Source organism: Amycolatopsis sp. NPDC003731 (genome assembly GCF_053586895.1).
In genome coordinates this window covers 1-55,918 of the sequence record NZ_JBSFNC010000038.1, presented here as the reverse complement: position 1 = coordinate 55,918, position 55,918 = coordinate 1, and the positions used below count along the sequence as shown (strand labels likewise).

At 71.1% G+C, this 55,918-nt stretch carries 57 protein-coding genes (1 of these 57 cut by a window edge); 25 read left to right on the top strand and 32 right to left on the bottom strand.

Annotated elements, in window-relative coordinates:
* From ACWDN5_RS18435 to ACWDN5_RS18420, 4 genes are all read left to right on the top strand, one after another.
* Positions 1-391: the 3' end of a bifunctional MaoC family dehydratase N-terminal/OB-fold nucleic acid binding domain-containing protein gene (locus ACWDN5_RS18435; RefSeq protein WP_310974802.1), read on the top strand. 518 nt of this gene lie to the left of the window's left edge; 391 of the gene's 909 nt are visible here — the last part of the coding sequence; its start codon lies off the left edge, out of view; it ends in the stop codon at positions 389-391.
* Positions 388-774: a MaoC family dehydratase gene (locus ACWDN5_RS18430; RefSeq protein WP_449677157.1), complete on the top strand. Its 387-nt coding sequence runs from the start codon at positions 388-390 to the stop codon at positions 772-774. Before ACWDN5_RS18435 ends, ACWDN5_RS18430 begins: the two co-directional genes overlap by 4 nt.
* A complete protein-coding gene (locus ACWDN5_RS18425) occupies positions 771-1,940 on the top strand; it encodes a lipid-transfer protein (RefSeq protein ID WP_449677156.1) in 1,170 nt (389 codons plus the stop codon). The genes ACWDN5_RS18430 and ACWDN5_RS18425 overlap by 4 nt, the downstream gene beginning before the upstream one ends.
* A gap of 81 nt (positions 1,941-2,021) precedes the next feature.
* Complete coding sequence (locus ACWDN5_RS18420) at positions 2,022-2,660, top strand: DUF5134 domain-containing protein (RefSeq protein WP_449677155.1); 639 nt, start codon at positions 2,022-2,024, stop codon at positions 2,658-2,660.
* An 85-nt stretch (positions 2,661-2,745) separates the two neighbouring features.
* Here the strand turns inward: ACWDN5_RS18420 and ACWDN5_RS18415 are convergent, their stop codons facing one another.
* From ACWDN5_RS18415 to kstD, 6 genes are read right to left on the bottom strand one after another with little or no spacing between them, the layout of a single operon-like run.
* On the bottom strand, positions 2,746-3,201 hold the full coding sequence (locus ACWDN5_RS18415) for a riboflavin kinase (RefSeq protein WP_449677154.1): 456 nt from the start codon (positions 3,199-3,201) through the stop codon (positions 2,746-2,748).
* A gap of 31 nt (positions 3,202-3,232) precedes the next feature.
* Positions 3,233-4,081: a MaoC/PaaZ C-terminal domain-containing protein gene (locus ACWDN5_RS18410; protein WP_449677153.1), complete on the bottom strand. Its 849-nt coding sequence runs from the start codon at positions 4,079-4,081 to the stop codon at positions 3,233-3,235.
* Between the two features lie 9 nt (positions 4,082-4,090).
* A complete protein-coding gene (locus ACWDN5_RS18405; protein ID WP_449677152.1) occupies positions 4,091-5,122 on the bottom strand; it encodes a 2Fe-2S iron-sulfur cluster-binding protein in 1,032 nt (343 codons plus the stop codon).
* Complete coding sequence (locus ACWDN5_RS18400) at positions 5,115-5,372, bottom strand: hypothetical protein (RefSeq protein WP_310974809.1); 258 nt, start codon at positions 5,370-5,372, stop codon at positions 5,115-5,117. The genes ACWDN5_RS18405 and ACWDN5_RS18400 overlap by 8 nt, the downstream gene beginning before the upstream one ends.
* A complete protein-coding gene (locus ACWDN5_RS18395) occupies positions 5,369-6,505 on the bottom strand; it encodes a Rieske 2Fe-2S domain-containing protein (RefSeq protein ID WP_449677151.1) in 1,137 nt (378 codons plus the stop codon). The genes ACWDN5_RS18400 and ACWDN5_RS18395 overlap by 4 nt, the downstream gene beginning before the upstream one ends.
* On the bottom strand, positions 6,502-8,166 hold the full coding sequence (gene kstD, locus ACWDN5_RS18390) for a 3-oxosteroid 1-dehydrogenase (protein WP_449677150.1): 1,665 nt from the start codon (positions 8,164-8,166) through the stop codon (positions 6,502-6,504). The genes ACWDN5_RS18395 and kstD overlap by 4 nt, the downstream gene beginning before the upstream one ends.
* Positions 8,167-8,266: 100 nt before the next feature.
* Between kstD and ACWDN5_RS18385 the strand changes: the two genes are divergently transcribed.
* The 6 genes from ACWDN5_RS18385 (at position 8,267) to ACWDN5_RS18360 (ending at position 14,086) form a co-directional block, all read left to right on the top strand.
* Positions 8,267-9,868 (top strand): FAD-binding protein, encoded by a 1,602-nt coding sequence (locus ACWDN5_RS18385; RefSeq protein WP_449677149.1) that lies wholly within the window; start codon positions 8,267-8,269, stop codon positions 9,866-9,868.
* A gap of 34 nt (positions 9,869-9,902) precedes the next feature.
* Complete coding sequence (gene hsaA / locus ACWDN5_RS18380; RefSeq protein WP_310975214.1) at positions 9,903-11,066, top strand: 3-hydroxy-9,10-secoandrosta-1,3,5(10)-triene-9,17-dione monooxygenase oxygenase subunit; 1,164 nt, start codon at positions 9,903-9,905, stop codon at positions 11,064-11,066.
* On the top strand, positions 11,066-11,911 hold the full coding sequence (hsaD, locus tag ACWDN5_RS18375; RefSeq protein ID WP_449677148.1) for a 4,5:9,10-diseco-3-hydroxy-5,9,17-trioxoandrosta-1(10),2-diene-4-oate hydrolase: 846 nt from the start codon (positions 11,066-11,068) through the stop codon (positions 11,909-11,911). The genes hsaA and hsaD overlap by 1 nt, the downstream gene beginning before the upstream one ends.
* On the top strand, positions 11,911-12,822 hold the full coding sequence (hsaC, locus tag ACWDN5_RS18370; RefSeq protein ID WP_310974814.1) for an iron-dependent extradiol dioxygenase HsaC: 912 nt from the start codon (positions 11,911-11,913) through the stop codon (positions 12,820-12,822). The genes hsaD and hsaC overlap by 1 nt, the downstream gene beginning before the upstream one ends.
* Complete coding sequence (gene hsaB, locus ACWDN5_RS18365; protein ID WP_310974815.1) at positions 12,819-13,358, top strand: 3-hydroxy-9,10-secoandrosta-1,3,5(10)-triene-9,17-dione monooxygenase reductase subunit; 540 nt, start codon at positions 12,819-12,821, stop codon at positions 13,356-13,358. The genes hsaC and hsaB overlap by 4 nt, the downstream gene beginning before the upstream one ends.
* A 128-nt stretch (positions 13,359-13,486) precedes the next feature.
* Positions 13,487-14,086, top strand: coding sequence for an Rv1733c family protein (locus tag ACWDN5_RS18360; protein ID WP_449677147.1), 600 nt, complete (start codon positions 13,487-13,489; stop codon positions 14,084-14,086).
* 1 nt (position 14,087) lies between these two features.
* Here the strand turns inward: ACWDN5_RS18360 and ACWDN5_RS18355 are convergent, their stop codons facing one another.
* From ACWDN5_RS18355 to ACWDN5_RS18290, 14 genes are all read right to left on the bottom strand, one after another.
* Positions 14,088-14,342, bottom strand: coding sequence for a Smr/MutS family protein (locus ACWDN5_RS18355; RefSeq protein ID WP_086675002.1), 255 nt, complete (start codon positions 14,340-14,342; stop codon positions 14,088-14,090).
* Between the two features lie 154 nt (positions 14,343-14,496).
* Positions 14,497-15,558, bottom strand: a complete 1,062-nt coding sequence (locus tag ACWDN5_RS18350) for an MBL fold metallo-hydrolase (RefSeq protein WP_449677146.1) — start codon at positions 15,556-15,558, stop codon at positions 14,497-14,499.
* Positions 15,559-15,568: 10 nt separating this feature from the next.
* Entirely contained in the window at positions 15,569-16,585 is a 1,017-nt protein-coding gene (locus ACWDN5_RS18345; protein ID WP_310974818.1) for a fatty acid desaturase family protein, read from the bottom strand.
* Positions 16,586-16,684: 99 nt separating this feature from the next.
* On the bottom strand, positions 16,685-19,060 hold the full coding sequence (locus ACWDN5_RS18340) for an excinuclease ABC subunit UvrA (protein ID WP_310974819.1): 2,376 nt from the start codon (positions 19,058-19,060) through the stop codon (positions 16,685-16,687).
* A 24-nt stretch (positions 19,061-19,084) separates the two neighbouring features.
* Complete coding sequence (locus ACWDN5_RS18335) at positions 19,085-19,498, bottom strand: VOC family protein (protein ID WP_449677145.1); 414 nt, start codon at positions 19,496-19,498, stop codon at positions 19,085-19,087.
* Positions 19,499-19,503: 5 nt separating this feature from the next.
* On the bottom strand, positions 19,504-19,761 hold the full coding sequence (locus ACWDN5_RS18330; protein WP_449677144.1) for an AraC family transcriptional regulator: 258 nt from the start codon (positions 19,759-19,761) through the stop codon (positions 19,504-19,506).
* Entirely contained in the window at positions 19,746-20,918 is a 1,173-nt protein-coding gene (locus ACWDN5_RS18325; RefSeq protein ID WP_310994509.1) for an MFS transporter, read from the bottom strand. Before ACWDN5_RS18325 ends, ACWDN5_RS18330 begins: the two co-directional genes overlap by 16 nt.
* 59 nt (positions 20,919-20,977) lie before the next feature.
* Positions 20,978-21,388 carry a VOC family protein gene (locus ACWDN5_RS18320; protein WP_449677143.1) on the bottom strand — a complete coding sequence of 137 codons (411 nt, stop codon included), beginning with the start codon at positions 21,386-21,388 and terminating at the stop codon, positions 20,978-20,980.
* A gap of 10 nt (positions 21,389-21,398) precedes the next feature.
* Complete coding sequence (locus ACWDN5_RS18315; protein WP_310974823.1) at positions 21,399-21,836, bottom strand: helix-turn-helix transcriptional regulator; 438 nt, start codon at positions 21,834-21,836, stop codon at positions 21,399-21,401.
* Between the two features lie 648 nt (positions 21,837-22,484).
* A complete protein-coding gene (locus ACWDN5_RS18310; protein WP_310974824.1) occupies positions 22,485-23,927 on the bottom strand; it encodes an NAD(P)/FAD-dependent oxidoreductase in 1,443 nt (480 codons plus the stop codon).
* On the bottom strand, positions 23,920-24,150 hold the full coding sequence (locus tag ACWDN5_RS18305) for a ferredoxin (RefSeq protein ID WP_310974825.1): 231 nt from the start codon (positions 24,148-24,150) through the stop codon (positions 23,920-23,922). Before ACWDN5_RS18305 ends, ACWDN5_RS18310 begins: the two co-directional genes overlap by 8 nt.
* A gap of 1 nt (position 24,151) precedes the next feature.
* Positions 24,152-24,769: a ferric reductase-like transmembrane domain-containing protein gene (locus tag ACWDN5_RS18300; protein WP_310974826.1), complete on the bottom strand. Its 618-nt coding sequence runs from the start codon at positions 24,767-24,769 to the stop codon at positions 24,152-24,154.
* A complete protein-coding gene (locus tag ACWDN5_RS18295; protein WP_449677142.1) occupies positions 24,762-25,556 on the bottom strand; it encodes a DUF4142 domain-containing protein in 795 nt (264 codons plus the stop codon). The genes ACWDN5_RS18300 and ACWDN5_RS18295 overlap by 8 nt, the downstream gene beginning before the upstream one ends.
* Positions 25,540-26,139 (bottom strand): hypothetical protein, encoded by a 600-nt coding sequence (locus ACWDN5_RS18290; RefSeq protein ID WP_310974828.1) that lies wholly within the window; start codon positions 26,137-26,139, stop codon positions 25,540-25,542. The genes ACWDN5_RS18295 and ACWDN5_RS18290 overlap by 17 nt, the downstream gene beginning before the upstream one ends.
* Positions 26,140-26,379: 240 nt before the next feature.
* Here ACWDN5_RS18290 and ACWDN5_RS18285 point away from each other — a divergent pair, with 240 nt between their 5' ends.
* The 4 genes from ACWDN5_RS18285 (at position 26,380) to ACWDN5_RS18270 (ending at position 30,390) form a co-directional block, all read left to right on the top strand.
* Complete coding sequence (locus ACWDN5_RS18285; protein WP_086849750.1) at positions 26,380-26,940, top strand: sigma-70 family RNA polymerase sigma factor; 561 nt, start codon at positions 26,380-26,382, stop codon at positions 26,938-26,940.
* A gap of 7 nt (positions 26,941-26,947) precedes the next feature.
* Positions 26,948-27,736, top strand: a complete 789-nt coding sequence (locus ACWDN5_RS18280; RefSeq protein WP_310974829.1) for a zf-HC2 domain-containing protein — start codon at positions 26,948-26,950, stop codon at positions 27,734-27,736.
* Positions 27,737-28,010: 274 nt separating this feature from the next.
* On the top strand, positions 28,011-29,438 hold the full coding sequence (locus tag ACWDN5_RS18275) for a DUF1996 domain-containing protein (RefSeq protein ID WP_449677141.1): 1,428 nt from the start codon (positions 28,011-28,013) through the stop codon (positions 29,436-29,438).
* Between the two features lie 31 nt (positions 29,439-29,469).
* Positions 29,470-30,390, top strand: coding sequence for a hypothetical protein (locus ACWDN5_RS18270; protein ID WP_449677140.1), 921 nt, complete (start codon positions 29,470-29,472; stop codon positions 30,388-30,390).
* A 945-nt stretch (positions 30,391-31,335) separates the two neighbouring features.
* On the opposite strand, the gene ACWDN5_RS18265 is transcribed toward ACWDN5_RS18270, so the two are convergent.
* Positions 31,336-32,394, bottom strand: a complete 1,059-nt coding sequence (locus tag ACWDN5_RS18265; RefSeq protein WP_449677139.1) for an Lrp/AsnC family transcriptional regulator — start codon at positions 32,392-32,394, stop codon at positions 31,336-31,338.
* 68 nt (positions 32,395-32,462) lie between these two features.
* On the opposite strand from ACWDN5_RS18265, the gene ACWDN5_RS18260 reads away from it, so the two are divergent.
* Both ACWDN5_RS18260 and ACWDN5_RS18255 read left to right on the top strand, forming a co-directional pair.
* The gene (locus ACWDN5_RS18260) at positions 32,463-33,656 is read left to right on the top strand and encodes a M20 metallopeptidase family protein (RefSeq protein ID WP_449677138.1); all 1,194 of its coding nucleotides are present in this window, start codon (positions 32,463-32,465) and stop codon (positions 33,654-33,656) included.
* 139 nt (positions 33,657-33,795) lie between these two features.
* Complete coding sequence (locus ACWDN5_RS18255) at positions 33,796-34,998, top strand: amidohydrolase family protein (RefSeq protein ID WP_449677137.1); 1,203 nt, start codon at positions 33,796-33,798, stop codon at positions 34,996-34,998.
* 98 nt (positions 34,999-35,096) lie between these two features.
* On the opposite strand, the gene ACWDN5_RS18250 is transcribed toward ACWDN5_RS18255, so the two are convergent.
* The 3 genes from ACWDN5_RS18250 to ACWDN5_RS18240 all read right to left on the bottom strand — a co-directional run bounded on the left by ACWDN5_RS18250 (position 35,097) and on the right by ACWDN5_RS18240 (position 38,083).
* The gene (locus ACWDN5_RS18250; RefSeq protein ID WP_449677136.1) at positions 35,097-35,894 is read right to left on the bottom strand and encodes an alpha/beta fold hydrolase; all 798 of its coding nucleotides are present in this window, start codon (positions 35,892-35,894) and stop codon (positions 35,097-35,099) included.
* Between the two features lie 75 nt (positions 35,895-35,969).
* A complete protein-coding gene (locus ACWDN5_RS18245; RefSeq protein WP_449677135.1) occupies positions 35,970-36,863 on the bottom strand; it encodes an IS982 family transposase in 894 nt (297 codons plus the stop codon).
* Between the two features lie 62 nt (positions 36,864-36,925).
* Positions 36,926-38,083: a steroid 3-ketoacyl-CoA thiolase gene (locus ACWDN5_RS18240; RefSeq protein WP_310974836.1), complete on the bottom strand. Its 1,158-nt coding sequence runs from the start codon at positions 38,081-38,083 to the stop codon at positions 36,926-36,928.
* A gap of 231 nt (positions 38,084-38,314) precedes the next feature.
* Between ACWDN5_RS18240 and ACWDN5_RS18235 the strand changes: the two genes are divergently transcribed.
* Positions 38,315-39,541 (top strand): cytochrome P450, encoded by a 1,227-nt coding sequence (locus tag ACWDN5_RS18235; protein WP_310974837.1) that lies wholly within the window; start codon positions 38,315-38,317, stop codon positions 39,539-39,541.
* Here the strand turns inward: ACWDN5_RS18235 and ACWDN5_RS18230 are convergent.
* On the bottom strand, positions 39,513-40,094 hold the full coding sequence (locus ACWDN5_RS18230) for a dienelactone hydrolase family protein (RefSeq protein WP_449677134.1): 582 nt from the start codon (positions 40,092-40,094) through the stop codon (positions 39,513-39,515). The genes ACWDN5_RS18235 and ACWDN5_RS18230 overlap by 29 nt on opposite strands.
* A 35-nt stretch (positions 40,095-40,129) precedes the next feature.
* Here ACWDN5_RS18230 and ACWDN5_RS18225 point away from each other — a divergent pair, with 35 nt between their 5' ends.
* Together ACWDN5_RS18225 and ACWDN5_RS18220 are read left to right on the top strand one after the other, a co-directional pair.
* Positions 40,130-40,921, top strand: coding sequence for a transglutaminase-like domain-containing protein (locus ACWDN5_RS18225; RefSeq protein ID WP_310974839.1), 792 nt, complete (start codon positions 40,130-40,132; stop codon positions 40,919-40,921).
* 49 nt (positions 40,922-40,970) lie between these two features.
* Positions 40,971-41,993 carry a YhjD/YihY/BrkB family envelope integrity protein gene (locus ACWDN5_RS18220; RefSeq protein WP_310974840.1) on the top strand — a complete coding sequence of 341 codons (1,023 nt, stop codon included), beginning with the start codon at positions 40,971-40,973 and terminating at the stop codon, positions 41,991-41,993.
* Here the strand turns inward: ACWDN5_RS18220 and ACWDN5_RS18215 are convergent, their stop codons facing one another.
* The 4 genes from ACWDN5_RS18215 to ACWDN5_RS18200 form a co-directional block, all read right to left on the bottom strand.
* Positions 41,994-43,157 (bottom strand): thiolase domain-containing protein, encoded by a 1,164-nt coding sequence (locus tag ACWDN5_RS18215; RefSeq protein WP_310974841.1) that lies wholly within the window; start codon positions 43,155-43,157, stop codon positions 41,994-41,996.
* A complete protein-coding gene (locus ACWDN5_RS18210) occupies positions 43,154-44,167 on the bottom strand; it encodes a thiolase domain-containing protein (protein ID WP_449677133.1) in 1,014 nt (337 codons plus the stop codon). Before ACWDN5_RS18210 ends, ACWDN5_RS18215 begins: the two co-directional genes overlap by 4 nt.
* Before the next feature lie 7 nt (positions 44,168-44,174).
* Entirely contained in the window at positions 44,175-45,152 is a 978-nt protein-coding gene (locus ACWDN5_RS18205) for a Zn-ribbon domain-containing OB-fold protein (RefSeq protein WP_449677132.1), read from the bottom strand.
* A gap of 81 nt (positions 45,153-45,233) precedes the next feature.
* Positions 45,234-46,022: a crotonase/enoyl-CoA hydratase family protein gene (locus tag ACWDN5_RS18200; RefSeq protein ID WP_310974845.1), complete on the bottom strand. Its 789-nt coding sequence runs from the start codon at positions 46,020-46,022 to the stop codon at positions 45,234-45,236.
* 62 nt (positions 46,023-46,084) lie between these two features.
* Here ACWDN5_RS18200 and ACWDN5_RS18195 point away from each other — a divergent pair, with 62 nt between their 5' ends.
* Positions 46,085-47,701 (top strand): acyl-CoA synthetase, encoded by a 1,617-nt coding sequence (locus ACWDN5_RS18195; RefSeq protein WP_449677131.1) that lies wholly within the window; start codon positions 46,085-46,087, stop codon positions 47,699-47,701.
* Between the two features lie 14 nt (positions 47,702-47,715).
* Positions 47,716-48,816, top strand: coding sequence for an NAD(P)H-dependent flavin oxidoreductase (locus ACWDN5_RS18190; protein WP_310974847.1), 1,101 nt, complete (start codon positions 47,716-47,718; stop codon positions 48,814-48,816).
* Between the two features lie 56 nt (positions 48,817-48,872).
* On the opposite strand, the gene ACWDN5_RS18185 is transcribed toward ACWDN5_RS18190, so the two are convergent.
* Together ACWDN5_RS18185 and ACWDN5_RS18180 are read right to left on the bottom strand one after the other, a co-directional pair.
* Complete coding sequence (locus tag ACWDN5_RS18185) at positions 48,873-49,679, bottom strand: S1 family peptidase (protein ID WP_310974848.1); 807 nt, start codon at positions 49,677-49,679, stop codon at positions 48,873-48,875.
* Positions 49,680-49,804: 125 nt separating this feature from the next.
* Complete coding sequence (locus ACWDN5_RS18180; protein WP_449677130.1) at positions 49,805-51,016, bottom strand: APC family permease; 1,212 nt, start codon at positions 51,014-51,016, stop codon at positions 49,805-49,807.
* A gap of 80 nt (positions 51,017-51,096) precedes the next feature.
* Here ACWDN5_RS18180 and ACWDN5_RS18175 point away from each other — a divergent pair, with 80 nt between their 5' ends.
* The 4 genes from ACWDN5_RS18175 (at position 51,097) to ACWDN5_RS18160 (ending at position 53,931) form a co-directional block, all read left to right on the top strand.
* A complete protein-coding gene (locus ACWDN5_RS18175; protein WP_310974850.1) occupies positions 51,097-51,879 on the top strand; it encodes a GntR family transcriptional regulator in 783 nt (260 codons plus the stop codon).
* Between the two features lie 52 nt (positions 51,880-51,931).
* Entirely contained in the window at positions 51,932-52,426 is a 495-nt protein-coding gene (locus tag ACWDN5_RS18170) for a hypothetical protein (protein ID WP_449677129.1), read from the top strand.
* Positions 52,427-52,525: 99 nt separating this feature from the next.
* On the top strand, positions 52,526-53,041 hold the full coding sequence (locus ACWDN5_RS18165; protein ID WP_449677128.1) for a hypothetical protein: 516 nt from the start codon (positions 52,526-52,528) through the stop codon (positions 53,039-53,041).
* Between the two features lie 203 nt (positions 53,042-53,244).
* Positions 53,245-53,931 carry an RlpA-like double-psi beta-barrel domain-containing protein gene (locus ACWDN5_RS18160; RefSeq protein WP_310974852.1) on the top strand — a complete coding sequence of 229 codons (687 nt, stop codon included), beginning with the start codon at positions 53,245-53,247 and terminating at the stop codon, positions 53,929-53,931.
* A 52-nt stretch (positions 53,932-53,983) separates the two neighbouring features.
* On the opposite strand, the gene ACWDN5_RS18155 is transcribed toward ACWDN5_RS18160, so the two are convergent.
* The gene (locus tag ACWDN5_RS18155; RefSeq protein WP_310974853.1) at positions 53,984-55,636 is read right to left on the bottom strand and encodes a fumarate hydratase; all 1,653 of its coding nucleotides are present in this window, start codon (positions 55,634-55,636) and stop codon (positions 53,984-53,986) included.
* Positions 55,637-55,918 lie beyond the last annotated feature (282 nt).

The window sequence follows — 55,918 nt, the reverse complement described above, 5'->3', positions numbered from 1 at the left end:
GCCGGTGCTGCGGCCGGTGATCAGCCGGGACACCGAGTTCTTCTGGGACGGCCTTCGCGAGGGTGAGCTGCGGATCCAGCGCTGGGGCGAGACGCTGCGGCACCCGCCGGGGCCGATGCCGCCCGACGGCTCGCTGGACACCAAGCCGGACTACGTCGTCGCCAGTGGCCGGGGGACCGTGTACTCCTACGTCGTGCACCACCACCCGGCGGTGCCCGGCAAGCAGCTGCCGTTCGTGGTGGCCCTGGTGGAACTCGAAGAAGGGGTCCGCGTGATGGCCGAGCTGCTGGACGCGGCGCCGGAGGAGGTCCACATCGGACTCCCGGTGGTCGCGGCGTTCGTCGAGGTGGACGACGACCTGACCCTGCCGGCGTGGAAGGTGGCCCGATGACCGTCGCCGAAGGGACCGAGCTGCCGCCGCTGACGATCGAGGCGACGCCGACGTTCGTCGTCAGCACCGCGCTGGCCACCCGCGACTTCCAGGACGTCCACCACGACCGCGACTCGGCCGTCGCCCGTGGCTCGAAGGACATCTTCCTCAACATCCTCACCGACACGGGTCTCGTCCAGCGGTTCGTTTCCGAGTGGGCCGGGCCGCAGGCGCTGATCCGGTCGATCAAGATCCGGCTCGGCGTGCCGTGCTACGCCTACGACACGCTGACGTTCACCGGCCGGGTGGTCTCCCGTTCCGGGCCGGACGTCGTGGTTTCGGTGTCCGGTGTGGACCGTCTCGGCGAGCACGTCGCCGGGACGGTGGAGGTGACCCTGCCGTGACGCTTTCGGGGACGGCGGCGATCGCCGGGATCGGCGCGACGGAGTTTTCGAAGGACTCCGGGCGCAGCGAACTGCGGCTGGCGGCCGAATGCATCTCCCACGCGCTGGCCGACGCGGGCCTGACCCCGTCCGATGTGGACGGGCTGGTGTCGTTCACCATGGACGGCAACGCGGAGATCGCGGTCGCGCGGGAACTCGGGATTCCCGAGCTGAAGTTCTTCAGCCGCATCCACTACGGCGGCGGCGCCGCGGCGGCGACCGTGCAGCAGGCGGCGATGGCGGTGGCGACCGGCGTCGCGGACGTCGTCGTCGCGTACCGGGCGTTCAACGAGCGGTCCGGCCACCGCTTCGGCCAGGTGTCGTCGGCGGCGGCCGGGCAGGTCAACTCCTCGGGCGTGGACAACGCGTTCCACTACCCGATGGGCATCGCCACCCCGGCGGCGACGGTGGCCATGGTCGCGCGGCGCTACCTGCACGACTACGGCGCGACGAGCGAGGACTTCGGGCGCGTTGCCGTCGTCGACCGCAAGCACGCGGCGACCAACCCGAACGCCTGGTTCCACGGGCGGCCCATCACCCTCGAGGAGCACCAGGCGTCGCGCTGGGTGGCCGAGCCGCTGCACCTGCTCGACTGCTGCCAGGAGAGCGACGGCGGGGTTGCGCTGGTCGTGACGAGCCTGGCACGGGCCCGCGATCTCGCGCGGCCGCCGGCGGTGATCGCGGCGGCGGCGCAGGGGAGCGGACCCGACCAGTACGTGATGACCAGCTACTACCGCGACGACCTGGCCGCGCTGCCGGAAATGGGCGTCGTGGGCCGGCAGCTGTGGGGCCAGTCCGGGCTGGGACCGTCCGATGTGGACGTTGCGGTGCTGTACGACCACTTCACGCCGTATGTGCTGATGCAGCTGGAGGAACTGGGTTTCTGCGGCCGCGGCGAGGCGAAGGACTTCATCGCGGACGGTGCGCTCGAGCTCGACGGCGCGTTGCCGCTCAATCCGCACGGCGGCCAGCTGGGTGAGGCGTACATCCACGGCATGAACGGCATCGCGGAGGGCGTCCGGCAGATCCGGGGGACGGCGGCCAACCAGGTCGCGGACGCGGCGCGGGTCCTGGTGACGGCGGGAACGGGCGTGCCGACGAGCGGACTCATCCTGACGGGTGACTGAGTGTCACCTCAATGACGGCTGGTGCCCGGCCGTCGTGGGTGTCACGGTGGAGACACCACCCACGACGGAGAGTGAAACCCGATGACGGTCGACTGGGCGCTCACAGCCGTGTTCGCGGGGCTGGTGCTGCCGTGCGTGCTGCGCTTGGTCCGCCTCGACTACGCACGGCTGGGGCACGGCGTCCGCCACGGCGACCTGGCGGAGCTGTTGCTGGTGGTGGCGATGGTGGCGATGTTCTCGCCGGTCGGAGGCCCCATCCCGGCGGCGGGCTGGCAGGCGGTGCTGGTGTTGACCACGGGCTGGTTCGCGCTGGCCTGGTGGCGCGGGCGGGCGTGCGCCCACCACGCCCTGTCGGCGGCGGCGATGCTGTACATGGTGACGGCGATGCCCCACGGCGGAGGCGACCACGGACCGTGGCTGACGATGTCGGCCATGGACGCGCGGCTGGCGGTCCCGCTGGTCGCCGTGCTGGCGGCGGGGTACTTCGTGGCGGACGCGGCTTGGTCGGGAGTGGCGGTGGTCCGGGGCTCGGCGGTCGTACGGGCGGCCCCCGGCTCGGGCGCTGGCCCCGGCGCCGCGTCTGGCTTGGCCGCCGCGTCTGGTTCGGCCGCTGCTTCTGGCTCCGGCGCGGTGACCGGCTCCGGGCAGGCGTCGCGCGCGGTGTGCCGGACCGTGATGGGCGCCGGCATGGGGTACATGCTGCTGGCCTCGGCGTTGTGAGCACGGCACCGAGAGGTCCCCGGCCAGGGGACCCCCGGATTTCACGTTACCGGAGACCACCGACAATTCCGGGCCGCGGAAACCTTCAGCCCGCGACCCGCTGCACCTCACCCAGGGCACTGTCTCCAGGCGAGGGAAGCGAATCGGCCGGGTGCTCCGACGTCCACTGGGCCGCCGCCGCGATGTCGTTCTTCAGGGCCGTGATCAGATCCTCCGCCGAGGCGTACTTCTTCTGCTCGCGCAAGTGCGTCCCCAGCCAGACCACCAGCGTCTCGCCGTACAGGTCGCCCGAGAAGTCCAAGACGTGGGCCTCCAGCAACCGGTAGCCGTCCGCGCCGTAGTACGTGGGGCGGCGGCCGACCGAGATCGCCGCCGGGAGCCTTGTCCCGTCCGGGCGGCCGATCCAGCCCGCCCACACGCCGTCGCCCAGGGAGCCGTCTTGGTCGCTCAGGGCGATGTTCGCCGTCGGAAAGCCCAGTTCTCGGCCGCGCTGGTCGCCCGGCTCGACCGTTCCGCGCACCACGAAGTAGTCCGAAGTCACCCCTCCACGGTAGCCGCCCCGGGCGCGCCGCTCAGGAAGTGGACACCAGCACCGTGTCCGCCAGCACCGGCGCGTCGTCGCGCTCGGCCGCCGACGTCGTCACCAGCAGGCGGTCGTCCGCGCGCCAGACCCGGATCCGCAGCGTCTCGCCCGGGAACACCACGCCGGCGAACTTCGTCGCGAACGACGCCACCCGTGCCGGGTCGCCGTCCAGGAACTCGTTCACCAGCACCCGCGCCACGATGCCGTACGTGCACAGCCCGTGCAGGATCGGCCGGTCGAACCCCGCCGCCCGGGCGAACGCCGGGTCCGCGTGCAATGGGTTGCGGTCGCCGCACAGCCGGTACAGCAGCGCCTGCTGCGGCAGCGTCGGGACCTCCAGAACGACGTCCGGCTCCGTCGAAGGCCAGGGAACCCGGTCCGAAGGCCCCCGCGAGCCGCCGAACCCGCCCTCGCCACGTGCGAAGATGCTCGACCGGGCCGTCCACAGTGGATCGCCCGACGACGACGTGACCGAGACCTCCTGGACCACCACCGCCGCCTTGCCCTTGTCGAAGACGTCGGCGATCCGCGACCGCGCCACCGCCTTGCCCTCGACCGGGATCGGCTGGTGCAGCGTGATCTCCTGCTTGCCGTGCAGCACCTTCGCCAGGTCGATCTCCACCCCCGGGAACGACACCGCCGGCGGGTCGAACACACGCAGGTTGGCCGCCACCGTCGCGAACGTCGGCAGCACCACCAGGTCCTGCTCGTAGGTGAACCGCTGCTCGTCCGGGCCCGCGCCCAGCGCCAGGTGGTACAGCAGCACGTCCGATGACGTCCACGCGAAGTTCACCTCGCCGATCTCGGCACCGATGGCGACGTCGGGGTTGATGGGCACCGGAACTCCCTATTCGTAGCTGATCGAGACCTCGTCGGTGACCGGCAGCGACTGGCAGGCCAGCACGATGCCGTCCGCCATGTCCTCGGCGTCGAGGACCTCGTTGTGCAGCATCTTCACCTCACCCGAGACGATCCGGCACGCGCACGCGCTGCATTGTCCCTCGCGGCACGAGTAGGGCGCGTCCATGCCCGCGTCCAGCAGCCGGTCCAGCAGCTTGCGCTGCCGCGGCCAGGCCAGGGTCTGCGTCGAGCCGTCCAGCGTCACGGTCAGCGACGCCGGGGCCTCGTCGGACTCCGGCTCGGGCTCGGGCGCACCGGACTCGAACGGGTTCCCGGTCAGCGACGTGAACTTCTCGACGTGCACCCGCTCGCGCGGCACCCCGAGCTGCCCGAGCGCCTCCCGCACGGCCGCCATGAACGGCGCCGGCCCGCACAGGAACGCCTCGTGCGACGTGTACGCCGAAGCCAGCCCGCGCAGCTGCGAGACGTCCGGCAGGCCCTGGACGCTCTCCAGCCAGTGGACGACGACCAGCCGGTCTCCGTACCGCTTCGCCAGCGACGCCAGTTCACCCGCGAAGATCACCGAGCGCTCGTCCCGGTTCGCGTACACCAGCACGACCCGGCCGGAACCGGTCTCCAACGCCGTCTTGAGGATGGCCATCACCGGCGTGATGCCGCTGCCGCCCGCGAACAGCAGGAAGTCCTCGTCGACCGAAGAGGGGCAGAACACCCCGGCGGGCGCCAGCACGTCGACCTGCATCCCCGGCTGCAGGGACGAGCAGATCCAGCCGGACCCGTACCCGCCGTCGGTCCGCTTGACCGTGACCTGCACCCGGTTTTCGTGCGGCGCGCTCGACAGCGAGTAGCACCGCGCCACCGAACCGGTCCGCTCGCTGGGGATCCGCAGAGTCAAGAACTGCCCCGCCGAGTAGGCAAAAGCAGAACCGTGCTCGGGAGGGATCTCGAAGACCACCGACCGCGCGTCCGGCGTTTCGACGACGACGTCGGCGACGGTCAGCGTGTAGACCCGTTCAGCCATCGGCCACCGCCAGCGTGCCTTCGCGCACGGCGTCGCCGATGCTGTCGGCCAGCTTCGGGCACGTGTCGAGCAGCGCCGACGGCCCGTCCGCGTCCGCGAACACCGGGCAGGTGTCGGCGGGCCGGGACGTCCACTGGATGCTCGTGTGCTGGATGCTGTTCTTCTTCACCAGCACGCACGTCCCGCAGCTGCGGCACTCGTGCGGCCGCAGCCCGCCCGACAGGAACTCGGTCTGCTCGGCGGTGGTCACACTTCCGCCTCGGTCTTCTGCCGCGCCAGGTTCTCCGCGACCTCCGCCGCCCACGCCTCGTTCGCCTTCGTCGTGTCCACTTCGAACTCGAACCGCTGCGTCATGTCCTCGGTGACGTCGGCGACGTCGACGTAGAACTGCTGGTACCACCGGCGAAGCTGGTAGACCGGACCGTCCTCTTCGCACAGCAGCGGGTTGTCGATCTGCGTCTTGTGCTTCCAGATCTCGACGTCCTGCAGGAAACCGGCGCCGATCCCGCGGGCCAGCTTCGCGGCGATCTTGTCCGCGTGCTCGTCGGAGATCCCCGGCAGCTTCTTGACCTTCATGCCGTACTGCAGCACGAACGACGTGGGCGTCACGGGGTAGTGGCAGTTGATGAGCACGCTCTCGATTTCGTAGCCCTGGAACGAGTTCACCAGCTTGTTGATCATGTAGGACGGCCCGAAGTAGGACGCCTCCGACCGCAGCAGGTTGTCCTCGCCGCCGTAGTTCGACGCCATACCCATGTCCGGGCGGCCCTTGGTGTTGAGGTACTGGGTGGCGATGTGGCCTTCGAAGACGTTCTTGAAGTACGTCGGGTAGGCGTAGTGGATGTAGAAGAAGTGGGCCATGTCGACGACGTTGTCGATGATCTCGCGGCAGTTGGAGCCGTCGATGAAGATCTCGTCCCAGGTCCAGTTGCTCCACTCGTCGCTGTGGGCCGCTTCGATCCGCGGGATCGCCAGCTCCTCGGGCGGCGGGTTGCCTTCCGGGTCGTGCCAGACGAGCAGCTGCCCGTTGCGCACCTCCGACGTCCACGACCGCGTCCGCGCGCGCAGCGGAACCCGCTTGGCGTAGGGGATCGAGACGCACTTGCCCGTGCCGCTCCAGCGCCAGTCGTGGAACGGGCAGGCCACCTCGTCGCCCTTGACCGTGCCCTGGGTGAGGTCGCCGCCCATGTGCCGGCAGTAGCCGTCGAGCACGTGCAGGTTGCCCGCCGAGTCCGCCCACACCACGAGCTTCGTGCCGAACGCGGTGACCGCGTGGGGCTTCCCGTCGCGGAAGGTTTCCGCCAGGCCCAGGCAGTGCCAGCCGCGGGCGAACCGGGTCGGCGGCTCACCGGCGTAGATGGTGCGTACCGAATCCTGCGTCATCGCTGCCCTCCCGTGGTCCCCTGATCTTCGTGCGCCAGCCGCGTCGCCGCAAGGTAGCCGAACACCATGGCGGGGCCGATGGTCGCGCCCGGCCCGGCGTACGTCCGGCCCATCACGGCCGCGCTGGCGTTGCCCGCGGCGAACAGCCCGGGCACGGCCGAGCCGTCCTCGCGCAGCACCTGCGCGTGTTCGTCGGTGCGCAGCCCGCCCTTGGTGCCCAGGTCGCCCGGGACGATCTTCACCGCGTAGTACGGCGCCTTGTCCAGGGGGCCGAGGCTGGGGTTGGGTTTGTTGCGCGGGTCGCCGTAGTAGTGGTCGTACTTGCTGACGCCGCGGTGGAAGTCCTCGTCGACGCCGTTGCGGGCGAAGCCGTTGAAGCGCTCGACCGTCGCTTCCAACGCCCGGGCGGGGACGTCGATCTTCGCCGCCAGCCCGGCCAGGGAAGACGACTTCGCCGCGATCCCGGCCTTGAACCAGCGGCCGGGCAGCGGCTGGCGCGGCCCGATGCCGGTGAACATGTACCGGTCCTTGTAGCGCTGGTCGAACACCAGCCAGGTCGGGATGTGCTCGCCCGGCCCGTCACCTTCGCCGTACATCGCGTGCACGGCCTCGACGTAGGGCGCCGACTCGTTGACGAACCGCTCGCCGCGCGCGTCGACCATGATGCTGCGCGGCCGGGACCGCTCGGCCAGCGCGAACCACGGCCCGCCGGTGAGCGGCAGCGACGGCCCCCACCAGGCGTCGTCCATCAGGTCGAGGGCCGCGCCGAGCTTGAGGCCGGCGGTGATGCCGTCGCCGGTGTTGGCGGCCGCGCCGACGGTCCAGTCGACGCCGATCGGCGCGCGCTGGTACTTCTCGCGCATCTCGAGGTTGCGCTCGAAGCCGCCGCTGGCGAGGATCACCCCGCGCCGGGCTCCGACAATCCCCTGCGAGGTGACGACGCCGGTGACGCGGTCGTCGTCGACCTGGAGATCGACCAGGGGGGTGTTCAGCCGGACCTCGACACCGGCCCGCGCCAGGCCCACCCGCAGCCCGGCCGCAAGCGCTTGCCCCATGCTCAGCAGCTGCTGCCCGCGGAGTTTGCCGACGAGCCACTGCCGGCCCAGCGACAGCATCCGGAGGGCGCCGCGCGGGTGTCTCGCGAGCAAGCTCAGCCAGCGGTAGTCGGCCTGGGTGATCGGGACGCCGAGCGGGGGAGCGCTGTAGGGCGGTTCGAGGTGGGCCAGCTCGGCGCCCAGGAGCTTGCCGTCGAGGGCGACCGGCTCCACCGACCGCCCGCCGGGGCGTCCGCCGGGGGCCTCGGGGTGGTAGTCGCTGTAGTCGCGGACCCAGCGGAACTTCAGCGGGGTGTGGTCGCAGACGAACTTCAGCACCTCGGGGCCGTGGGCGAGGAACGTGTCGCGCCGGACGGCCGGGACGGCGTCCCCGACGATGGAAGCCAGGTACTCGCGCGCCTGCTCGGGTGGTTCTTCGATCCCCGCGGCGCGCAGAGCGTGGTTGCCGGGCAACCAGACCCCGCCGCCGGAGCGTGCGGTCGAGCCGCCGAAGCAGCTGGCTTTCTCCAGGACCACTACGCTCAGGCCCTGGTGGGCCGCAGCCAGCGCGGCGGTCATCCCGGCGGCACCACTGCCGACGACGACGACGTCGAACTGCTCCGTCATGCCACCTCACCTATAACGTGTTCCACGTGACGAGTATCCAGTTGAGAGCCCCTTTCGGTCACCATAGACGAGAACGTGTTTCAGTTCTAGGGTAGCCACCATGGACGCACTCGTCGCGGACGTGGTCATCGTGGGGTTCGGGGCGGCCGGCGCCTGTGCCGCCCTCGAAGCGGCCGACGCGGGCGCCGACGTCGTCATCGTCGAGCGCTTCGCCGGCGGAGGAGCCAGCGCGGTCAGCGGTGGCGTCGTCTACGCCGGTGGCGGCACCGGTCAGCAGCTCGACGCGGGTGTCGACGACTCGGTCGACGCCATGTACGCCTACCTGCGCATGGAAACCGGGGACGTCGTCTCGGAGCGGACGCTGCGGCGGTTCTGCGAGGGCAGCCGCGAGATGATCACCTGGCTGGAGGGCAACGGCGTGCCGTTCGAAGGCAGCCTCTGCCCGTACAAGACGTCGTACCCGAGCGACGACCACTACCTCTACTACTCCGGCAGCGAAGCGGCCGGCGGGTTCCGCGACGCGGCGAAGCCGGCTCCGCGCGGCCACCGCGTCAAGGGGCCCGGGACGTCGGGGAAGATGCTGATGGCGCGGCTCAAGGCGGCCGTGCGCGCCCGCGGCATCCGGGTGCTGACCCAGACGACGGCCCGCAGCCTGGTCCGCGACGGCACCGGCCGGGTCACCGGGCTCGTCGCCGACACCCTGAGCGACGCCCCCGCGTCGGTGCGGGCGCGCCACCAGCGCTTCGCGCAGTACGCGGCCAAGCCCGGGATCTACGTGCCGTCGCTGCGCAAGTCGCTGCACCGCCGGGTCGAGCGCTTCGAGCGGGCGCACGGCCGTGAGCTGCGGATTTCCGCCCGGCGCGGGGTCGTGCTCGCCGCCGGCGGGTTCATCGCCGACCGCGAGATGGTGCGCGAACACGCCCCGCAGTACCGCGGTGGGCTGGCCCTGGGCACCTCCGCCGACAACGGCTCGGGCATCCGGATGGGGGTCGAGGCCGGAGGCGCCACCGGTGAGCTGGGCCGGATCTCCGCGTGGCGGTTCGTCACCCCGCCGAGCGCGTTCCTCGGCGGGATCATCGTCGACGCCGCGGGCCGGCGGGTCATCGACGAGTCCCGCTACGGCGCCGCGGTCGGCGAGAAGCTCATCGAGCACCACGAGAGCAAGGGCTGGCTCCTCGTCGACGCGCCGATCGTGGCCGAGGCGCGCCGGGACGGCCGCAAGCAGAGCCAGTGGTTCCAATGGCTCCAGCTGCGGTACCTGCTGCGCCGCGGCCGGGTCGTGGGGGAGACGGTCGAGGAGGTGGCGCGCCGGGCCGGCGTCGACCCGCAGGGGCTGCGCGCGAGCGTCGAGGGCTACCACGGCGACCGCGATCCGGTGGGCAAGCCGACCGAGTTCGTGCGCCGCCTGGACAACCCGCCGTACTCGCTGATCGACATCTCGGTGCGGCCCAACCTCGGGTACCCGACGCCGATGCTCACCCTCGGCGGCCTCGTCGTCGACGAGGACACCGGCGCGGTGCGGAACACGGCGGGGGCGCCGATCCCAGGGCTGTACGCCGCCGGGCGCACCGCCGTGGGAATCTGTTCCAGGTCCTACGTGAGCGGCCTGTCCCTGGCCGACTGCGTGTTTTCCGGCCGCAGAGCGGGGATCAACAGTGCGCTGGCGCAGGGCGTTCTCGACAAAAACGAGAACGTGTTCTAGTCTTGGGGCAGTGAAGACCAGAGAGGAACTGCGCATGAGCGAGCAGGTGATCGCCGGGGTCCGGGACCTCCTGCCGGTCCTGCGGGAACGGGCCCAGGACACCGAGGACGCGCGCCGCGTCCCCGAGGAGTCCGTCAAAGCCCTGCAGGAGACCGGGTTCTTCAAGCTGCTGCAGCCGAAGCTCCACGGGGGCTTCGAAGCCGACCCGGTGAGCTTCTACACCGCGGTCAAGCTGATCGCGAGCGCGTGCGGGTCCACCGGCTGGGTCGCCTCCATCCTCGGCGTCCACCCGTGGCACGTGGCCCTGTTCGACGCCCAGGCGCAGCAGGAGGTCTGGGGCGAGGACCAGGACGTGCGGATCTCCTCGTCGTACGCGCCGATGGGCAAGGCCGAGGTCGTCGACGGCGGTTACCGGCTCACGGGCCGGTGGAGCTTCTCCTCCGGGTCCGACCACTGCACGTGGGTGCTGCTCGGGGGACCCGCGTTCAAGGACGGCAAGCCGGTCGACTTCTGCACCTACCTGCTGCCCATCGCCGACTACTCCATTGTGGACGTCTGGGACACGATCGGCCTGCGCGGCACCGGCTCGAACGACATCGTCGTCGAGGACGTCTTCATCCCGCAGCACCGGGCGCTGAGCTTCATCGCGACGTCGAAGTGCAAGGTGCCGGGCCAAGCCGTCAACCCCGGCCCGCTGTACCGGCTCCCGTACGGTTCGGTGCACCCGACCACGATCACCGCGCCGATCATCGGCATGGCCCAGGGTGCCTACGACGCGCACGTCGAGCACCAGCGCAAGCGCGTCCGGGCCGCCTACGCCGGCGAGCAGTCCAAAGAGGACCCGTTCGCCAAGGTGCGGATCGCCGAGGCGGCCAGCGAGATCGACGCCGCCTGGCTGCAGCTGACCCGCAACATCGAGGAGCTGTACGAGCTCGCCAAGCGCGAGGAACGGCTGCCCGCGGACCTGCGGCTGCGCGTCCGGCGCGACCAGGTGCGCGGCACCGAACGCGCGATCGCGGCGATCGACCGGCTCTTCGAGAACTCCGGCGGCCGCGCGATCCAGCGGGGAACGCCGATCCAGCGCTTCTGGCGCGACGCGCACGCCGGCCGCGTCCACGCGGCGAACGACGCCGAGCGCGCGTACGTCATGTACGGCACCGGCGCTTTCGGGCTCCCCGTCGAGAACGCGATGTACTGATGGCCGCACCCGAAGGCAAGTACGTCCAGGCCGGCTCGCTCAAGCTGCACTACCACGAGGCCGGCGCCGAGCACGCCGAGACGGTGATCCTGCTGCACGGCGGCGGGCCCGGCGCGTCGGCGTGGAGCAACTTCGGGCGCAACCTGCCGGAGTTCGCCAAGCACTACCGGACGATCGCCGTCGACCAGCCCGGCTTCGGGCGCTCGGACAAGCCGACCGAGCACCCGCAGTACTTCCGGCACAGCGCGGACGCCGTCCTCGGCCTGATGGACGCGCTCGGCATCGAGCGCGCCCACTTCGTCGGCAACTCCCTCGGCGGGGGAGCGGCGGTCCGGTTCGCGCTGAACCACGGGAAGCGCGCCGGGCGGCTGGTGCTGATGGGGCCGGGCGGGCTGAGCGTCAACCTGTTCGCGCCCGACCCGACCGAAGGGGTCAAGAACCTCGGCAAGTTCGGTGCGCACCCCAGCCGCGAACGCATGGAAGCGTTCCTGCGGATCATGGTCCACGACCAGGCGCTGGTCACCGACGAGCTGATCGACGAACGGTTCGCCGCGGCGAACACGCCCGAGTCGCTCGCCGCGATGCGGGCGATGGGCAAGTCGTTCGCGCACCCCGAAACCTACGAAGAAGGGATGCTCTGGCGCGAAGCCCACCGCCTGCGCCAGCGCGTACTCCTGATCTGGGGGCGCGAGGACCGCGTCAACCCGCTCGACGGCGCCTTGGTCGCTCTGAAAACCATCCCGCGCGCGCAGCTGCACGTGTTCGGCGGCTGCGGGCACTGGGCCCAGCTGGAGAAGTTCGACGAGTTCAACCGGCTGGCCCTCGACTTCCTCGGGAGTTCCTGATGGGCATCCGGTCACTGGGCTACCTCCGCATCGAGGCCACCGACATGGCGGCCTGGCGCGAGTACGGCCTCAAGGTGCTCGGCATGGTCGAAGGCAGCGGCACCGACCCGGACGCGCTCTACCTGCGCATGGACGACTTCCCCGCGCGGCTGGTGATTTCGCCGGGTTCCGCGGACCGGCTGGCCGTCACCGGCTGGGAGGTCGCGCACGCGGCCGAGCTGGCCGAGCTGCGGTCCCGGTTGGACAGTGCGTCGGTGCCGTACAAGGAGGGCACGCCCGACGAGCTGGCCGACCGCCGCGTCGACGAGCTGATCAGCTTCGACGACCCGTCCGGCAACACCCAGGAGGTGTTCCACGGCGTCGCGCTGCAGCACCGGCGCGTGGTGAGCCCGTACGGCCACAAGTTCGTCACCGGCGAGCAGGGCCTCGGCCACGTCGTCCTGTCCACAAAGGACGACGAGGCGTCGCTGCGGTTCTACCGGGACGTCCTCGGTTTCCGGCTGCGCGATTCGATGCGCCTGCCGCCGCAGCTGGTCGGCCGGCCCGCCGACGGGCCGCCCGCGTGGCTGCGGTTCTTCGGCTGCAACCCGCGTCACCACAGCCTGGCGTTCCTGCCGATGCCGACGCCGTCCGGGATCGTGCACCTGATGGTCGAGGTGGAGAACACCGACGACGTCGGCCTGTGCCTCGACCGCGCGATCCGGCGCAAGGTGCCGATGTCGGCCACCCTCGGCCGGCACGTCAACGACCTGATGCTGTCGTTCTACATGAAGACGCCCGGCGGCTTCGACGTCGAGTTCGGCTGCGAAGGCCGTCAGGTCGACGACGACAACTGGATCGCCCGCGAGAGCACCGCGGTGTCGCTGTGGGGTCACGACTTCTCGGTCGGCGCGCGGCCCCCGGGCGCATGACGTCCGTGGCGGTCGACCAGACCGAGTTCCGCAGCGTGCTCGGGCACTTCTGCACGGGCGTCACGGTCGTCACCGGCCGTGACGGCGACACCCTGGCCGGGTTCGCCTGCCAGTCGTTCGCGGCGCTGTCGCTGGACCCGCCGCTGGTGCTGTTCTGCCCGGCCCGGACGTCGCGGACGTGGCCGGTGCTGGCGGCGGCGGGCCGGTTCGCGGTCAACGTGCTGGCCGAGGACCAGCAGGAGGTCAGCGCGGTGTTCGGCGCCCGCGGCGAGGACAAGTTCGCCCGGTTCCCGTGGACACCGGCGCCGTCGGGGGCCCCGCTGCTCGACGGCGCGCTGACCTGGATCGACTGCGCCCTGGAAGCCGTGCACGAGGCCGGTGACCACTACGTCGTGATCGGCCGGGTGACGGCACTGGGCGCGGCGTCGGACGCCCGCCCGCTGCTGTTCCACCGCGGCCGGTACGCGGTCACCGAGCCGGCCCGGGACGCGCTCGCGGCCATGCTGCCCTGGCCCCGCCCCGACGACTGGCTGTGACCGGCGGGCGCGACCGGGTGGTTGTGCACGGATTCACAGGTGGGCCGCATCCCATTCACGAGAGAAAAGCGAGCCTGGCGCGCACACTGTTACCGAGAAGACACCTTCCCGGGAGGAGTGAGTCGCGCATGCGTGGGCCCAGCGGACGGATCGCCCGGTTCGGGCGCCGGGTACGCCCCGGTCGCAACCCCCTGGCCCGGGCGGGCGACCGCGTCGAAGCCCTCCTGCTGCTCCTGGCCGTGGCCGGCGCGCTGCTGGCGATCCCGTTCGCGGCGGCGTTCGGGTCCGAGACCTACGCGGCGCAGAACGCTCGCGCCGCGGAGGAACGCACCACGCGCCACCCCGCAACGGCGGTTTCGCTCGCGGCGGCGTCCAACCAGCCGTACAGCACCGACGGCGCCGGCGCCCCGGCCGCGCAGACGTCGGTCCCGGCGGCCTGGTTCGACGCCCGCGGCACCCGCCACACCGGCGAGGTCCTCGCCGACCCGGGCAGCCCGGCGGGCACCCGCGTCGCGATCTGGCTGGACCAGCGCGGCGAGCTGGCGGCCGAGCCCCTGTCGGCGTCGACCTCGGCGGCCGACGGCGTGTTCGCGGCCCTCCTGCTGTGGGCGGCGATCACCGGGGCCTTGGTGGGTTTGTACGCGACCGCCCGGTTCGTCCTGACCCGCGTCCACGCGGCGGCGTGGGACCGGGCGTGGTCGCAGGCCCGCCACGACAGCCGGTTCTGACTCACTTCCAGCGGAAGTGCACGAACACCCTGCCGAAGTTGTCCTTGTCCTTCTCGACCCGGTGGTAGAGCGCCTTGACGTCCTTGCGCTCGAGGAACCGCAGGACGTGCTTCTTCAGCTGACCCGAGCCCTTCCCGGGGATGATCTCGACGAGCGGCGCCTTCTTGGCCACGGCCTCGTCGATGATCGCCTTGAGCGCCCGGTCGATCTCACCGCCGCGGTTGTAGATGTCGTGCAGATCCAGCTTGAGCTTCACCCGCCCTTCCGGCCCCACCGACGTGCGCCAACAGCCGGCACGCGTGATCCCCGCGCCGACACACGTGATTGACGGGTCGACACGCCAGGTCCGAGCCGTGTCGACCCTCCAATCACGCGTGTCGACCCTCTGATCACGCGTGTCGGCTGCCGGATCACAGCGCCTGCCACCAGCCGTCGACCGCTGGGGGTGCTGCCGCGTCGATGCGCTCGCCCGGGCGGGGGATGGCCAGCGGGAGGTCGGCCTCCTTGGCCTCGCTCCACACGCGGTCGGCCGGCTCGCCCCACGGGTGCATCGCCAGCTGGAACGTCGCCCAGTGCACCGGGACCAGCAGCTTCGCCCGGACGTCGAGGCCCGCCGCCACGCCTTCCTCCGGGGTCATGTGGATGTCCGGCCACTGCGGGGCGTACGCGCCGACCTGGATCAGGGCCGCGTCGAACGGGCCGTGTTCCGCGCCGATCGCCGCGAAGCCGTCGAAGTAGCCCGTGTCGCCGCTGTAGAACACCCGGTGCGCCGGGCCCAGCAGCGCCCACGACGTCCACAGCGTGTCGTCGTTCGTGATGCCGCGGCCGGAGAAGTGCTGGGCCGGCGTCGCGATGAAGCGGACGCCCGCCACCGTCGCCTCTTCGTGCCAGTCGAGCTCGATGATGCGCGCAGCCGGCACGTGCCAGCGCTCGAGGTGCGCGCCCACGCCGAGCGGGACGAGGAACGGCGCTTCGGACGACGTCACCAGCGCGCGGACCGTCGCCAGGTCGAGGTGGTCGTAGTGGTCGTGCGAGATGACGACGGCGTCGATCCGGCCGAGTCCGGACAGCGGAACCGGCGGCTCGTGCAGCCGCCTCGGGCCGGCGAACGCGGCGGGGGAGACGCGGTCGCTCCACACCGGGTCGAGCAGCACGCGGGCGCCGTCGAGCTCGACCAGCGTCGAGGCGTGGCCGTACCAGGTCAGGTGCAGCCCGCTCGCCGACTCGACCGGCCCGGCCGTCACCAGCGGGACCGCGCCGGCCGGTTTGCGCAGCTCACGGTCCTCGCCGAAGAACATCTCGCGGAAGATGGCCCGCATCGACGCCGCTGTCATCGGGTGCCGCGGCGCCGCGTTGCGGAACACCTTGCCGTCGAACTGCGGCGAGGAGCGGACCCGCTCGGCCCGGGCACCGGTGGCTTTGGCACCGAACGCCGCGGGTAAGTCGCGCAGCGCAGCGATCGTCTTCCTCATGGGATCGAGTCTACGAACGGTTCCTGAGAGGGGCCCCAGCTTCATGCAGGTGGGTGAGGGCCTGCCGGTAGGAGTCGACCAGGCTCGTCTGCAGGTAGGGAACGCCGAGCTCGGCGCAGTAGGCCTGGACGATCGGCTGCGCCCGCCGCAGGTGCGGTGACGGCATGCTCGGGAACAGGTGGTGCTCGATCTGGTAGTTGAGCCCGCCGAGGGCGACGTCGGTGACGAGCCCGCCGCGGACGTTGCGCGAGGTCAGCACCTGCTTGCGGAGGAAGTCGAGTTCGGTGCGCCCGGTCAGCGTCGGCATGCCCTTGTGGTTCGGCGCGAAGATCGATCCCATGTAGACACCCCACAGTCCCTGGTGGACGGCGAAGAACAGCACCGCCATGCCGGGGCTGAGCACGGTGAACAGCGCGCTGAAGTAGAGGACGAAGTGCGCGGCGAGCAACGCGGCTTCGACTTTGCGGTGGCGCAGGCCCGGCTTGCCGACCGCGCGGATCCCCGACCAGTGCAGGTTGAGGCCTTCGAGCGTGAGCAATGGGAAGAACAGGAAGGCCTGGTACCGCCCGATGAACCGCGGCACCCCGCGGCTAGCGCGCGCCTGGTCCTTCGACCAGACGAGGATGTCCGGATCGACGTCGGGGTCGAGCTCCTCGTGGTTCGGGTTGGCGTGGTGGCGGGTGTGCTTGTCCATCCACCAGCCGTAGCTCATCCCGATCCCGAGGTTCCCGGCGAGCATCCCGGCGATTTCGGTGGGCCGCCGTCGCCGGAACACCTGCTTGTGCGCGAGATCGTGCGAGAGCAGGGCGACCTGCCCGAACATGACGGCCAGGAAGGCCGCGACGCCGAGCTGCCACCAGGAGTTCCCGAGCAGCGCGAAGGCCACCCACCCGGCGGCGAACAACCCGGCGACGAGCGCGATCCGGGCGGTGTAGTAGCCGGGCCGCCGTGCCATCAGCCCGGCGGCGGAGATGCGGTGGCTCAGCCGGGCGAAGTCGCTGCCGACGCTGTTCTCTGTGGTGGTCACCCACCCGAGTCTTCGCACCGGCGCCCGATTTCGGAATCCGGCTCGCCCCAGACGGTTTCGGGGGGCCAGCCCTACCGCCCGAGCCGGTAGGCGCTCGGGTCAGGAAGCGACGTACTCGGCCAGGTGCTTCCCCGTCAGCGTCTTCTTCCGCGCCTTCACCAGCTGCGCCGGCGTCCCCTCGAACACGACCTTCCCGCCGTCGTGACCCGCTCCGGGGCCGAGGTCGATCAGCCAGTCCGCGTGGGCCATCACCGCCTGGTGGTGCTCGATGACGATCACCGACTTGCCCGCGTCCACCAGGCGGTCCAGCAGGCCCAGCAGCTGCTCGACGTCCGCCAGGTGCAAGCCCGCCGTCGGCTCGTCGAGGATGTACACCCCGCCCTGCTCCGCCATGTGCGTCGCCAGCTTGATGCGCTGGCGCTCGCCGCCGGACAGCGTCGTCAGGGGCTGGCCCAGCGTCAGGTAGCCGAGGCCGACGTCGGACAGGTGCGTGAGGATCTTGTGCGCCGCCGGCAGGGCGGCGTCGCCGGAGGCGAAGAAATCCAACGCCGAAGCCACCGACATGCCGAGGACCTCGCTGATGTCGCGGCCGCCGAAGGTGTACTCCAGCACGTCGGCGTTGAACCGCTTGCCCTCGCACACCTCGCAGGGCGTCGCCGTGCTCGCCATGATCCCCAGGTCCGTGTAGACCACGCCCGCGCCGTTGCAGTTCGGGCACGCGCCTTCGGAGTTCGCGCTGAACAACGCCGGCTTGACGCCGTTGGCCTTGGCGAACGCCTTGCGGATCGGCTCCAGCAGGCCCGTGTACGTCGCCGGGTTGCTCCGGCGCGAGCCGCGGATGCCCGTCTGGTCGACCGTCACCACGCCCTCGCCGCCGGACACCGAGCCGTGGATCAGCGAGCTCTTGCCCGAGCCCGCCACCCCGGTCACCACCACCAGCACGCCGAGCGGGATGTCGACGTCGACGTCCTGCAGGTTGTGCGTCGACGCGCCGCGCACCTCCAGGACACCCGACGGCGAACGCACCGACGACTTCAGCGACGCCCGGTCGTCGAGGTGCCGCCCGGTCAGCGTCCCGCTCTTGCGCAGACCGTCCACAGTGCCCTCGAAGACGATCTCGCCGCCTTCGGTGCCGGCGCGCGGGCCGAGGTCGACGACGTGGTCGGCGATCGCGATCGCCTCCGGCTTGTGCTCGACGACCAGCACCGTGTTGCCCTTGTCACGCAGCTGCAGCAGCAGGTCGTTCATGCGCCGGATGTCGTGCGGGTGCAGGCCGATCGTCGGCTCGTCGAAGACGTAGGTGACGTCGGTCAGCGACGACCCGAGGTGGCGGATCATCTTGGTGCGCTGGGCTTCCCCGCCCGACAGTGTCCCGGATGGACGGTCCAGCGAGAGGTAGCCGAGGCCGATCTCGACGAACGAGTCGAGCGTGTGCTTCAGCGCGTCAAGCAGCGGCGCCACCGACGGCTCGGACAGCTTCCCGACCCACGCGGCGAGATCGCTGATCTGCATCGCGCACACGTCGGCGATGCTGAGCCCGTCGATCTTCGAGGAGCGCGCCTCCGCCGAAAGCCGGGTGCCGTCGCAGTCCGGGCAGGTCTGGAACGTCACGGCCCGCTCGACGAACGCGCGGATGTGCGGCTGCATCGCGTCGACGTCCTTGGACAGGAAGGACTTCTGGATCGCCGGCACCAGCCCCGAGTAGGTCAGGTTGATGCCCTCGACCTTGATCTTCGTCGGCTCCTTGTACACCAGGTCGTCGAACTGCTTCTTGGTGTACTTCTTGATCGGCTTGTCCGGGTCGAAGAAGCCGGAGCCGCGGAAGATGCGGCCGTACCAGCCCTCCATGCTGTAGCCCGGGATGGTGATCGCGCCCTCGTTGAGCGACTTGTTTTCGTCGAACAGGGCGGTGAGGTCGATGTCGTTGACCTTGCCGCGGCCCTCGCAGCGCGGGCACATGCCGCCGGTGATGCTGAAGCTGCGCCGCTCCTTGATCTGCCGGCCGCCCTTTTCGATGGTGACCGCGCCGGCGCCGCTGATCGAGGCGACGTTGAACGAAAACGCCTGCGGTGACCCGATGTGCGGCGTCCCGAGCCGGCTGAACAGGATGCGCAGCATCGCGTTCGCGTCGGTGGCGGTGCCGACGGTGGAGTGCGGGTTGGCGCCCATCCGCTCCTGGTCGACGATGATCGCGGTGGTGATCCCGTCGAGCACGTCGACGTCGGGTCTGGCCAGCGTCGGCATGAACCCCTGCACGAAGGTGCTGTAGGTCTCGTTGATCAGCCGCTGCGACTCGGCGGCGATCGTGCTGAACACCAGGGAGCTCTTGCCGGAGCCGGAGACCCCGGTGAACACCGTCAGCCGCCGCTTCGGCAGCTCGACACTGACGTCCTTGAGGTTGTTCACGCGCGCGCCGTGGACGCGGATCAGGTCGTGGCTGTCGGCCACGTGCGGTGCGTTCTTCCTCGTGCTCATCGGGGCTCTCCAGCGTTCGTTCGGTCAGCGTGCTTGTTGGATGCGGACGAGGTTTCCGGCGGGGTCGCGGAAGGAGCAGTCCCGGATGCCCCAGGGCTGGTCGGTCGGTTCCTGGACGACCTCGGCGTCACCGGCCTGCACCCGCTCGAAGGTGCCGTCCAGGTCGTCGGTGGCCAGGTTGACCGCGGCGAAGCTGCCCTTGGCCATCAGTTCCGTGATGGTCCGGCGTTCTTCTTCGGTCAGGTCCGCGTAGGAGGCGCCCGTCGGCTGCAGCACGAGCGAGGTGTCGGGCTGGCCGGGCAGGCCGATCGTGAGCCAGTGCTGGCCGCCGTAATCGACGTCGTTGCGCACTTCGAAACCGAGGGTGTCGCGGTAAAAGGCCAGCGAAGCTTCGTGGTCGTGGTGGGGGAGGAAGGTCTGGTGAATGGTGAGGTTCATGGGAATCACGCTACTTTCGGGCGTGCTGCCCGGGCTTCTCGATTCCTGATCGCTTCGGCGGCCCGCCGGTAATCGTGCGGGGAAAGGCCGTAGGCGTCCTGGAAACGGCGGACGAACAACGCGACGGGCAGGCCCACGATGCGCGCGAGTGCTTCGAGGTCCAGCGGCCGCGCGAATCCGGTGTCGATGCGGTCGCGGACGCGGCGCAACAGCGTCAGCTCACGCAGGTGGTTCTCGGCGGCGGCTTTCAGGCCGAGGCACATGTCGGGTTCCCTTCGTGGACGCGCCCGAGCACCGCCCGGGCCGCGATCGGGAGCAGCAGGAGGGTCAGCACGCCGGAGAGCACGAGCCCGCCCGTGCTGCCGGTCAGTTCGATCAGGGGCCCGCCCAGGGCGAGCCCGAGCGGGGCGGCCACCGTGGCGCCCGTCGTCCAGAGCGTGACGACCTGCTGCTGTTCCCCGGGGGCGAGCCCGGACTGCAGGAAGCTGTACGCGACCGGCGTGAACGGCGCGTACACCAGGCCGCCGAGGGCGAAGACGAGCAGGGCCACGGTGAGGTCGCCGGTGACGGCGAGCGCGATCGGGCACAGCGCCCACAGCCCGATGATCGCGACGAGCAGCGGCCGCTGCGGCAGGTTCCGCAGCCGGCTGACGAGCGCGGCGCCGGCGAACGCGCCGACCCCGAGCGCACCCCACAGCACCCCCAGGCCGGACGCGCCGGCGTGCAGCGTCCCGCTCACGTACAGCGGGAGCGCCACTTCGACCGGCATGTACAGGAAGTTGAAGAAGAACTCGACCACCAGCAGCCGCGCGGCGACCGGACGGCGGCGCAGGATCCGCCAGCCCGACTCGTGGGTGCCCTCGTCGCGCAGCGCGTCCCGGTCGCCGGCCTCGCGGGGGACGCAGGCCAGCAGGATCAGCGCTCCGGCGGCGTCGACGAAGAGCGCGTATCCCGCACCGGCGGTGGCCACGAGGACCCCGCCGAGCACCGGCCCGGCGATGTAGAGCGCGAACGTCGTGTTCAGGCCGAGCAGGCCGTTGACCGAGAACCGGCCGGCCTCGCCCGCGGCCGACGTCGCCAGCAGGCGGCGGCTGCTCGACCCGGCCAGCCGGAAGGTGGCGCCGAAGAGCAGGCCGGCGGCCAGCACCGGCAGGGTGAGCCGGCCGGAGACGGCCAGGACGCCGAGGACGGCGAAGGTGGCCGACCGCAGCACGCAGTCGGCGACGAGCAGCGTGCGCGGCCGGAGGCGGACCCGGCCGAGGCCGATGGCCAGGGCCAGCACGGTGGACAGGACGAACGGCGCGGCCTCCACGACGCCGATGGCGATCGCTTTCGGGACGTCGCCGTGCAGGGAGAGCGTCTGCACGGGCATGGCCACCAGGAGCATGCCGGTGCCGATGTTGGCGAGCAGGTCGCCCAGCAGGAGCCCGGCGATCCGCCGGTCGCGCAGTACCTCGCGGTAGCCGAGCGCCGTCGTGGTCAGCGCAGTTCCTGGATGCGCAGGAGGTTGCCGGCCGGGTCGCGGAAGGAGCAGTCGCGGATGCCGTAGGGCTGGTCGACCGGCTCCTGGACGACCTCGGCGCCGCCGGCCTCGAGCTTGGCGAACAGCGCGTCGAGGTCCTTGGTGGCGAGGTTGGCGCCGGCGTAGGTGCCCTTGGCCATCATCTCGTTGATCACGCGGCGCTCGTCGTCGGTCAGGCCGGGCGTCGCGGCCACCGGCGTCAGGACGATCGCGGTGTCGGGCTGGTTCGGCGGGCCGACGGTGATCCACTGCATGTCGCCGTACTTGACGTTTTGGCGGACCTCGAAACCGAGGAGGTCGCGGTAGAAGGCGAGCGAGGCTTCCGGGTCGGTGTGCGGCAGGAAGCTCGAGTGAATGGTGACGTCCATGGTCGTCACCCTAGGTGGCCGCCGACGGCCGCGCTTCTCGATTCCTGATCGGTCTGGTGACCTGTTTGGCGACGCACGGCGGCATCCCGACGGTGGCCTCGGCCTGCTCCTCGCGGTAGACGCTCGGAGGCATCCCGACCAGCTCGGCGAACCGGGTGCTGAAGGTCCCGAGCGACGAGAAGCCGACGGTGAAGCACACTTCCGTGACGCTCAGCTCGCCCTTCCGCAGCAGGGCCATCGCCCGTTCGATGCGGCGCGTCATGAGGTACGAATACGGTGACTCACCGTAGGCGCGCCGGAACTGCCGGCTGAGGTGCCCGGCCGACATGTTCACCCCCCGCGCCAGCGCCTCGACGTCGAGCGGCTGCGCGTACTCCCGGTCGATCCGGTCCCGGACGCGCCGCAGGAGCGCGAGGTCCCGCAGGTACTGGGCCGAGGAGCTGGTCACCCTTGGATCCTGCCATAACGGACGAGGCGGGCCGAGGCTTTCGTGTCGACCCCCCAATCACGCGTGTCGACCCTCCAGTCACACGTGTCGACCTTCCAATCACGCGTGTCGTCCCTCCAGGTACGTGTGTCGTCCGTCCAGGTACGCGTGTCGTCCGTTCGCGCACGGCATCCCGCGTGACTCGGGGCGGATCTCGCGTGATTGAAGGGTCGACACACGTGATTGGAGAGTCGACTCACGTGATTGGGGGGTCGACACGCGTGATTGGGGGGTCGACACGGTGGAGCCGTCCCGGGGGTTCCCGTGCCCCCGGGACGGCCGTGCACCGGTGCTGCACGACCGTGGCGTTCCTTCCGGCGGCATACCCGTCCGCCGGACCGATCGTCACGGCCCGTGCGCCCCGGCGGAGTGACCCGCCGCGGCGCTCGACCCCGGGCCCCCGCCCGGTGTGCCGGAAGAAGGCCACCCCGGGGGCGTCGGGTTCCCTCGGGATGGCCCTCTCCTGGCCCGCCGGGCGCTCGTGTCCTTCACCAACGCGAGGCGGGCAGGGGGACGTTCGGGGCCGGCCACCACACCACCCAGCCGCGGAGGGAGTGTGGTGGCCGGCAAGGGACGGTGGCCGCCGCGCGCAGCCCCGCCCCGGCTTCTCTACCTCCCCATCGGGATGGCCATGGTCGGCAACGCGGCGCCGGGCTGGGCGGCGAACGCCGTGGTCGGCGGGGCCGGCAGGGCCTGCGCGGGGAACGCCGTCGTCGGGATGTCGTTGGCGAACTCGCTTTCGAACTCGCGCTCGAAGGCCTGGTGGTCGAAGCCGCTGTCGAACTCCGGCGGCACGTCGGCCGCCAGCGCGGCGAGCGCCGGCTCGACCGTCGGGACCTCCGCCACCGGAGCAGCGGGCGCGGGCTCCGGCTCGGGCACGTAGTCGGGCGCGGGCAGCCGGCGGTTGAGCTCGGCCATCCAGTCCAGCATCGCCCGCGGCTTGTCCCAGCAGGAGATGCCGACGAGCTGCCCGTCGCGGACGAAGCCGGTGATGCCGTCGGCCAGCGACACCGTGTCCTCGGCCAGCGACGGCATCCCGCACATCTGCAGCCGCGTGTCGTACAGCGTCGACCAGGCGCGGGGGAGCGGGGTGAACGGGATGGCGCTGGAGTGCCCCATCAGCAGGTTGTCCGCCGCGTGCCGGGCCGACTCGACGGCGTTGATCCAGTGCTCGACCCGCCGCGGGGTCTCGTCGAAGCGCAGGTTCGGCCAGCGCGCGATGTCCCCGGCGATGACGACGTCGGACGCGCCCTCGGCGAACAGCTTCGAGTCGCAGAGGACGCCGTCGCTGATGTCCAGGCCCGACCCGCGCATCCAGTCCACCGACGGGACGCTGCCGATGGCGAGCACGACGACGCTGGCGACCAGCAGCTGGTTGTTCGTCAGGTGCAGCCCGACGGTGTCCTTCGTGCTGATCCAGTGCCGGACTTCGCTGCGCATCGCCAGGTTCGCGCGGTGCTCGTGGTGCGCCTCGACGATGCCGCTGGAGACGCGGTCGCCGAAGCGGTGCAGCGGCGCCTTCGCGTGCCCGATCAGGGTGACGTCCCGGCCGATGTGCCGCATGCTCGCGGCGAACTCGTTGCCGATCAGGCCGGCGCCGATCACGACGGCCGGCTTCTTGCTGGCGTTGAGGCAGCGCCGCACCGCCATCGAATCCTCGACCGTGCGCAGGATCCGCACCCGCGGGTCGTGCCGCGGCGCGCCGGGCAGGTGCCGCGGGTAGACGCCGGTCGCGGCGATCAGGCCGTCGTACCAGAGGGATTCGCCGCCGGGCAGGTGCACGACCCGCTCGGTGGTGTCCAGGTGCGTGACCCGCGCGCCGAGGCGCCAGTGGACGTCGAGGTCCGGCAGGTAGTGCGAAAGGCCCACGTCGCTGGGCCGTTCGGTCCCCATCACCAGCGCCTTGGACACCATCGGGCGGTGGTAGGGGCGCCGGGCCTCGTCGCCGATCAGGACGATCTCGCCGTCGAACTTCTGTTCCCGCAGGCGTTCCGCGGCACGCAGCCCGGCGACGCCCGCACCGACGATGACGATCCGGTCGCCGTCAGCCATCGAGGTCCCCTCTCATCACGACCGCCTGCATCGGGCAGCAGCGGGCGGCCATCTTCGCCTGTTCCATGGTGGTTTCGTCCAGCAGCCGCGTGTGGAAGCGCAGGCGGCCGTCCTGGCCGAGGTCGAACACGTCCGGCGCCTCCATCGCGCAGATGCCGTAGAGCTCGCACCGGTCGTTGTCGACGCTGATCCGGGGCCCGTTCCCGGGCAGACGGAAGGGCATGTCAGGCCACCTGCTCTTCCACGAGGCCGATCCGCTCGAGCGTCCGGGCCGGCATGAACCGCAGCATCGACACCGTCACGGCCGGCACGAGCAGCGTGATGCCGCCCAGCCAGGTCACCGAGAGGTGGCCGTTGGCGATGGCGCCGAACCAGGAGTGGATCGCGATGAGCCCGACCGCCGGGTAGGCGCAGCGGTGCAGCCACAGCCAGCGCCGGTAGGACGTGAAGCGCTGCAGGCCCGCCGTCAGGAAGATGGCGAACATGACCTCGAAGCCGACGATGCCCGCGATGTGGCGCGCTTCCTGCCCGGAGCCGAACGGGATGAACATGTAGCCGAAGCTGTACGGCTGGACCGTCAGGTAGGTGAAGCCCAGCGCGTGGACGAGGCCGAAGATGATCGTCGCGGTGGCCAGCACCATGTGCGTGCTGCGCAGGCCCTTCCGGCCGGTGACCGAGCGGATCCAGCCCGTCGCGGTGAGCACGCCCCAGGTCAGCGTCAGCATCGCCGCCCCGTAGGACGTCCGGGCGGCGAAAGCGGCCAGGCCGCGGGCGGCCGGGTCGGTCTTCGGCTGGAACTGCTGGGTGAGGAAGATCGTCGCGTCGTGCCAGGTCTCAACCATGGCTACCCCCGGTTCTCGCGGTGGCGGGCCGGGACGACGCCCGGCCGCGGCCACGGTTGCTCTTGACCTGCCGCAGCACGTAGAACAGGCCACCGCCGAGCAGCAGGAACAGGGCTCCCACCACGGCGATCTGGGAGGGGTCGAGGCCGAGCTGGATCCCGGTGGGCGCCGCCGTGGTGGAGACCGACGGGGCGGGCAGCGCGGTGTAGTCGACCATCCCGGTGCTTTCGAGCATCGTCATGTGCCGCATCACGGCCTGGTTGCCGACGGTCGCGAAGGCCCGCACGTCGTCGTTGCGGGTACCGGCCCGCAGCTGCGCCAGGACGTTGAACACCGCGCCGTGCGCCGCGCGCAGCCGGTTGGCGAAGACGCGGTCGAACTCCGGGCCGGGGGAGGCGGCCATCTCTTCGGCGAGCCAGCCGCGCTGTTCGTCCGAGGGCTGGTCGGGGACCGGCGAGTTCAGCTTCTGCGAGAGGGCGCGGGTCGCCACGTCGAGGCGGCCGTGGTCCATCATGATCGCGAAGCCGACCTTCTGGACGATCGGGCCGCCCTTCTCCATCGCCATCATGCCCGACGGCATCTCCCACAGACCGGCCTGGCGGACCTTGGTCAGCAGCACGGCGTCGGTGTCGGAGATCGCGGTGGTCTGGGCGAGGGAGGTCGAACCCGGGGCCAGCAGCGCCAGCACCAGGGCCACGACGAAGAGGATCCGGACCAGCGGCCGGGAGCGATCGAGGACCGACGAGGGTTCGCAGCCGAACCCGGCGAGCTCAGACGCCGAACGCATTTTGCCTCCACTCGTCCTGGGTGAGGGTGATCTTCTTGCCGTCCGGCGCGATCGGGTACCACGCCTGGTCGGCGCCCTGGCCGGAGGTGTCGGCCGGCTCCTGGTCGCCGGTGAAGTGGTACAGCGGCCAGCCGGCGAGGGTCTGCTGGGTGCTGCCGTCGTCGCGGGTGATCTGCCCGATCAGCGACTGGTCGACGTCGATCGGCGCCAGGTTGCCGGGCTTGACCGGGATCCACTTGGCCGCGCACGCGTCGGTGCAGTTCGACCGCGAGGGGTTGGGGGTGTCCCGGTCGTACCGGTAGATGGTGTACCCGGTCCCGTCGACGAGCAGGAGCCCCAGGTCGAACGTCTTCGCCGCCCTGAGCTGGCTCTTCGCGGGGTTGTTCGGGTCGGCGGTGATGCCCTGCGGCATCGGCAGGACGACCTGCCCCTGCTGCATGCCGGGCATCTGCATCCCGGCGGCGCCGCCGGCTGCGTAACCGCCACCCGAGGTGGTGGCCGCGCCGGCGGTACAGGCAGTGAGCAAGGCGAGTGCGGTGAGGCACACGGCGGCGGGGACCACCGGGCGGGGAATGCGGATCACTGCTCCTCCGTGGGGCATGACTACGCGCTGTTGCCGGTAGTGCAACGGAAAAGGGCGCGAAAGATCCACAGTGGACATTCGGTCCGGAGTGGATGCGGAGCGTTGCGGGGGACAACGCCTGGTCGGGGTCTTCGGTAGGGGATACGGACACGGTCCGGAAACGGTTCAAAAAAGTTTTGCCCCTGGTTCGCGGGCACGAAGTACTGGACGTAGGCCGTCCGGCCCACCAGGATGTCCCGCGTGGGACGGCACACCCGAGCGCTCAGATCCATCGGAGATCAGGAGGCCGTCGTCGAGTCCGGCGACGGTTCCGATGATCTGGCGAAGGCGCTCTACCAGGAGTTCGGCGGGTCCCTCATGGCGTTCGCACTGCGGCTGACCGGCCACGACCGGCAGTGGGCCGAGGACGTCGTGCAGGAGACCCTGATCAAGGCGTGGCGGAACGCCGACAAGCTCGACCGCCAGCCCGAGATGCTGCGTGCCTGGTTGTTCACGGTGGCCCGGCGGATCGTCATCGACGGCTGGCGCAGCCGCAGTGTCCGGCCCCAGGAGCTCGAGGAGATCGAATCCGACGCGATCGCGGTGTCCGACGAATCGGACCGGACGCTCGCCGCGATGATCGTCTACGAGGCGCTGCAGGGTCTTTCGCCCGAGCAGCGGGAGGCCATCCAGCAGACCTACCTGCGCGATCGGACCGTGAACGAGGTCGCGGCCACCCTCGGCGTGCCCCCGGGCACCGTGAAGTCCCGCATCCACCACGCCGTCCGCGCGCTGCGCCGGGCCTTGCGCGAGCGGGGGTGAACTGAGCGTGGCCGGGTCACCGCACACCGACGTCGCCGCCTACGTGCTCGGCGTCCTCAGCGAGGCCGAGAACACCCAGTTCGAAGCCCACCTGATGAACTGCCCGCACTGCCAGCTCGACCTGATCGAGCTCTACCAGCTGCCGGACGTCCTCGACCTGGTGAAGCGCAGCTGGCCCGAGCCCCCGATGCCCGCGCCGAGCCCGCGCACCCTGTCGCCGGGCCCCCGGGTGCTGCGTGGCCTCATGGAAGAGGCCGCCGTCAAGCGCCGCCGCCGTCGCCGGATCGGCATCCTCGCCGGCGCCGCGGCCGCGGCGGCCGTGATCGCCGGCCCGCTGGTGACCCTCGCGGTCCGGCCGGCCGACGCCGTGCCGCCCGCTTCCCTCGCCGCTCCGAGCAACAAGCAGCCCCCGCCGGCGACGAGCGTCCCGGCGACGTCCACCGCCCCGCCCGGGGGCGCCGAGGGGCAGCCCGGCGGCGGCCAGACCTACGGCCGCGGCAGCGGCGGGTCCGCCGTCAGTGCCCTGGTCACCGTTTCGCCGGTGGAGTGGGGCAGCCGCGTCGAGCTGGAGCTGCGCGGCATCGTCGGGCCGGTGAAGTGCCAGCTGGTCGCCGTCCCGGCCACCGGGACCGAGCGCGTCGTCTCCAGCTGGTCGGTGCCGCCCAAGGGGTTCGGCATCCCCGGCTCGCCCGAACCGCTGCGGTTGCAGGGTTCGGTCTCCCTGGCGATGGACCAGATCAGCCGGTTCGAGGTGCGCGGCGAAGACGGCACCGTCCTCGTCGTCGTCCAGCGCTGAATTTCTTTCTTTCGGTGAAACCCCATGACCTGGGTAAATGCTGCCCGGTTGCGTTCTCGTAGATAACGAACAGATAACGGACCGGTCGCTTTTGAACCTCGTGCCGCCCAGGTCCGTATCCCCCAATGCATCCCCCGATGCATCCCGACAGCCGGAACCGCAAGCATCCCCACCCGGGTTCCGTGCGATCTCGAGCTCAATCAACGGTAGTTCTTGCCCGGGCTGCCGCGCTCACCGGCGCGCGCCCGGAAAAACGAACGAGGTGAACTAGTCTATGGCCCGGAATTCTCGGTCCCCCGTGACGGGCAAGCACCGCGTTGCCCGCCGAACCAAGATCGCGATGGGTGCGATCGGCTTGGCGATCGCCGTCGGCGCACTCGCCGTCGCGGTCAGCACGGGCCGCACGGGCGAAGCCAGCGCGGACCCGGCGGACCCGTCGTTCTTCATCGACATCACCAAGGTTCCCGCCGGCAGCAACGTGAACGCGGCCTTGAAGCAGAAGGGTGCCAAGGGTTCCTTCACCGTCGACTGTGGAACGAACGCGGACGGGTCGCACCACAACCCGGACAACTTCATCGCGCAGCCCGGGATCAAGAACGGCGCCCAGCACCTGCACGACTACGTCGGCAACGTGACGACGGACGCCGATTCGAGCCTCAAGAGCCTGCTCGCCGGCGACACCACCTGCAAGAACGGTGACCAGTCGGCGTACTTCTGGCCGGTCATCCGCGTCGACCGCGAAGACGAAGCGACCAACAAGGGCAAGAACGAGAAGGCCAAGCAACAGCAGCAGGGCAAGACGGGCGACGTCCAGCAGGACAAGAGCGGGCAGGACGCCAAGGACGCGCAGGACCAGAACCAGCGCGAGCGCCGCGGTCAGGGCGGCGGGCGGACCGGGCTGAGCGCCCAGCAGCAGGGTGACCAGAACGACGGTCAGCAGCAGCAGGACCGGCAGCAGCGTCGGCAGCAGAACAACCAGCAGCAGAACGACCAGCAGCAGGACCAGAACAACGACCAGCAGGACCGGAACGGCCAGCAGCAGCAGAACAAGAACCAGCAGAACAAGAACCAGCAGCAGAACCAGAACCAGCAGGACCAGAACAAGGACCAGGGGCAGCAGCAGGAGGAGCTCGGCGGTCCGCAGGGCGCGAACGAAGAGGTCGGCGACAACGACGGCGAGATCATCGAGCCGGAGTCCGCGACGCTGAAGTTCATCGGCGGGGGCGCGCAGAACGTCGTCGCGATGCCGCTCGGCCTGAAGATCCTCTACGGTGACGCCAAGCAGAGCACCAACGGCCCGAAGAACGCGCGGCCCAGCTGGACCTGCACCGGGTTCGAGGACCGGCTGACCGACAAGTACCCGATCTGCCCGCAGGGCAGCAAGGTCGAGCGGATCCACGCCTTCCCGAACTGCTGGGACGGCAAGAACACCGACAGCGCGGACCACCGCAGCCACATCGTGTTCGCCGACCAGCAGGGCAAGTGCCCGCAGGGCTTCAAGAACGTGCCCCAGCTGCAGGTGACCCTGGTGTACGACGTGCCGCAGGACGTCCAGCAGAACAAGCAGTACAAAGTGGACGCTTTCGCGCAGGAAGAGCACAACCCGCGGTCCGACCACGACGACTTCGCGAACGTGATGAGCAAGCAGATCATGGGCCGCCTGGTCAACTGCATCAACTCCGGCAAGGTCTGCGCCGAATAACACCCTTCTGGAGAGGGAAGGAGAACTTCCGATGAACCGTGCTCGCCCGGCTGTTGCCGCACCGATCGCCGTCGCCGGACTCGCGCTGGTCGCGGCCTGCGGGACCAACCCGTACGCCACGTCCGGAGCCGTCCAGCCGGTGGTGCTCGGGGCGCAGCAGCAGCCGGCGAGCACGGTCCCGGCCGGCGCCGCGGCCCAGCTGATTTCGTCCACTGTGGACGGGCTGGGTACGGTACTGGCCGATGCCGAAGGGCACACGCTCTACCGGTACGCGAAGGACTCGGCCGGCCCGCCCCGGGCGACGTGCGCCGGCCCGTGCGCGACGACGTGGCCGCCGCTGATCTCCGACACGCCGGCGGTGGCCACCGGGATCGACGCCGAGCTGGTCGGCCAGGTCACCCGGCCGGACGGCCGCAAGCAGGTGACGGTCGACGGCTGGCCGGTCTACCGGTTCGCGAAGGACACCGGCCCGGGCATCGCGCTCGGCCGCCGGGTCAGCGCGGACTGGGCCCCGATCACCCCGGCGGGCCGCAAAGCCGACCCGGCGACCCTCGAGACGGGTGAGGTCGACGGCCTCGGCCGGGTCCTCACGGACGCGGACGGCCGGACGTTGTACCTGTTCACCAAGGACGGCAAGGATTCCGGAAAGTCCACTTGCGACGCGGCCTGCGTCGCGAAGTGGCCGCCGGTCGTGGTGGACGGCCCCATCACGGTCGCGGGCGGTATCGACTCCGGTTTGGTCGGCCGAATCCGCCGAGAGGACGGCACCACGCAGCTGACGGTAGGAGGCTGGCCGGCGTACACGCACGCATCGGACGACGGGCCGGGAGCGGCAACCGGCCACGGCGCGGGCGGCACGTGGTACGCATTGGAGCCCAACGGCTGCCGCGCCGACCCGGCGCGCAGGCCGGCGGTGCAGCAGGCGGTCGCAACATCACCCAGCGGGTACTGACCCGCTCCCCGATCCCCGGCCCGGTGGACGCTTTCCCTCCACCTCACCCCCCCCCGGTTCGCCGGGCCGGTTGCACCACCCCGAAAACCGCGGGACCCCGTCCCGCACCCCGAACCCCGGTCCGGTGGACACTTCCCTCCACCTCACCCCCCCCCAGTCCACCGGGCCGGTTGTTCCACCCCGAGAAACCGCGGGAGCTCCCTCCCGCACCCCGAGCCCCGGTCCGGTGGACGCTTCCCTCCACCTCACCCCCCATGTCCGCCGGGCCGGGATACCTCACCACCGATCCGGCCAGCCGGATCAGCGAAGGAGGAGAAGGCGGGAGTCGCTCCCGCCCGCGAGTTCCGGCCCGGTGGACGCTTCCCTCCACCTCACCCCCCGTCCACCGCGCCGGAACCCTTCCCACCCCGACCACGCGAGATCCCCCTCCAGCCACGCGTGATGCCTCCTCAATCACGCGAGATACCCCTCCAATCACGCGCGACGCCTTCCCGATCACGCGAGATCCGCCTCCAGCCACGCAAGATCCGTCCCCAGTCACGCGACTTCGGTTGCCGAGCACGTGGCTTCCGTCCCGAACCACGCAGTACCCGCCCGAAGCTCCGGCCGGTGGCCGCCCCTCGGTCACCGAGCCGGCCCAGGCCAGGCCGGCCCGGCCTGGGGAGCCCAACTCAATCCGGCCGAGCCTCACTAGCGGAGCCTTGGCCCGGCTCGCGGAGTCGACTCAACCCGGCCAGGCCAGACCCGGCCCGGCGAGCCCAACTCAATCCGGCCGAGCCCCGCCAGCGGAGTCCAACCGGCCCGACCCCGGCCAGACCCGGCCCGGCCCGGGGAGCCCAACTCCATCCAGTCCGGCCCAGCCCGCGGAGTCCAACCGGCCCGGCCCGCGACCGGCGGCCCCAAGAACCCCGGCCCCGGGGGATGCTTCCCTCCACCTCACCCCCCTCATCCCCCGGACCGGTGAACGCTGCGGTCCCCGTGCTCCGGCACGGGGACCGCGGCCCAGAAGTCCAGCGGTACCCGCCCCACGCCCCGGCCCGCCGCGTCGAGCAAGCGGCCCATCAGCTTGACACTCCGCAGCGTCACCGCCCGGTCCGTGATCTCCAGCCACGGCAGCTTCGCCGCCAGCCGGGCCTCCGCCGCCACGACGTCGTGCGACGAAGGCAGCCACAGCACCAGCATCAGGTTCGCCGCCCCCGTCAGGGCCGCGCACATGCGGACCTCCGGCACCATCGCCAGCGAACAGGCCGTCGTCTCCAGCTTGTCCGGCGGCACCCTCAGCCACAGCGTCACCGTGACCGGCGCCGGCGACACCGATCGCGCGATCTCGCACCTCACCCGGATCGCGCCGCGGCCGAGCAAGCCGTCCAGACGTCGGCGCACCGTCGTCGCCCCGACGCCCAGCACGCCCGCCAGCGCCGCCGCCGAGGCTCGAGGGTCCGCTCCCAGCGCCAAGATCAGCGCCCGGTCCGCCGCGTCGAACCGCAGCGGGGCGCGCTGGCGGGCCGGCTTCGGCGACAACGCTTCCCGCTGACCCGGGGAGATCGCCCGGACGCGCCAGCGGCTGCCCTCGGTGAACATGCGTGAGGACAACGTCGTCCTCAGCCGCGTCACGCCGGGGACGGCCAACGTCGCCACGTGCGCCCCCAGCTCGCGCAACGACGGCGTCACCACGTGAACGAGCAGGTCGCACGGCCCCGCCACGTGCTCCACCGTGGCCACGTGGACGTCCGAGGCCAGCGCTTCCGCGACGGCCGGCGCCGCGCCGGGCTCGCAGTCGATCGCCACGAAAGCCAGCACCAGCTGCGAAATCAGCTCCCCGCCGGCGTACGCGGTGAGCCAGGCGTCCCCGCGCTCCACCAGCGCGTCCCAGCGGCGGGCCACGGTCACCGCGCCCAGTCCCAGCGCGTCCCCGAGCGTCGACCACGACGCCCGCGGCGCGGCCTGGAGCGCGTCGGCCAGTTTGAGGTCCTGCTCGGCCAGCATGGCGGATTCTTCGCTCATCAGCCCTCGAAACGGTGGTTTCGGCCATTTTCCCCGGCCATTGTGCTCGACTCTCGCATGATCGGCGGATGACCCTGCGCTCCGATGCCGCCGCCATGCTCGACGACCTGCAGGTCCTGCGCCGCGAGCTGCACCGCGTCCCCGAGATCGGCCTCCACCTCCCGCGCACCCAGGAACGGGTCCTCGCCGCCCTCGACGGGCTGCCGCTCGAAATCACGCTCGGCAAGAACCTGTCGTCGATCACCGCGGTCCTGCGCGGGGGCCACCCGGGCGGCACCGTCCTCCTGCGCGGCGACATGGACGCGCTCCCGGTCACCGAAGCCAGCGGCGAGGAGTTCAGCTCGACCCTCGACGGCGCCATGCACGCCTGCGGTCACGACCTCCACACCGCCGGCCTGGTCGGCGCGGCCCGCCTGCTCGCCGCCCGCAAGGACGACCTCCCCGGCGACGTCGTCTTCATGTTCCAGCCCGGCGAAGAGGGCTGGGACGGCGCCGGCCACATGATCGACGAAGGTGTCCTGACGGCGTCCGGCAAGCACGTCGACGCCGCGTACGGCCTGCACGTCTCGGCCGCCAGCTACGCCAAGGGCCACTTCGTCGCCCGCCCCGGGACGCTGATGGCGGCGTCGGGCGCGCTCGAAGTCCGCGTGAAGGGCGACGGCGGCCACGGCTCGTCCCCGCACGACGCCCGCGACCCGATCCCGGCCGCCTGCGAGATGGTGACCGCCCTGCAGACGATGGTCACCCGCACCTTCGACGTCTTCGACCCGGTCGTCATCACCGTCGGCTCGTTCCACGCCGGCACCCGGCGCAACATCATCCCGGACGACGCCGTGTTCGAGGCGACGCTCCGGTCGTTCTCCCCGGAGGTCGCCGCGAAGGTGGGGGAGCGCGCGGTGCAGGTCTGCCGCGGCATCGCCCAGGCGCACGGCCTCGACGTCGACGTCACCTACGAACCGGAGTACCCCGCGACGGTCAACGACGCCGCCGCCTACGCGTTCGTCGCCGACACGATCCGCGACGTCTTCGGCGAGGAGCGCTTCACCGAGATGGCCGATCCGATCACCGGTTCGGAGGACTTCTCCCGTGTCCTGGAACGGGTTCCGGGTGCGTACCTCTTCCTCGGCGCCTGCCCCACGGACCCCGTGACCGCCCCGGACAACCATTCGCCGCGCGCCCGGTTCGACGATCAGGTGCTCGGCGACGGCGCCGCGCTGCTGGCCGAACTCGCCGTCCGCCGCCTCGGGCTCCTGGCGGGGTGACGCGGGTGCGCAGCTACCATCGGCCCCGCGGGATTGTCCACAGTGGATCGAAAGTCCGCGTCCGCGGCGGCCGCCCGCAGGTCCGGATCGACCACGGCACGGTTGTGGTCGCGAGTACTCTTGCCCTCGTGGAGGCGGCGTGACGCGCACGGTGTTCACCGGCGGCTCGGTCTTCGACGGCACCGGCGCGGACCCGGCCCCGGCTGACGTCGTCGTCGAGCACGGCCGGATCGTCGACGTCGGGACCGACCTCGACGGCGACGAAGGTGTCGACTGCACCGGCACGGTGCTGCTGCCCGGGCTCTTCGACTGCCACGTGCACGTCACGATCTCCGACATCGGGCTGCTGTCGCGGGTGCAGAAGCCGTTCTCCTACCAGTTCTACGAAGCCGCGCGGAACCTGTGGGCGACGCTGGGCCTGGGCATCACGACGGTCCGCGACGCGGCGGGCGCGGACCTCGGCATCAAGCAGGCGGTGGACGACGGCCTGATCCCGGGCCCGCGGCTGCAGATCTCCATCGGCCTGATCAGCCCGACCGGCGGCCACGGCGACGCGTGGCACCCGTCGGGGTTGTGCGTCCCGCTGATGGTCCCGCACCCGGGCCGTCCGGACACGACGGTCGACGGGCCCGACGAGATGCGCCGGGTGGCCCGGACGCTGCTGCGCGCGGGCGCCGACGTGCTCAAGGTGTGCACGACCGGCGGAGTGCTGTCCCCGCGCGACGACCCGCGGCACGCCCAGTTCACCCCGGAGGAACTGGACGTCCTGGTGACGGAGGCGGCGATGCAGGGCCGCCCGGTGATGGCCCACGCCCAGGGCGCGGCGGGCATCAAGAACGCGGTCCGCGCGGGCGCGCGCTCGATCGAGCACGGCATCTACCTGGACGACGAAGCGATCGAGCTGATGCTGGGGCACGGAACCTGGCTGGTCCCGACGCTGATCGCCCCGGTCAACGTGGTCCGCGCGGCCGACGCGGGCGTCGACCTCCCGCCGGCGGTGGTGGCGAAGGCGCGCGAAGTGGTGGAGGCCCACCGCGATTCGGTCCGCCGCGCGTATGCGGCGGGCGTCCGGATCGCGATGGGAACGGACAGCGGAGTGGGCCCGCACGGGACGAACCTCGAGGAACTGGCCCTGATGGCGGCGTGCGGCATGACGCCGGGGGACGTCCTGGAGGCAACGACCTCCTCGGCGGCGCGGCTGATGGGCCTGGACGGGGAACTGGGCCGGCTGGAGCCGGGCCTGCGGGCGGACGTGGTGGTGGTGGAGGGGAACCCGTACGACTTCCCGGCGCTGGCGTCGAACATCCGGGAGGTCTGGAAGGACGGCATCCGAGTCGTCTGACGCCGTGTCGTCCTTCCAAACACGCGTGTCGTCCGTCCAGGCACGCGTGTCGTCCATTCGGGCACGCGTGTCGTCCATTCGGGCACGCGTGCCGCCCGTCAGGCCTCCGGGTTCAGCAGGTCCTTCAACGCCGCCGCGAACTTCACCGGGTTTCGCTGCGGGGCCAGGTGGGAGCCCGGTGTCTCGACGAACGGCAACCCCAGCTCCAGAGCCAGGATCTTCGCCGGCTGGTAGTGGTACCGGCCCCGGCTGCCCTCTCCCGCCACCGGGAAGATCTCCGTGGTCGCCTTCCGCAGGGCCCTCAGGTCCGGCAGGTAGTCGAAGAACTCCGTCAGCTCGCGGTCGAACAACCGGATCCAGTCGGCTTCGTGCGGCAGGCGGAGGTTGGGCAGATTCGGCAGCGCCGCGCCCGCGATGGCGTCCGCGAACCGGGTCACCGCCGCCATCAGTTCGCCCGCGCGGGCCAGGCGGACCTGCTCGGCCGCCGCTTCGAGCCAGCCTCCGGCGTCCGGCATCAGGTGGACCGCCGGGGGTTCGTGCGCGACCAGCGTTGTCACGCGGTCCGGGTGGCGGGCGACCAGGTCGAGGCCGATCAGGGCGCCCGCGCTCGAACCGAACACCTGGGCCGCGCCGTCGGCCGCGTGGTCCAGGACCGCCAAAGCGTCGTCCGCCTGCAGGGAAACCGGGACCGGGCCCGTGGTCGTGTCCGTGCTGCCGAAGTGGCCTCGGCGGTCGTAGGTGATCACGGTGTAGTCCGCGTACAGCTGCTTCGCCAGCGCGCGGTAGGCGTCGCCCGATCCGGTGCCGCCCGCGATCAGCAGCAGTGCCGGGCCCTCGCCGCCGCGGCGGACGAGGAGCTCGCCGTCCTCCACCGGGCAACGGCTTTCCGAGATCATGCCTCGAAGTGAAGCACAAGCCGTTCACCCGACGGCGTGGTGGTCGGGGGCCTAGACGAGTAATGCGTAACTCGGTCAGTGGTCGTAGGCGGTCAGGGACCGGGTGATGGGTTGGCCGGTGGCGCGGTTGTGCCAGATGGCGGCGGTGAGAGCCAGGAGTCGTTGGGCGACGCGGACGCCGACCCCTTCGATGGTGCGCCCACCGTGTTGTTCCAGGTCGAGTTGGCCTTTGAGGGTGTCATTGGCCGACTCGATGAGCTGGCGGATGGACTTGAGCAGCGGCTCACCGGGATGGGGCCGGCGGTTGCGGTAGGACGGCCGGATCAGCCGGACCCCGCGCTCGGCCAGGAAGCGGTCCAGTTCGGCGGAGACGTAGCCCTTATCGGCGATGATCAACAGGCCGGGACGGTCGTCGAGCAGGTGGGGTTCGTGATCGCAGATCGCCATGAGCACCTGCCGCTCGTCGACCTTGGGATCGGCCAGCGCCCAAGCGACCGGAAGCCCGGCCGGGGTGCAGACCAGATGCAGCCGCAGGCCCCAGAACCAACGCGAGTGTGACCGGCAGAAGCCGTACTTGGCCCACCCGGCCAGCTCCGAACGCTTGACCGTCGGCCGGGACCGGCCACACTCGACCGGGGTCGAGTCAACGATCCAGGTGGCGTCGGTCCACAAGTCCGTGTCCGCCGCCAGCCACCGCATCACGTGCTTGACCAGCGGCAACGCGGCACGCAGGCGGCGATTGTAGCCGGACTGGCCAGGCAGGAACCGGAACGCGCCAGGCATCCGGGCCGGCAGGAACCGCAGCCAGCGGGCCTCGGAAGTGAACCCCAGCAACGCCTGAGCCACGGCCAGAGTCACCAGCTCCGCGTCGGTCAGCTTCGGCGGTCTGCCCATCCGTCGCCTGCCTGCGAGGTGGTCGTCGATCTTCACGTAGAGTGCGGTGAGAAGGGTGTTCAGGTCTGTCGTCACAAACGGATCTTGAACACCCTTCGTCCGTCTCCGGTCACCACCCAGACTTACGCATTACTCGTCTAGAGCCGTTCGATGATCGACGCCGTGGCCAGTGCGCCGCCCGCGCACATCGTCACCAGCGCCGTCGAGGCGTCCCGGCGCTCCAGCTCGTGCAACGCCGTCGTCAGCAGCCGGGCACCCGTGCTGCCCACCGGGTGGCCCAGGGCGATCGCGCCGCCGTTGACGTTCACGCGGGACGGGTCCGGGGAAACCACCTGCTGCCACGACAACGCGACCGACGCGAACGCCTCGTTGACCTCGAACAGGTCCACGTCACCCACCGTCATCCCGGCCCGGGCGAGCACGCGTTCCGTCGCGCGGATCGGGCCGTCCAGGTGGTAGTACGGCTCGGCGCCGACCAACGCCTGGGCGACGATCCGGGCCCGCGGACGCAGGCCCAGCGCCGCCGCGCGGTCCGCGTCCAGCAGGAGCAGGGCCGCCGCGCCGTCGGAGATCTGGGAGGACGTTCCCGCCGTGTGGACGCCGTCCTCGACCACCGGCTTGAGGCGGGCCAGGCCTTCGACCGTCGTCTCCCGCAGGCCCTGGTCGCGCGTGACGAGGTGGGTCTCGCCGGTCGGTGCGCCGTCAGCCGAGAGGACCGGGGCCTTCACCGGCACCACCTCGCGGTCGAAGTGGCCCGCCGCCCACGCGGCCGCCGCCTTCTGCTGGGACGCCGCCCCGAACCGGTCGACGTCCTCGCGCGTCAGCCCGCGGCGGACCGCGATCCGCTCGGCCGCGCCGTACTGGTTGGGCAGGTCGATCGACCACGACGACGGCCGTGGTGAGGCACCGGCGCGGTTCGTGCCCAGCGGCACGCGGCTCATCGCCTCGACTCCGCACGCGACACCGGCGTCGATGGCGTCCGCCGCGATCAGGCCCGCGATGAGGTGGGTCGCCTGCTGCGCCGAGCCGCACTGGGCGTCGATCGTCGTCGCGCCCGCCGTCTCCGGCAGGCCCGCGTGCAGCCACGCTGTGCGCGTGACGTTGTTCGACTGCTCGCCGGCCTGCGTGACGCAGCCGCCGATGAGCTGCTCGACGAGCGCCGGGTCGATCCCGGCGCGGTCCAGCAGGGCGAGCTGCGCGGCACCCAGCAGCTCGGCCGCGTGCAGGCCGGCCAGCAGCCCGTTCCGCTTGCCGATCGGGGTCCGCACGGCTTCGACGATGACCGGCACGCCCATGTCGTCCCTTTCGTCGGGAAACACTGTTCACTAACGCAGAAACTAGAACAAGTTATCGTTTTGTGCAAGTCTGCGCAGGCGTGGCCGCTTCTTGATCTTGCCGGAGTGAGCGCGCGCTCACCTGCTATCCCCGGTTGAGTAAACGGGTTTCACTCACGGTCTTCCGTTGGTTAACGCCGTATGCTTCAATCCAACCTAGAACGTGTTCCAAGCCGAACCGTGGGAGGCAACGTGGCCGCTCCGCTCATCCCCGCCGGGTTCGACTTCACCGATCCGGATCTCTTGGCGGAGCGACTCCCCGTCGCCGAGTTCGCCGAGCTCCGGCGCACCGCCCCGGTGTGGTGGAACCCCCAGAAGCACAACACCGCCGGCTACCGCGACGACGGGTACTGGGTCGTCTCGCGCCACGCGGACGTCAAGGAGGTCTCGCGCGACAGCACGCTGTACTCGTCGCGGGAGAAGACCGCCATCATCCGCTTCGACGAGAACATGACCGAGGACAACCTCGAGGCGAACCGCCTGGTGCTGCTCAACCAGGACGCCCCGCAGCACACGAAGCTGCGGCGGATCGTGTCGAAGGGCTTCACCCCGCGGTCCATCTCGAAGCTCGAGGACACCTTGCGCGAGCGCGCCGAGCGGATCGTGCACGAGGCGCGGAAGAAGGGGTCGGGCGACTTCGTCACCGACGTCGCGTGCGAGCTGCCGCTGCAGGCGATCGCCGAGCTGATCGGCATCCCGCAGGAAGACCGGCTCAAGATCTTCGACTGGTCGAACCAGATGGTCGCCTACGACGACCCCGAGTACGAGGTCGCGCCGCTGGAGGCGTCCGCCCAGCTCGTCGGGTACGCCTGGAACATGGCCGAGGAGCGGCGCAAGTGCCCGATGGACGACATCGCCACCAAGCTCATCCAGGCCGACGTCGACGGTGAATCGCTCGGCTCCGACGAGTTCGGGTTCTTCGTCATCCTGCTCGCCGTCGCCGGCAACGAGACGACGCGCAACGCCATCACCCACGGCATGAAGGCGTTCCTGGACCACCGGGACCAGTGGGAGCTGTTCAAGGAGCAGCGGCCGAAGACCGCGCCCGACGAGATCGTCCGCTGGGCCACCCCGATCGTCGCCTTCCAGCGCACCGCCACCCGCGACACCGAGCTCGGCGGCGCGCGGATCCGCAAGGGCGACCGGGTCGGGATGTTCTACAGCTCGGCCAACTTCGACCACGAGGTCTTCGACGACCCGGAGAAGTTCGACGTCCTCCGCGAGGACAACCCGCACGTCGGTTTCGGCGGCACGGGGTCGCACTACTGCATCGGCGCGAACCTGGCCCGGCTGGAGATCGACCTGATCTTCAACGCCATCGCCGACGTGATGCCGGACATCGCCGAGGCGGCACCCCCGGTGCGGCTGCGGTCGAGCTGGATCAACGGCATCAAGCACTACCCGGTGAAGTACGCCTGAGGAACCCGTCGACGCGGTCCCAGGTGAGCTCCGCCGCGGCCGCGTCGTACTCGGGACCGCCGGCGTCGGTGTAGAAGTGACCGATGCCCGGGTAGGTGTACACCCGGGCATCGGCACCCACCGAGGCCGCCGTTTCGCGCCAGGCCGCGACCTGCGCCGGAGGGGCGATCGGGTCGGGGTCGGCGACGTGGACCTGCACCGGCAGGCCGGGCCGGATCCCGGCGGGCACCGCCCCCACGGCGTGCAGCATCAGGACGCCGGTGGTGCCGAGCCGGTGCGGCAGCACGGTCTCGACCACGCCCGCCCCCATCGACACGCCCACGAGCACGGTCTCCGGCGGCAGCTCCCGCACGGCATCGCGGGCACGTCCGGTGATCGTCTCCCAGCCGACCTCGTCCTTCACCGCGAAGCCCTCTTCGAGGGTCGAGGCCGTCCGCCCGGCGAAGAGGTCGGGCGTGGTGACCCGATGGCCCGCCGCCCGCAGCCGGTCGGCGAAGCCCAGCTCGACGGGTCGCAGGCCGAGCACTGAGTGGAACACCACGATGTCGCTCACCCGGCGATTCTGCCAGGGGATGCCATGATGGGACGATGGCCCCGCGAGCGACGGTGGACGTCGAGTTCGCCATCCGCGTCACCGAACCCGGGCCCGCGGCGATCTCGGTCTCCGCGGCGCACGCCGACACCGAAGAGCTCACCGTGTCCTGGCACGGGGAGAGCCGACCCGTCGAGTTCGAGCACGGCACCCGGGCCGAGGTCTTCGACCTGCCCGCCGGCGAGCACCGCGTCACCTACCACGCCGAACGCGTGCTGAACGAGCCCGAACCCGAGCCCGTCACGCTCGCCGACGTCGCCGTGTTCACCCGGCCGAGCCGGTACTGCCCGTCCGACCGCGTCGCCGGGCTCGTGCCGCCGGAACTCGGCAAGCTCGAAAACCCACGCCGGCAAGTCGAAGCCGTCGTCCGGCACGTCCACGAACGACTGTCCTATGTGGTCGGTGCCGGCCGGCCCACCGACGACGCCGTCGACACCCTGCTGGCCGGCGAGGGTGTCTGCCGCGACTTCGCGCACGTCTGCATCACCCTGTGCCGGTTCCTCGACATCCCCGCGCGGTACGTCGGCGTCTACGCGCCCGGGCTCGCGCCGATGGACTTCCACGCCGTCTTCGAAGCCGCCGTCGACGGGCACTGGTACGTCTTCGACGCCACCCGGCTGGCGCCGCGGCAGACCATGCTGCGGATCTCCACCGGCCGCGACGCCGCCGACACCGCCTTCCTCGCCACGCTCGGCGGCGAACTCGACTTCCTCGGCAGCACCGTCTTCGCCACGACCGACGCCGCGTTGCCGGTCGACGACGGGTCCGGGCTGGTCGTTCTGGGCTGAACCGCGTGTTGCCTGCGCAAAGACGGCCCCGGCTGGGTAGACAGTCTTCGTGAAGAGTTCCCCGAAGGCGCCGAGCCCCTGGGCCCGGGCGCGCGCCCGGTACCGGTGGCTGGACCACATCGCCCGCGCGACCAACCGCTACATCGACGCCGGCGGCTACCACTACGTCGCCTCGATCACCTACTTCAGCCTGCTGTCGCTGGTGCCGCTGCTGATGGTCGCCTCGTCGGTCGCCGGGTTCGTGCTGGCCACCCAGCCGCACCTGCTCGACACGCTGGTGCACGCGATCGTGTCCACGCTGCCCGGCGGGCTCGGCGACAAGGCCACCGAACTGCTCACCGGCTTCGTCGAGCAGCGGACCAGCGTCGGCGTGGTCGGTCTCGCCATCGGCCTCTACTCCGGCTGGAACTGGATGAACGCGCTGCGGGACTCGCTGACGGCGCTGTGGGGGCAGAACCGGTCGGACCAGTCGCTGCTGCGGCTGATCCTCGTCGACCTGCTCGCGCTGCTCGGCCTGACCGCGGCGCTGCTGGTGTCGTTCACGCTCACCATCTCCGGCACCGCGCTCGGCAGCTACCTGCTCCGGCTGGCCGGCCTCGACGACACGAGCTGGGGCCACCAGCTCGTGTCGGCGTCCTCGGTGCCGCTGTCGCTGGCCGCCGACTGGCTGGTCTTCCTCTGGGTGCTCACCCGGCTGCCGCGGCAGAAGGTCGGCGTGCGCAGTGCGGTCCGGGGTGCGGTCGCGCTGGCCGTCGGCTTCGAGGCGCTGAAGCTGGCCGGCGGGTTCTACCTCCGGCTCATCGGCGACTCGCCGACCGGCATCGCGTTCGGCTCGATCATCGGTCTCATCTTCTTCATCTCGCTCGTGGCCCGCCTGCTGGTGTACGTGACGGCGTGGACGGCGACCGGCTCGGACGCGCCCCCGAAACCGGTGCAGCCGCCGGCGCCGGTGGTGCTGAAGCCGGTGGTCGTGGTGGACCCGCCGATGGCCGTGCCCGCCACGGTCGGCGTGGTGACGGGCGTGCTCGGAACGCTGCTCGCGCTGCGGTTGCGCCGCCGCTCGCGGGGGTGATCAGCTCGGCTTCTCCGAACCCACCAGCCACATCGAGAAGTACTGGGACCCGCCGCCGTAGGCGTGGCCGAGCGCGCGGCGGGCGCCGTCCACCTGGTAGTCCCCGGCCCGGCCCATCACCTGCTTCGCCGCTTCGGAGAACCGCAGCATGCCGGACGCGCCGATCGGGTTGGACGACAGCACGCCGCCCGACGGGTTGCACGGCAGGCGGCCGCCGATCGCCGTTTCGCCCTTCTCGGTGACCTTCCAGCCCTCGCCTTCGGGCGCGAAACCCAGGTTCTCCAGCCACATCGGCTCGAACCACGAGAACGGCACGTAGATCTCGGCGACGTCCACTTCGGACATCGGATCGGTGATCCCCGCCTCGGCCCAGAGCGCGGCCGCGGCCTCGCGCCCCGCCCGCGGGTTCACCTGGTCGCGGCCGGCGAACGTGGTCGGCTCGGTGCGCATCGCCGTCGCGTGCACCCAGGCCGCGCCGCCCTCGACGGCGTCCCCGGCGGCCTCGTCGCCGAGCACCATCGCGCACGCGCCGTCGGACGACGGGCACGTCTCGTCGTAGCGGATCGGGTCCCACAGCATCTGCGACGCCCGCACCGACTCGACGGTGATGTCCGGCTGCCGCAGGTGCGCGTACGGGTTGAGGGCGCCGTTGCGCCGGTCCTTCGCCGCGACGATCGCCCCGACGTGCTCGGGTGCCCCCGAACGGCGGATGTAGGACCGCACGTGCGGGGCGAAGTAGCCGCCCGCGCCGGCCCCGACCGGCATCTGGAACGGCGGCAGGATCGACAGGCCCCACATCGCGTTCGACTCGGACTGCTTCTCGTACGCCACCGTGAGCACGCGCCGGTGCACGCCCGACTGGATGAGCGACGCCGCCACCAGCGCCGTCGAGCCGCCCACCGACCCGGCGGTGTGCACGCGCAGCAGCGGTTTCCCGGTCGCGCCGAGCGAGTCGGCGAGGAACAGCTCGGGCATCATGACGCCCTCGAACAGGTCCGGCGCCTTGCCGAGCACGACGGCGTCGATGTCGGCCCACTCCACCTGGGCGTCGGTCATCGCGCGGTCGATCGCCTCGCGCAGCAGGCCCGGCATCGAGACGTCCTGCCGCTTGGCGCGGTGGTGCGTCTGGCCGGTGCCGAGCACGGCGGTGAGCTGCTTGGTCATCGGGCCTCCAGCACGGTCACCAGGTTCTGTTGCAGGGCCGGCCCGCTCGTCGCGTGCGCCACGGCCTTGCGGGATTCGCCGCGGTGGATCCGGACCGCGGCTTCGCCGATCCGGGCGAGCCCGGCGGAGAACATCGGGTTCGCGGCCAGCGCCCCGCCGGAGGGGTTGAGCTTCACGCCGTCGCCCAGCCCGAGCGCGGTCCGCAGGATGAGTTCCTGGTGCGTGAAGGGCGCGTGCAGCTCGGCGAGGTCGACGCCGTCGAGGTCCAATGCCTTGGCCGCCGCTTCGGTGGACGGCGAACGCGTCAGGTCGCGGGCCCCGAGCACGGGGGAGTCGACGCGGTGCTCGATGCCGGTGATCACGGCCGGGCGTTCGACGATCTCCCGCGCTCGTTCCACAGTGGACAGGACGATCACGGCGGCGCCGTCGGTGATCGGGGCGATGTCGTGCTTGCGCAACGGATCGGCGTAGTACGGCGTATCCAGGAGTTCCGCGACGTCCTTGCCGGTCCCGCGCGCGGCGACCTCGGCCAGGTCCTTTTCGGACCAGAGACCGGCCTCCAGGCCCAGCCGCGCCTGGATCCCGGCGATCGAGACCGAGTCCGGCCACAGCGGCGTGACGACGTACGGGTCGAGCTGCAGGGCGAGCACCCGGCGCAACTGCCCGGCGCTGGACTTGCCGAAGCCGTAGACGAGCGCGGTCTCGACCTCGCCCATCTTGATCTTCAGCCACGCCTCGTACAGCGCCCAGGCGGCGTCCATTTCGACGTGCGACTCGTGGATCGGCGGGAACGCGCCGATCGCGTCGACGGCGGCGATGAACGAGAACGCGCGGCCGGCCAGGTAGTCCGAGGAGCCGGAGCACCAGAACCCGATGTCCTGTTTGGACAGGCCGGTCTGCGCGAAGACCTCGGCGAAGATCGGGACGAGCATCTCCACGCCGTTGGTGGTACCGGGCGTTTCGCGGACGTTCGGGGCCTTCGCGAAGCCCGCGATCGCGACGTCTGGCATCAGGACCTCACAGGTGGTGGGCGAAGGTTTCGTAAGCCGCGTCCGGCTCACCGGTCGGCTCGAAGTGGCTGATGTTCTCCAGCGACGTCCACCACTCGTCGCGCGGCTTCCAGGCGGCGCGCACGCGCATGCCCATGCGGACGTCTTCGGCGGCGCAGCCGAGCACGAGGTGCAGGAAGGCGATGTCGGCCCCGTCGAGCAGGATGTACGCGGCGACGTACGGCGGCTTGAGCCGCTGGCCGAGGAACGGGACGTTGACGATGCAGAACGTGGTGACGATGCCGGTGTCGGGGAGTTCGACCTCTTCGGTGGTCGGCACGCCGTCGGTCGGGCAGGCCCCGCGCGGCGGGATGTAGACCTTGCCGCAGGCGGGGCAGCGCTGGCCGATCATCTTCCCTTCGGCGAGCCCGCGCAGGTAGGTGCTCTCCTCGGGCGAGGCCGAGTGCAGGTACTTCAGGTGCACCGGCGTGATGACGACGCTGATCGGCGCGCCTTCTTCGCGCTCGGCGACCGGGGGAGCGGGCTCGGTGGGCGTGGTGTCCTCGGCGTCGGCCGGCAGGAAGTAGGCGATGTCCCGGATGTGCCCGACGGTCTCCTCGGCCCACCGGACGCGCACCCGCTGTCCACTGTGGATCTTGTCGGGCGAGCCGGCGTCGACGGCGTGCAGCATCGGGGTGTCGGCCCCGTCGAGCTTGACGAGCGCCCAGGCGAACGGCCGGCTCATCGGCTGCCCGTCGAGCGGCTCGGGGCACCACGACCAGGAGACGACGGTGCCCTCTTCGCCGACGGGGACGAACTCGCCGAGCTGTTCGGCGGTCACGGGGTCGTACTCGAGGGGCGGGACGTGCACCCGCCCGTCACTGCCCCGGATGCCTTCGATGCGGCGGTCGCGCAGCGCGGTGACGAACCGGCCGAGCACGGGCCCGGTGGAGCGCGTGTAGTCGAAGCCGACGTTCAGCGGTGCCGCAAGCGGTGTTTCGGTCACGTCCTTGAGTGAAACACGTTCTCGTTCTGTCGACAAGGTTCCTCCGCTGGCCGGTTCAATACACGTGAAACGTGTTCTACATCAGCGACCGGTGAAGTCCGGCTTCCGCTTCTCCGAGAACGCTCGCGGCCCCTCCTTGGCGTCCTCGGAGGCGAAGACCTCGATCCCGTACTGCGAGTCCAGCTTGAAGGCCTCTTCCTCGTGCAGTCCCTCGGTGTCGCGGATCGTCCGGAGGATGGCCCGCACGGCCAGCGGCCCGTTGGCGTTGACCAGTGCCGCCAGCTCCAGGGCCTTCGTGAGCGCGGAGCCGTCCGGGACCACGTGACCGATCAAGCCGATCGCCAGCGCCTCGGAAGCGGACAGGTGACGTCCGGTCAGCAGGATGTCCGCCGCCACCGTGTACGGGATCTGCCGCGGCAGCCGCACCGCCGACCCGCCCATCGGGAACAGTCCCCAGCGCGCCTCCGACACCCCGAAGCGCGCCGACTCGCCCGCCACCCGGATGTCGGTGCCCTGGAGGATCTCGGTCCCGCCCGCGATCGCCGGCCCCTCGACCGCCGCGATCAGGGGTTTCGTCAGCCGTCGCCCCTTGAGGAGCCCGGGGATGCGCGAAGGGTCGAACTTGCCCGAGGCGAACGACTCCGACGGCGAGTTGCGGGACATCGACTTCAGGTCCGCGCCCGCGCAGAACGCGCCGCCCGCGCCGGTGAGGATGCAGCTGCGGATCGAGTCGTCCGCATCGACCCGGTCCCAGGCCTCGACCATGATCGCCATCATTTCGCCGGTGATCGCGTTGCGCGCTTCGGGCCGGTTCATCGTGACGACGAGGGTCTGGCCCTCCTGCGACACCAGCGCGTGCGGTTCACCCACGGAAGACCTCCTGAAGGAGCAGTGCCATTGCCCGGAACGATAACATGTTCTACTTTGAGGGCGTGGCACTCAACATCGCGGATCTTCTGGAGCACGCCGTCGACGCCGTGCCGGAGCGCGTCGCGGTCGTGTGCGGCGACCGGCAAGTCACCTTCGCCGAACTGGAGGCGCGGGCCAACCGGCTCGCCCACCACCTCGCCGCGCACGGCGTGGGACACGGGTCCCACATCGGGGTCTATTCCCGCAACTCGATCGAGGCCTTGGAGGCGATGATCGCGGCGTACAAGCTGCGCGCGATCGCCGTCAACGTCAACTACCGCTACGTGCACGGCGAGCTCGTCTACCTCTTCAACGACGCCGAGATCGTGGCCCTGGTGCACGAACGCAGCTACGCCGACAAGGTCGCCGCGGTGCTGCCGGAGGCGCCGAAACTGAAACACGTTGTCGTGATCGACGACGGCAGCGGCGGCGACTGCGAGAGCTACGGCGGCGTCGACTACGAGGCCGCCCTCGCCGCGCAGAGCCCCGAACGCGACTTCGGCGAGCGCAGCGGCGACGACCTCTACATCCTCTACACCGGCGGGACCACGGGCTACCCGAAGGGCGTCCTCTGGCGGCAGGAGGACGTCTGGCGCGCGCTCGGCGGCGGGATCAACTTCGTCACCGGCGAGTACATCCCCGACGAGTGGACGCTCGCCGAGCAGGGCAAGGCCGGGAGCCTGACCCGGCTGCCCGCCGCGCCACTGATCCACGGCGCCGCGCAGTGGGCCGCGTTCGGCGCGCTGTTCACCGGCAGCCCGGTGGTCTTCGTCCCGCGCTTCGACGCCCACGAGATCTGGAAGGCCGTGCAGGAGCACAAGGTCCAGGTCCTCACGATCGTCGGCGACGCGATGGCGCGCCCGCTCATCGAGGCCTTCCGCGAGGGTGACTACGACGCTTCCTCGGTCGTCGCCGTGTCGAGCCACGCCGCGCTGTTCTCGCAGTCGGTGAAGCAGGAGTTCGTCGAACTGGTGCCGAACGCCGTGATCACCGACGCCATCGGCTCGTCGGAAAGCGGCTTCACCGGGATCGGCATGGTGGCCAAGGGTTCCGACCACAGCGCCGGCCCGCGGGTGAACTTCGGCCAGGACGCCATCCTGCTCGACGACGACGGCAACGTCGTCGAGAAGAAGCCGGGCGCGGTCGGGCTGATCGGCCGCCGCGGGCACGTCCCGCTCGGCTACTACGGCGACCCCGAGAAGAGCAAGAAGATCTTCGTCGAGGTCGGCGGCGTCCGGTACGTCGTCCCGGGCGACTACGCCCGCTACGAGGAGGACGGCACCGTCACGTTGCTCGGCCGCGGTTCCCAGTGCGTCAACACCGGCGGCGAGAAGGTCTACCCCGAGGAGGTCGAAGGGGCGCTCAAGTCCCACCCGGACGTCTTCGACGCGCTCGTCATCGGCGTCCCGGACGAGCGGCTCGGCCAGCGCGTCGCCGCCGTCATCCAGCTCCGGGACGGCGCCGAAGGCGACCTCGCCGCGATCGAAGAGCACGCGCGCGGGCAGATCGCCGGCTACAAGGTGCCGCGCACGGTGTGGCTCGCCGACGAGATCGGCCGCTCGCCCAGCGGCAAGCCGGACTACCCGTGGGCCCAGCGCTACGCCGCCGAGCACGAACCGGCCGCGGCCCAGCCCGTCTGAGGAGGACACCAGAAGTGCGGACACCCTTGTGCGACCGGCTCGGCATCGACCTGCCGATCATCGGGTTCACCCCGTCGGAGCACGTCGCCGCGGCGCTCAGCCGCGCCGGCGGGCTCGGCGTGCTCGGCTGCGTGCGGTTCAACGACGCCGCCGAACTCGACCGGGTGCTCACCTGGATGGACGAGAACACCGGCGGGAAACCGTACGGCGTCGACATCGTCATGCCGGCGAAGGTGCCCGCCGAGGGCACGCAGGTCGATCTGGCGAAGCTCATCCCGGACGGGCACCGCGCGTTCGTCGACCGCGTTCTCGAGGAGCTCTCGGTCCCGCCGCTGCCGGACGACACCGACGAGCGCGCCGGGGTGCTCGGCTGGCTGCACTCGGTCGCCCGGTCGCACGTCGAGGTCGCGCTGAACCACCCGATCAAGCTGATCGCCAACGCGCTCGGCTCGCCGCCGGTGGACGTGATCGGCCAGTGCCACGACAAGGGCGTCCCGGTCGCGGCGCTCGCCGGGAAGGCCGAGCACGCGGTGCGGCACGTCGAGAACGGCGTCGACTTCGTGGTGGCGCAGGGTTACGAAGCCGGCGGGCACACCGGCGAAATCGCGTCCATGGTGCTGGTGCCGGAGATCGTCGACGCGGTCGACGTGCCGGTGCTCGCCGCGGGCGGGATCGGTTCCGGCCGCCAGATGGCCGCGGCGCTCGCGCTCGGCGCCTCCGGCGTCTGGATGGGCTCGATGTGGCTGGCCACCGAGGAGTACCTGCAGACGATGGCCGAGTCGGTGGCGATGCAGCAGGCGCTCGTCGCGGCGACGTCGTCGGACACCGTGCGGACGCGGATCTACACGGGCAAGCCGGCGCGGCTGCTCAAGACCCGCTGGACCGAGGCGTGGGCCGCGCCGGACGCGCCCGAGCCGTTGCCGATGCCGTTGCAGAACCTGCTGGTTTCCCCGGCCCACAACCGGATCCACGCGGCGAACGACCCGAGCGTGGTGTCCATGCCGGTCGGGCAGATCGTCGGCCGGATGGACCGGGTGCGGCCGGTCGCCGACGTCGTCGCGGACCTGGTGAACGGTTACGAGGAAGCGTTGTCCCGCTTGGACAAGACGCGCTGAACGACGAAGGAAGGGCCCCCGCCGCGGCGGGGGCCCTTCCTTTCGTGCGGAAGCGGTTACAGCGTGGCGGCGGCCGCGGCGATCTTCGACGCGAACGTGCTCACCTCGGTGTAGACGCCGGGGGCGTGCGCCCGGGCGCAGCCGTCGCCCCAGGAGACGATGCCGACCTGGATCCAGGCGTTGTTGTTGTCCCGGCGGAACATCGGGCCGCCGGAGTCGCCCTGGCAGGTGTCGACGCCGCCGGAGGCGAGGTTGCCCGCGCAGATCTCGGCGCTCGGGATGAGGTCGGGGTAGCTGCCGCCCTGGGCGCGGCAGGTGGCGTCGTCGACGAACGGGACGGTCGCCTTGAGCAGGTACCGCTGCTGCGCGCCGCCTTCGCGGGCCGCGCCCCAGCCGGCCACGGTGAACGTGCCGGTGTTGTACGCGCTGGTGGTCGCGATCGGCATGGTCGACAGCCCGCTCACCGGGCTGGCCAGCTTGATCAGCGCCCAGTCACCGCCGGTCGAGGTGCCGTAGGTGGGGGACTGGTAGACGTAGGTCGAGCGGATCTTCTGCGCGCTGGAGCTCTGCAGGTCGACGACACCGACGGTCGCCGTGATCGAGGTGTTGGCGCCGGTCCGGCTGACGCAGTGCGCCGCGGTCAGCACGATCTGCTTGGTGTAGAGCGCTCCGCCGCAGCCCATGGAAAGGCGGACCATGAACGGGAATTCGCCCTGGGCGGCCCGCGTCCCGCCGACGACGTTCGTGGACGGCGGCTGGGCGGCGGTGGCGATCGCCGGGGTGGCGAACGCCGCGGCGGCGGCGACCGCGGCGAGGGCGGTGGTGGCGTTTCTGAGCAGGGTGAACCAGCGCTTGGGGGCCAAGGGGATCAGTCCTTCCAGTGTCCACAGTGGAAGCCGTTGCCGAAAGCGGCCTCACGACTACACCAGGTGCGCGCGGATCGGGACAACCGACTTTCTTCGGATCTTTCGGGCGGTTGGGTGATTTCTCACCGGCGGATCCGACGAACGCCGTAGGCCAGACTGCCCAGCAACAACGCGGCGCACCCGGCGAGCACCGACGGCAGGGGGAGACTGAAGGCGAGCACCACGCACCCGGCCAGCCCGAGGACGGCTCGCGCCTTCCCCGGCAGCGTGAGCGCGGCCGCGTTGGCGATCGCGTAGTACGTCAGCACGGCGAAGGACGAGAAGCCGATCGCGGCGCGCAGGTCGATCGACGCGGCGAGCACGGCGACGACGAGCCCGACGGCGAGCTCCGCGCGGTGCGGCACCCGGTAGCGCGGGTGCACGGCGGCGAGGAACCGGGGGAGGTGGCCGTCGCGGCTCATCGCCAGCGTCGTGCGCGAGACGCCGAGGATGAGCGCGAGCAGCGAACCGAGGGCCGCGACGGCCGCGCCGGCCCGGACGACCGGGGCGAGCCACCCCGGGACGGCCGCCGCGACCGGGTCCGGGCTCGCGGCGAGCGCGGCCGGGCCGAGCCGGACGAGCAGCAGCACCGCCAGTGCGGCGTAGACGACGAGGGTGATGCCGAGGGCGAGCGGGATGGCCCGGGGGATGGTGCGGGCCGGGTCGCGGACCTCCTCGCCGAGCGTGGCGAGCCGCGCGTACCCGGCGAAGGCGAAGAAAAGCAGCCCGGCCGCCTCGAGCACGCCCCCGCCACCCGGCCAGGCGACGAGCGGGCCGCCGCTCGACGGCCCGGCGGCCATCGCCACGGCCGCGGCGGTGAGCACGAGCAGGGTGCACGACACGATCACCCGGGTGGCGAGCGCCGACCGGTGCACGCCGAAGTAGTTGACCGCGGTGAGCGCGGCGACCACCGCGACGGCCAGGAGGCTCCGCCACGGCTGCCCGAGCCCCGGCGCGGTGTAGGCGACGACGGTCAGCGTCATCGCGGCGCAGCTGGCCGTCTTCCCGGTGACGAATCCCCAGCCGGCCAGGTAACCCCAGAATTCACCGAGCCTTTCCCGGCCGTAAACGTAGGTGCCGCCGGATTCCGGGTGAATCGCGGCCAATCGCGCCGAAGACGTCGCATTGCAGTAAGCGACGACGGCCGCGAGGACCAATGCGATGAGCAATCCGGCCCCCGCCGCCCGCGCCGCCGGGGCGAACGCGGCGAACACGCCGGCCCCGATCATCGAGCCCAGGCCGAGGAAAACGGCGTCGGCCAGGCCGAGCCGCCGGTCGAGTGAAGTCGGGGGCATCCGGGTGATCCTCCAGCGGTCGGCCGTGTTGCGTGCCACAGCGAACCACGGCGCACCGGAAACCGAATAGGGTCGATTCCGTGCCCGCCCCTTCGCGCCATTCCCGCCTGTCCGCCGACGGTCCCGTCCTCGACGGGATTCCCGAACACGGCCGTGTCCCGCGGTACTACGCGGTCAAGGTCGAACTGCTGGCGGTGATCGCGGAACTCGGCGAAGGTGCGGTGCTGCCCACGGAACGGGAATTGTGCGAACGGTTCGAAGTGTCGAGGGCGACCGTACGGCAAGCGGTCGCGGAGCTGGTGCTCGAGGGCAGGCTCAGCCGCCGCCAGGGCAGCGGCACCTACATCGCCGGCCCGAAGCTCGTCCAGCCGCTGGCCCTGGTGAGCTACACGGAGGGGCTGCGGCGCCAGGGCATCCGGCCGGGCCGCACGGTGATCACCCTGGAGCGGCGCCCCGCGGGCAGTGCCCTGGCCGCCGACCTCCAGGTGACATCGGACGCCGAAGTGTTCCACCTCGAGCGCGTCCTCCTGGCCGACGAGGAGCGCGTCGGGCTGGAGTCGACATATCTCCTGGCTGCGCGGTTCCCGGACCTGCTCGACGTGTTCGACCCGGAGCAGTCGCTGTACGCGTGCCTGACCGGCAAGCTCGGCGTCGTGTTCGACGGCGCGGAGGAGCGGGTCGAGACGGTGCTGGCCACCCCGCGCGAGGCGTTGCTGATCGGGACGAACCCGGCGCTGCCGATGCTGCTGACCCACCGCGTCTCGTGGGGCCCGGACGGCGTCCCGTTCGAACGGGTCCGGTCCCTCTACCGCGGCGACCGGCTGAGCTTCACCACCCGGCTGGGCCGGGCGGCTCATCGGTGAGCCGATGCAACCTCGCGGGGGTCCGCTCCGTCTGGCAAGTATGCGTACCACGGTGAAACTGCTGGGTGCGGGCCTGCTGCTGCTCACGGCGACGGCCTGTGCCGCGAATTCCGGCGCCGGCGCCCCGGCGGGCCCCGGCTCGGCGCCCGAGACGCCCTCGACGTCGGCGAGCGTGCCCGGGACCGTGACACCCACGCTCGGGCCGCCGCCGTCCCAGACGGTCGGGCGGCCGACGCAGGGCATCGCCCCGGGTGACGACGTCGTCGCCGAGACGCAGGTCGACGCCCGCTCGCTGCCCGAGGGTTACCCGCGCAGCCTGACCCGCAGCCTCGACGGCCGGACCCTGATCCTGCAGGCCGAGGAGGGTGGCTGCCGCCGCATCTCGGCGCGCGTCGGCGAGCAGACCGCGCAGCAGGTGGTCGTGCTGGTCGCCGTGACGTCGGCGCCCAAGGGACAGCTGTGCCCGGACTACATCAAGGAGATCACGGTCCCCCTCACCCTCGCGGAGCCGCTGGGGACGCGCACGGTCGTCCTCCGCCAGGGCTGACCACCACGAACGCTGGGAGGGCCGCCCCGGGATGCCCGGGAGGCCCTCCCAGACCATTTCCGATGCAACCCCGCGGCACCCCCATTCCGTCTTGGGGGCATGAGGTACTCAGCGAAGGTGGCCGGGACAGGCGCGCTCCTGCTGATGGTGACGGCCTGCGCCGGCCAGAACATCCCCGCCGGCCGGCCCGCGGCACCCACCGGCAGCGTGTCGACGACGGCGTCGCCGTCTGCGTCGCCGAGTGAGTCGGTGCTGCCGGCGCCGCCCGAGCCCAACCCGCCCGGCAAGCCCCGGCTGACCGTGCCCGAGGGCAGCACCCAGGTGCCGGCCGGCCAGATCGACGCGACCGCGTTGCCGGCCGGGTTCCCGCGCGAGGTGTGGACGGCCAACGGCGGCACCGTGCTCAACATCCGCGCCCAGGAGGGCGGCTGCGGGCACGCGCTCGGCGAGGCGGGCGAGCAGGCGGGTGACCACGTCGTCGTCACCCTGAGCGAGACGAAGGCGCAGACCAATCAGATGTGCACGATGGACATCCGGTACCCGGTCATCTCGGTCACCCTGGCCGCGCCGCTGGACCAGCGCAAGGTCGTGCTGAGGAGCACGCCGCCGAAGTAACGGCTCCCACCCCGGCCCCCGGAGAACGCCTCCGGGGGACGCGTGCTGTCCGCAGTGGACGATCGCCGCCCGGTGGTCCGGACCACGACCTGCGCGTGGTCCGCTCACCGTCGAAGTTGTCGAAAATTGTCAGGCCTTCCGCTGAACCGCCGCCGGGACCGGGCCGTGTCCGGTTTGAGGTGGCGATCAGAGAGGAGGGGCCCATGCCCCGGTTGAGCAGTGGCCGGCACCGCAAGAAGGCGACCATCGGATTGGCCGCGTTGCTGGGTGTTTCCGGTATCACCGCGACCGCCATCGCGCTGAGCAGTCCCGCGGGCAACGCGGCCGAAGCGCCCAAGGAGAACTGCGGGGGACTCGACACCGCCCTGCAGAACAACCTGAACTTCATCGCGGGCCAGCAGGCGAACCCGGACGCGCAGTCGGCCGCGCGGATCGCCAACCGCCAGGCGGTGGTGGACCTGATCCAGCAGCGGCGGCAAGTTGCGGGCTGCACGGCGAACGTGGCGGCGAACAACGGTCAGGCCGGAGCGGGCAACGGCCAGGCGGCGCCGGGCAACTCCGGCAACGCGCCGGGCAAGGCCCAGGCGCCCGGGCAGCAGCAGAAGCCGGCGCAACCGGCCGCGGGCGACGGCGGCGCGGTCGGCCAGGTCGTGTGCCCCGGTTCGACCGTGACGCTCTCGGGCGAGGGCGGCGCACCGGCCGCATCGAGCAACCAGTTCCCGGCCGGGACGAAGCTCAAGGTGACCAATTTGGACAACTCGAAGTCCACGACGGTCGAGGTGACGTCGGTGTCGGGCAGCTGCACGCTGCTCAACAACGCGGCCTTCGAACAGGTCCGGGAACCGGGGAAGTTCCTCATCCGGCGCGCGCGGATCGAGCGCGTCGGCTGAGCGCACGGAAAAGGGGACACCGGCGGCGGGCCGGTGTCCCCTTTTCCGCGTCCTAGCGGAAGCTGATCTGCAGCACCGGATCGCCGGTGCTGGCGAAGAAGTCGTTGCCCTTGTCGTCGATGACGATGAAGGCGGGGAAGTCCTCGACCTCGATCTTCCACACGGCTTCCATGCCGAGCTCGGCGTACTCGAGGACGTCGACCTTCTTGATGCAGTCCTGCGCGAGCCGCGCGGCCGGGCCCCCGATGGAGCCGAGGTAGAACCCGCCGTGCGTCCGGCAGGCGTTCGTCACCTGCTTGGAGCGGTTGCCCTTGGCCAGCATGACGAGCGAGCCGCCGGCGGCCTGGAACTGCTCGACGTAGGAGTCCATCCGCCCGGCCGTGGTCGGGCCGAACGAGCCGGACGCGTAGCCCTCGGGCGTCTTCGCCGGGCCTGCGTAGTAGACCGGGTGGTTCTTCAGGTAGTCGGGCATCTCCTCGCCGGCGTCGAGCCGCTCGGCGATCTTGGCGTGCGCGATGTCCCGCGCGACGACCAGCGGCCCGGTGAGCGAAAGCCGCGTCTTGACGGGCAGCTGTGAGAGCTGCGCCCGGATCTCTGCCATCGGCCGGTTCAGGTCGACGGCGACGACGTCGTCGGAGAGGTCTTCCTCGGTGATGTCGGGCAGGAACTGCGCCGGGTCGCGCTCGAGCTGCTCGATGAACACGCCGTCGGCGGTGATCTTGGCTTTGGCCTGCCGGTCGGCGGAGCAGGAGACGGCGATGCCGACCGGGCAGCTCGCGCCGTGCCGGGGCAGCCGGATGACGCGGACGTCGTGGCAGAAGTACTTCCCGCCGAACTGCGCGCCGATGCCGAACTGCCGGGTCATTTCGAGGACCTGCTGCTCGAGGCCGGTGTCGCGGAAGGCGTGCCCGAGTTCGGAGCCCTCCTGCGGCAGGTTGTCGAGGTAGCGCGCGGAGGCGAGCTTCGCGACCTTGAGGTTGAACTCGGCCGACATCCCGCCGACGACGATGGCGAGGTGGTAGGGCGGGCAGGCGGCGGTGCCGAGGCTCCGCAGCTTCTCGTCGAGGAAGCGCGCGAGCCGCTTCGGGTTCAGGACGGCCTTGGTTTCCTGGTAGAGGAACGTCTTGTTGGCGCTGCCGCCGCCCTTGGCCATGAAGAGGAACTCGTAGGTCGGGTCCCCGTCCTTGTGGTAGAGCTCGATCTGCGCGGGCAGGTTGGTGCCGGTGTTGCGCTCGTCCCAGAAGTTGACCGGGGCCATCTGCGAGTACCGCAGGTTCAGCTGCTGGTAGGCGTCGAAGATGCCCTGCGAGAGGGCCCGCTCGTCGTCCCCGCCGGTGAGGACGCCTTCGCCGCGCTTGCCGATGACGATGGCGGTCCCGGTGTCCTGGCACATCGGGAGCACGCCACCGGCCGAGATGGCGGCGTTGCGCAGCAGGTCCATGGCGACGAACCGGTCGTTGCCGCTCGCTTCGGGATCGTCGACGATGGCCCGCAGCTGCTGCAGGTGTGACGTGCGCAACAGGTGCTGGATGTCGGTGATGGCGGTCCGCGCGAGCGTGGTGAGCGCTTCCGGGGCGATCTTCAGGAAGGTGCGCCCGGCGGCTTCGACGGTCTCGACGCCCTCGTCGGTGACCAACCGGTATTCGGTGGTGGTGTCCTTGCCCAGCGGGAGGACTTCGGTGTGCTGAAACGTGGTGGACGGCACTGCCAGGCTCCTTTGCCAGCTCCGGGATCGGTCCACCCTACGCAGGCGGTTTTCGTGCCGGACAGGTGCACTCGGTCACTGTGGGCCACCCCACGCGTCCTCTGTGCGGGCCTTCGTCCTTCGTTGTGGTCCACCACCCCGACGCCCGATTGTGACTACGGCCGGCGGCGCCGCGTCAAGGCGGGAAAGATGCCTTATGCGCCCCCCGCGCCCGCCGGGGATGGGGGGGGTGTGGGGGTGGGGGGGGGGGTGGGGGGGGGTGGGGGGGGGGCGGGGGTGGGC

Excerpts from the sequence above, each read along its gene's own strand:
- ACWDN5_RS18305 (WP_310974825.1), bottom strand. The coding sequence starts at position 24,150 with ATGCCCTTCCGTCTGCCCGGGAACGGGCCCCGGATCAGCGTCGACAAC.
- hsaC (WP_310974814.1), top strand. The coding sequence starts at position 11,911 with ATGGGCATCCGGTCACTGGGCTACCTCCGCATCGAGGCCACCGACATG.
- hsaB (WP_310974815.1), top strand. The coding sequence starts at position 12,819 with ATGACGTCCGTGGCGGTCGACCAGACCGAGTTCCGCAGCGTGCTCGGG.
- ACWDN5_RS18265 (WP_449677139.1), bottom strand. The coding sequence starts at position 32,394 with ATGAGCGAAGAATCCGCCATGCTGGCCGAGCAGGACCTCAAACTGGCC.
- ACWDN5_RS18385 (WP_449677149.1), top strand. The coding sequence starts at position 8,267 with ATGGACGCACTCGTCGCGGACGTGGTCATCGTGGGGTTCGGGGCGGCC.
- ACWDN5_RS18240 (WP_310974836.1), bottom strand. The coding sequence starts at position 38,083 with ATGGGCGTGCCGGTCATCGTCGAAGCCGTGCGGACCCCGATCGGCAAG.
- ACWDN5_RS18420 (WP_449677155.1), top strand. The coding sequence starts at position 2,022 with ATGACGGTCGACTGGGCGCTCACAGCCGTGTTCGCGGGGCTGGTGCTG.
- ACWDN5_RS18160 (WP_310974852.1), top strand. The coding sequence starts at position 53,245 with ATGCCCCGGTTGAGCAGTGGCCGGCACCGCAAGAAGGCGACCATCGGA.
- ACWDN5_RS18180 (WP_449677130.1), bottom strand. The coding sequence starts at position 51,016 with ATGCCCCCGACTTCACTCGACCGGCGGCTCGGCCTGGCCGACGCCGTT.
- ACWDN5_RS18295 (WP_449677142.1), bottom strand. The coding sequence starts at position 25,556 with ATGCGTTCGGCGTCTGAGCTCGCCGGGTTCGGCTGCGAACCCTCGTCG.
- ACWDN5_RS18335 (WP_449677145.1), bottom strand. The coding sequence starts at position 19,498 with ATGAACCTCACCATTCACCAGACCTTCCTCCCCCACCACGACCACGAA.
- kstD (WP_449677150.1), bottom strand. The coding sequence starts at position 8,166 with ATGACGGAGCAGTTCGACGTCGTCGTCGTCGGCAGTGGTGCCGCCGGG.
- ACWDN5_RS18430 (WP_449677157.1), top strand. The coding sequence starts at position 388 with ATGACCGTCGCCGAAGGGACCGAGCTGCCGCCGCTGACGATCGAGGCG.
- hsaD (WP_449677148.1), top strand. The coding sequence starts at position 11,066 with ATGGCCGCACCCGAAGGCAAGTACGTCCAGGCCGGCTCGCTCAAGCTG.
- ACWDN5_RS18320 (WP_449677143.1), bottom strand. The coding sequence starts at position 21,388 with ATGGACGTCACCATTCACTCGAGCTTCCTGCCGCACACCGACCCGGAA.
- ACWDN5_RS18250 (WP_449677136.1), bottom strand. The coding sequence starts at position 35,894 with ATGATCTCGGAAAGCCGTTGCCCGGTGGAGGACGGCGAGCTCCTCGTC.
- ACWDN5_RS18225 (WP_310974839.1), top strand. The coding sequence starts at position 40,130 with ATGGCCCCGCGAGCGACGGTGGACGTCGAGTTCGCCATCCGCGTCACC.
- ACWDN5_RS18260 (WP_449677138.1), top strand. The coding sequence starts at position 32,463 with ATGACCCTGCGCTCCGATGCCGCCGCCATGCTCGACGACCTGCAGGTC.
- ACWDN5_RS18395 (WP_449677151.1), bottom strand. The coding sequence starts at position 6,505 with ATGACGCAGGATTCGGTACGCACCATCTACGCCGGTGAGCCGCCGACC.
- ACWDN5_RS18275 (WP_449677141.1), top strand. The coding sequence starts at position 28,011 with ATGGCCCGGAATTCTCGGTCCCCCGTGACGGGCAAGCACCGCGTTGCC.
- ACWDN5_RS18215 (WP_310974841.1), bottom strand. The coding sequence starts at position 43,157 with ATGACCAAGCAGCTCACCGCCGTGCTCGGCACCGGCCAGACGCACCAC.
- ACWDN5_RS18360 (WP_449677147.1), top strand. The coding sequence starts at position 13,487 with ATGCGTGGGCCCAGCGGACGGATCGCCCGGTTCGGGCGCCGGGTACGC.
- ACWDN5_RS18350 (WP_449677146.1), bottom strand. The coding sequence starts at position 15,558 with ATGAGGAAGACGATCGCTGCGCTGCGCGACTTACCCGCGGCGTTCGGT.
- ACWDN5_RS18210 (WP_449677133.1), bottom strand. The coding sequence starts at position 44,167 with ATGCCAGACGTCGCGATCGCGGGCTTCGCGAAGGCCCCGAACGTCCGC.
- ACWDN5_RS18340 (WP_310974819.1), bottom strand. The coding sequence starts at position 19,060 with ATGAGCACGAGGAAGAACGCACCGCACGTGGCCGACAGCCACGACCTG.
- ACWDN5_RS18405 (WP_449677152.1), bottom strand. The coding sequence starts at position 5,122 with ATGGCTGAACGGGTCTACACGCTGACCGTCGCCGACGTCGTCGTCGAA.
- ACWDN5_RS18165 (WP_449677128.1), top strand. The coding sequence starts at position 52,526 with ATGAGGTACTCAGCGAAGGTGGCCGGGACAGGCGCGCTCCTGCTGATG.
- hsaA (WP_310975214.1), top strand. The coding sequence starts at position 9,903 with ATGAGCGAGCAGGTGATCGCCGGGGTCCGGGACCTCCTGCCGGTCCTG.
- ACWDN5_RS18300 (WP_310974826.1), bottom strand. The coding sequence starts at position 24,769 with ATGGTTGAGACCTGGCACGACGCGACGATCTTCCTCACCCAGCAGTTC.
- ACWDN5_RS18330 (WP_449677144.1), bottom strand. The coding sequence starts at position 19,761 with ATGTGCCTCGGCCTGAAAGCCGCCGCCGAGAACCACCTGCGTGAGCTG.
- ACWDN5_RS18310 (WP_310974824.1), bottom strand. The coding sequence starts at position 23,927 with ATGGCTGACGGCGACCGGATCGTCATCGTCGGTGCGGGCGTCGCCGGG.
- ACWDN5_RS18270 (WP_449677140.1), top strand. The coding sequence starts at position 29,470 with ATGAACCGTGCTCGCCCGGCTGTTGCCGCACCGATCGCCGTCGCCGGA.